The sequence below is a fragment of the Paraburkholderia sp. 2C genome (genome assembly GCF_054589215.1).
Genome location: NZ_BAAILL010000036.1, coordinates 300,494 through 358,164 on the forward strand (window position 1 = coordinate 300,494; position 57,671 = coordinate 358,164).

The following is a 57,671-nucleotide window of genomic DNA, read 5'->3' on the forward strand; positions in this document are numbered from 1 at the left end:
GCTGCCGCCGCCGCTGCAAACGGTGACGGCGGTCGACACGCGCATCCAGACGCTCGACACGCCTGACGAAGATCATTACGCGGCGGCCGACAAGACCGACCTGCTCGTGAACCCGGTCATCAAGTTCCGGGTGACGGACCCGGTCAAGCTCGTGACGGAAACGAAGGGCGACGTGCAGAGCCTGCCGGACCGGCTCGCGCTGATCTCGCGCGGCGCGCTCACCGACGCCTTCGCGAAGTACAACCTCACCGACCTGCTCGCGAAGCTGCAGACGGTCGGCGACGATGCGCGGGGCGGCATGGCGAAAGCGGCGGAGTCGCTCGGCGTGGAGGTGATCGATGTGCAACTGACGCGCGTCGATTTCCCCGCATCGATGGCCGACACCGTGTACAAGCGGATGATCGCCGCGCGCCAGCAGATCGCGAATCAGGAGCGCGCGCAGGGTGCCGCCGAAGCGGACAAGATCAAGGACGCCGCCGCACAGCAACAGCAGGCGCTGCTCGCGGACGCATACAAGCAGGCGCAGGAAATCAAGGGCGACGGCGACGGCAAGGCCGCGGCGATCGCCGCCGATGCCTACGGCCGCGACCCGCAGTTCTACCAGTTCTATCAGAGCATGCAGGCGTACCGGAACAGCTTCAAGCCGAACGACGTGGTCGTGGTCGATTCGAGCAGTGACTTCTTCCGCTTCATGCGCGGCCCGAACGGCGGGGAGACGACGCCGAGCGACGCCGCGGCGCAACGCAAAAATCATCAATAAAGGAAACGCCGCGGCAACCGGATCGCGGCAGCCTCATTCGCATGGACATAGCCGGATCGTTATTGCTCGCGATCGCCCTGATGCTGATCATCGAGGGGATGTTTCCCTTTGTGTTTCCGGTCGCGTGGCGCGATACCTTTCGTAGAATAGCGGAGCGCCCGCCGCACCATATCCGGATCGGCGGGTTGATCGTGATGGCGCTCGGCCTCGTGCTGCTGCTGATCGCGACCTGAAGCGCGTACGGCGCGCCCGCCCGGCGACGCGCTCCAATCTGAGTGCGAACCTCATCTGATTCTCCGGCGCGCCCCGCGCGCCTTGCACAACGTCGCAGGACCTATCGATGTCGACCTGGTTACTTCCCGAGAACATTGCCGACGTATTGCCGTCGGAAGCGCGCAAGATCGAAGAGTTGCGCCGGCGGCTGCTCGATCGCTTTCGCGCGTACGGCTACGAAATGGTCATGCCGCCGATGCTCGAGTATCTCGAATCGCTGCTGACGAGCGGCGGCAGCGATCTGAATCTGCGCACCTTCAAGCTCGTCGATCAGCTGTCGGGCCGCACGCTGGGCTTGCGCGCCGACATCACGCCGCAGGTCGCGCGCATCGACGCGCATCTGCTGAACCGCCAGGGCGTCACGCGCCTCTGCTATGCCGGCATCGTGCTCCATACGCGGCCGCGCGGCCTGCATGCAACGCGCGAGCAGATTCAGATCGGCGCTGAAATATACGGCCATGCGGGCCTTGAAGCGGACCTCGAAATCCAGCAGCTGATGCTCGACGCGCTGCGTCTCGCAGGCCTCGCGAAGGTGCGGCTCGATCTCTGCCATGCGGGCGTGCTGGCCGCGCTGATCGACATGGAACCGGCTGCGGCGGCGCTCGGCGAGGCGCTGTACGACGCGCTCGCCGGCAAGGACGTGCCGCGCCTTGTCGAGCTCACGGCGAACCTGAAGCCGCTGGTGCGCGACGCGCTGCGCGCGCTGCCGACGCTCTATGGCCACGCCGACGTGATCGACGAAGCGCGTGCGCGCCTGCCGAACGCGCCCGAAATCGCGCGTGCGCTCGACGATCTGACCTTCCTCGCCGCCCAGGTGGAAGGCGCCGAAGTGATGATCGATCTGGCCGACCTGCGCGGCTACGCGTATCACAGCGGCGTGATGTTCTCGGCGTATGTCGATGGTGTGCCGAACGCGGTTGCGCGCGGCGGCCGCTACGACCATGTCGGTCAGGCATACGGACGGGCGCGCGCCGCCACGGGCTTTTCGCTGGACCTGCGCGAAGTGGCGCGCATTTCGCCGATCGAAGCGCGCAGCAGCGCGATTCTCGCGCCGTGGCAGCACGACGACGCGTTGCGCGCGAGCGTCGCCGCATTGCGCGACGCGGGCGAAGTCGTGATTCAGGCGCTGCCGGGCCACGACCACGGTGTCGACGAATTCGCGTTCGACCGCGTGCTTGTCGAAGAGGGCGGCGCGTGGGTGGTGCGGGCGCGCGCCTGATGCGCGCGATCTGACGGACGCGGCGCCGCGGATGGGGCTGCCGGCGTGATCGCCCGCAGCATGGTGAAGTGCACTTGAATCCGCACCCGGATGCGCACCTGAGCCGGCCCCTGAGCCGGCCCCTGAGCCCGCACCCATGCCCTTGAACGCAAAGGGAAAATTTGCGACAAAAAACTCGGAACCTGCATCGAACCCAGGTAAAATACGTTTTTAACCAGCTCAAGAAACAACATGTCTGCCAGCGCAGTGAATGTGAACCCCGGGCGCAATGTCGTGGTGGTTGGGACCCAGTGGGGTGACGAGGGCAAGGGCAAGATCGTCGACTGGCTGACGGATCACGCGCAAGGCGTCGTCCGTTTTCAGGGCGGTCACAATGCCGGCCATACGCTCATCATCGGCGGCAAGAAAACCATCTTGCGCCTGATCCCCTCGGGCATCATGCGGCCCGAAGTCGCGTGCTACATCGGCAATGGCGTCGTGTTGTCGCCGGAGGCGCTCTTCAAGGAAATCGAAGAGCTCGAAGCCGCCGGTATCGACGTGCAAAAGCGTCTCTTTATCTCTGAAGCCACCACGCTGATTCTCCCGTATCACGTCGCAATCGATCAGGCGCGCGAAGCAAAAAGCGGCGCCGGCAAGATCGGCACGACGGGCCGCGGCATCGGTCCTGCGTATGAAGACAAGGTCGCGCGCCGCGGGCTGCGCGTGCAGGACCTGTTCGAGCCGCAAGCCTTCGCGGAACGTTTGCGCGCGAATCTCGACTTCCATAACTTCGTGCTCACGCAGTACCTCGGTGCGACGGCGGTCGACTATCAGCAAACACTGGATTCGATGCTCGGCTATGCCGATCGTCTGAAGCCGATGGTCACGGACGTCTCCCGCCGTCTCTACGACGAAAACCACGGCGGCCACAACCTGCTGTTCGAAGGTGCGCAAGGCACGCTGCTCGATATCGATCACGGCACGTATCCGTTCGTCACATCGAGCAACTGCGTCGCGGGTGCGGCATCGGCGGGCGCGGGCGTCGGTCCGCAGAAGCTCGACTACGTCCTCGGCATCACAAAGGCGTATTGCACGCGCGTAGGTTCGGGCCCGTTCCCGAGCGAACTGTACGACGCGGACAATACCGCGCGCCAGGCGCCGATCGGCTTGACGCTTGCGACGGTGGGCAAGGAGTTCGGCTCGGTCACCGGCCGTCCGCGCCGCACCGGCTGGCTCGACGCGGCCGCGCTGCGTCGCTCGATCCAGATCAACGGCGTGTCGGGCCTGTGTATCACGAAGCTCGACGTGCTCGACGGTCTCGACGAAGTGAACCTCTGTATCGGCTACAAGATCGACGGCAAGGATTCGGACATCCTGCCGCGCGGCGCGTCTGAAGTTGCGCGTTGCGAGCCGGTGTACGAAACCTTCGCGGGCTGGAAGGAAAGCACGATCGGCATCAAGGAATGGGACAAGCTGCCGGCCAACGCGCGCGCGTACCTGACGCGCGTGCAGGAAGTCGCAGGCGTGCCGATCGACATGGTGTCGACGGGCCCGGACCGCGATGAAACGATCCTGCTGCGTCATCCGTTCAAGGTGTAACCGATGGTCGAAGGTGTACCGATGATCTCGCTGAAAGACCCGCGCAACGACGACAAGAACCTTTGGGTCGGCTGGGACGAGTACCACCGGCTCATCGAGTTGCTTGCCCTCGCGGTCCACGAATCGGGCTGGAAGTTCGACAAGATCCTGTGCCTCGCGCGCGGCGGCTTGCGGGTCGGCGACCAGCTGTCGCGCATCTACGACCTGCCGCTCGCGATTCTCGCGACAAGTTCGTATCGCGAGGCAGCCGGCACGCAGCAAGGCGAACTCGATATTGCGCAGTACATCACCATGACGCGTGGCGAACTGTCGGGCAATGTGCTGCTCGTCGACGACCTCGTCGACTCGGGCGTCACGCTGGCCCGCGTGCAGCAGCATCTGAAGGACCGCTATCCGGCGATCACGGCCGTGCGCTCCGCGGTGCTGTGGTACAAGGCGTGCTCGAAGGTCAAGCCGGACTACCACGTGCAGCATCTGCCGACGAACCCGTGGATTCATCAGCCGTTCGAAGAATGGGACACGGTGCGTCCGCATAATCTCGGCGCATGGATCAAGCGCGGCACGCCGCACGACGCATGACGAAACCATGACGGCCTGACGCGAAGACGCGAACACGGTCGTTCAGGAACGTGTCGCCGCATCGTGAGCGACCGTAACGGAGCCCGGTAAGGGCTCCGTTTTTTTGTATGCGCGAATCACGTACAGGCACGGCACAACACGGCGCAAGCCCCGCGTGGCGCGGCATTCATGCATGAATGCGGAGCGGGAACATTGAAAAGACGCTGCTTGCGGCAGACTTCGCGAAAGTGCGATGCTAAACTTCGGACGTTCCAGACCCACGTAGCCTTTGCACAACATGCCGGACGGCTGTCTTTTGAGCCGGGTTTAGAATACCGCTCGTTTTTGCCGCCGAGGAACGGCTTCTTTTCGCGCTTATGACAGACAACCATCACGCGCCGAGGCAACCCATGCCCGCGCTCGCGATCGCTGCGATCGGGGTCGTGTTCGGAGACATCGGCACGAGCCCGCTGTATTCGCTGAAAGAAGCGTTCAGCCCATCGCATGGCATTCCCCTTACTCAGGATTCGATTCTCGGCGTGATTTCGCTGCTGTTCTGGGCGATCGTCGTGGTGGTCAGCATCAAATATGTGCTGTTCGTGATGCGCGCGTCGAACAATGGCGAGGGCGGCGTGCTTGCGTTGATGGCACTCGCGCTGCGTTCCTTCGATCCGCGCACCAAAGCGGCCGGACTCATTACGATGCTCGGCATTTTTGGTGCGTGCATGTTCTACGGCGACGCGGTCATCACGCCGGCCATTTCGGTGATGTCAGCAGTCGAAGGTCTCGAGATCGCCGCCCCGAAGCTCGCGCACCTCGTGCTGCCGCTGACGATGGTCATCCTGCTGCTGCTGTTCTGGATCCAGCGGCACGGCACGGCGGCGGTCGGGCGCCTGTTCGGGCCGATCATGGTGGTGTGGTTCGTCACGCTCGCGGTGCTCGGGCTGTCGCACATTCTGCAGTCCCCCGAAGTGATCGCCGCGCTCAACCCGTACTACGCCGTGACCTTCATGTCCGCGCATCTGCTGCAGGCGTACGTCGTGCTCGGTTCGGTCGTGCTCGTCCTGACCGGTGCGGAAGCGCTCTATGCGGATATGGGTCACTTCGGCGCGAAGCCGATTCGCGTGGCCTGGTATGTGCTCGTGATGCCGTCGCTCGTGCTCAACTACTTCGGGCAGGGCGCACTGCTGATGCACGACCCGAAAGCGATCGAAAACCCGTTCTACCTGCTTGCACCCGAATGGGCATTGCTGCCGCTCGTGGTGCTCTCGACAGTCGCGACCGTGATCGCGTCGCAGGCGGTGATCTCCGGCGCGTATTCGCTGACGAGCCAGGCGATCCAGCTCGGCTATGTGCCGCGCATGAAGATTTTGCATACTTCCGAACTGGCGATCGGGCAGATCTACGTGCCGGTCGTCAACTGGATGCTGCTCTTCATCATCCTGTGCATCGTAATCGGCTTCAAGAGCTCCGATAATCTCGCGGCCGCGTACGGCATCGCCGTGACCGCGACGATGGTCATCACGACCCTCCTCGCGTGCGTCGTGATGGTGAAGGTGTGGAACTGGAACAAGCTGATCGTCGCGCTGATCATCAGCGGGCTGTTGATCGTCGATCTCGGTTTCTTCGGCGCAAACCTGCTGAAGGTGGCCGACGGCGGCTGGCTGCCGCTGGGCATCGGTGCGATGCTGTTCTTCCTGCTGATGACGTGGTTCAAAGGCCGGATGATCGTGAAGGAACGCACGGCTGCCGACGGTATTCCGCTGATGCCGTTCGTGCAGGGGCTGCTCGCGCATCCGCCGCATCGCGTGTCGGGCACGGCGATCTATCTGACCGGCAATTCGACGCTCGTGCCGGTGAGCCTGCTGCATAACCTGAAGCACAACAAGGTGCTGCACGAGCGCACGATCTTCCTGACCTTCGTGACGCGCGATATTCCGTATGTCGAAGAATCGGACCGGTTGACCGTTAAAGATGTCAGCGACGGGCTCTTTCTTGTGAAGGCCGTGTACGGTTTCAACGAAACACCCGATGTGAAAGCGGTGCTGGAAGCCGTGGGGCGTACGAACGATATGACGTTCGAACTGATGGACACTTCGTTTTTCCTCGCGCGCGAAACGGTCGTGCCGACGCAGTTGCCGGGGATGTCGGTGTGGCGCGAGCGTGTGTTCGCGTGGATGCATCAGAATGCGGCGAAGCCGACGGACTTCTTTAGCATTCCGGCGAATCGCGTCGTCGAACTGGGGACGAAGATCGAGATCTGAGGGTGGCGCGATGCGGCGTGTGCGTGTTGTGTGTCGCGCGTGAGTTGTCTTGCAGCTCGTACGGTCAGTAAAGCAAAAGCCCATGCAGAACTTCTGCATGGGCTTTTTTGTCGACTGCTGGCTTTCGCCTGAGCTTAGCGCTGCTTGAGCTTCGCGAACGCCGCCGCCATCGCGCCGACCGGCTCCGGTTCGCGCGAGCGTTGCGGCCCGCGTGCACCGCCGCCGGCATTGCCGCCCGAGCGGCCTGCGCCGCCGCGATCGCCTTGCGCGCCCGCGCTGCCGCCACGCGCGCCCGCATTGCCGCCACTGCCCGCCGCGAAGTCGTCGTCAAGACGCATCGTCAGCGAGATGCGTTGCCGCTTCACATCGACCTCGAGCACCTTGACCTTGACGATCTGACCGGCCTTCACCACCTCGTGCGGGTCCTTGATGAACTTCGTCGACATCGCCGACACGTGCACCAGGCCGTCCTGATGCACGCCGACGTCGATAAACGCACCGAACGCCGCGACGTTCGTAACGACGCCCTCGAGCACCATGCCCGGCGACAGATCGGAAATCTTCTCGACGCCTTCGCGGAACGTCGCCGTCTTGAACTCGGGGCGCGGATCGCGGCCCGGCTTTTCGAGCTCCAAAAGAATGTCGCGCACGGTCGGCAGGCCGAAGCGCTCGTCGACGAATTCGGTCGGCACGAGACGCGAGAGCGCGTCGCGATTGCCGAGCACATCACCGACCTGCTTGCTGATTTTCGCCAGCATCCGCTCGACGAGCGGATACGCTTCCGGGTGCACCGACGAACGGTCGAGCGGGTTCTCGCCGCCGTTGATGCGCAGAAAGCCTGCTGCCTGCTCGAACGTCTTGTCGCCGAGGCGCGGCACCTTGCGCAGATGCTCGCGCGACGGGAACGGCCCGTTCGCATCGCGATAGTCGACGATATTGCGCGCGAGCGTCGAATTGAGGCCCGACACGCGCGCCAGCAACGCAACCGATGCGGTGTTCGCATCGACGCCGACCGCGTTCACGCAATCTTCGACGACCGCGTCAAGCGAACGCGCGAGTTCGCGCTGGTTCACGTCGTGCTGATACTGGCCGACGCCGATCGCCTTCGGCTCGATCTTGACGAGCTCGGCAAGCGGGTCTTGCAGACGCCGCGCAATCGACACCGCGCCACGCAGCGAGACATCGAGGTCGGGAAACTCTTTTGCGGCCAGTTCGGATGCCGAATAAACCGATGCACCGGCTTCGGACACAACGATTTTTTGCAGCTTCAGCTCCGGATGCCGCGCGATCAGCTCGCTGGCGAGCTTGTCCGTTTCGCGCGACGCGGTGCCGTTGCCGATGCTGATCAGCTCCGCCTGGCACTGCGCGGCAATGCGCGCCAGCTTCGCAATCGAGCCGTCCCAGTCGCGACGCGGCTCATGCGGGTAAATGGTATCGGTGGCCAGCACCTTGCCCGTGCGATCGACGACCGCAACTTTCACGCCGGTACGCAGGCCCGGGTCGAGGCCGATCACCGCCTTCGGGCCGGCCGGCGCCGCCAGCAGCAGGTCTTTCAGATTGCGCGCGAACACGCGAATCGCTTCGTGCTCGGCCTCTTCGCGCAGGTTCGTGAGCAGTTCGTTTTCGATATGCGGCTGCACCTTCACGCGCCAGCACCAGCGGCAGACGTCGGAGAGCCACTTGTCGGCCGGGCGCGCCTGGTTCGCGATGCCGAAGTGGCGCGCGATCATGGCCTCGCCCGGATGCGGCACCTGCGCGTCGAGCTCTTCGCCCAAACCCAGCTTCACGAGCAGCACGCCCGCGTTGCGGCCGCGGAAGAGGGCCAGCGCGCGATGCGACGGCACGGTCTTGATGGTTTCGGCGTAGTCGTAGTAGTCGCGGAATTTCTCGCCTTCTTCGCCCTCCTTGCCCTCGATCACCGACGACGACACGACGCCCTGGTTAAAGAGGTAATCGCGCACCTTGCCGAGCAGCTCCGCGGTTTCGCCGAACTGCTCGGAGAGAATATCGCGCGCGCCGTCGAGCGCCGCCTTCACGTCGGCGACGCCTTTATCGGCGTCCACATACGGCGCGGCTTCGCTTTGCGGATCGAGCAGCGGATTGGCCAGCAGCGCCTGTGCAAGCGGCTCGAGACCGGCTTCGCGCGCGATCTGCGCACGCGTGCGGCGCTTCGGCTTGTAAGGCAGATAAAGGTCTTCGAGCACCTGTTTGCTGTCGGCGGCTTCGATGGCCGTGCGCAGCTCGTCGGTGAGCTTGCCTTGCTCGTCGATGCTGGCGATGATGGCCGCGCGCCGGTCTTCGAGTTCGCGCAGATAGAGCAGGCGTTCTTCGAGATTGCGCAGTTGCGTATCGTCGAGATTGCCGGTGACTTCCTTCCGGTATCGGGCGATAAACGGAACGGTCGAACCTTCATCGAGGAGTTGCACTGCCGCTGCCACCTGGCGAGGCTGGACAGACAGTTCGGTGGCAATGCGCTGGACGATCTTGAGTGCTACGGTTTCCGTCATAAGAGCTTGATGTTCGTGCCGGATCGATCTGGGCCGCCTCGCGGCGCGCGGCGGAATGCTGCGTCGGGTTCCATCGGCGCGCGGCGGCCGGGGTTGCTGAGACTGCCGTAGAGCAGGGCGAAACTGGGCAAAACGGGATGAAGCAATGCATGAAGCAGCGGGGCATTTTGCCATAAATGCCGGGTCGCTCAAGTGCAGGATGTTAGAATTTCGGGCATGTCCCGTTGCCCATCTACGACGTTGCTCACCTTCCGTTTTCCACGCGCCGCGCGTGTTCCGGCCGCTCGGTTACTGTTCGCGTTACCGTTCGCGTCGTCGTTCGTGTCACCGTCGTTCGCGCGGGTGTTCGCCTCGTGGTTTTGCGCATCGTCCGCGCTTTTGCCGGCCGCCGTCAAGCGTGCGGGCGGCGCGGGCCTGATCGCTGCCTGCGCGCTCTACGCAGCGCTTGCCATGCCGCTGCCTGCGCGCGCGCAGGAGCCGGCGCTCGCGGCGCCGGGCGCCACGTCCGGCAGCGCCGGGACCGGGCAGGACGCCGATGCCGCCGATGCCGCCGATGCAACGCAGGTGTCGTCCGTGGATCAGGCTTTCGACGCACGTCAGAAAGAACTCGACGATCGCAGCACGGAAAACAACTACCAGTTCGCGGTCGAGCGTCACAACTGCTACGACACGTTCTTCGTCAATCATTGCCTGAACAAGGCGCGCGACAAGATGCGTGCGATCCAGGCCGACATTCGCAGCCAGCAACTGTCGCTCGACGACGAAAAGCGCGCCGAGCACGCACGCCAGCGCGACCAGCAGCAGGCGCTCAGGCAGGCGCAGGACGAAGCGAACGCGCCGCAGCGTGCCGCGCAGGACGCGCGTAACCAGCAGGCCTTCGAAGACAAGCAGCGTCAGCATGCGCTCGATCAGGCGCAGCGCCAGTCGGAAGCGCCGCAGCGTGCGGCCAACGAGCAGGCGTACGAGCAGAAACAGCGCCAGCATGCGATCGATCAGGCGCAGCGCGGCATCAGCCCGACGCAGGCGGCCGCCAATCAGAAGGCGTACGATCAGAAGCAGGCGGACTTCCAGCGTCAGCTCGACGAGGCGCATCAGCAGGCCGAGCAGAAGGCGCAGGAACGTACCGAGAAACAGCAGCGCTACCAGCAGAAGCAGATCGACGCCGCGCAGCACAAGAAAGATGTTGAAGCCCGCCAGAAGCAGGCGGCGGAAAAAGCGCAGCAGAAGCAACAAGACGAACTGAAGCAGCAACAGCAGCTCGAACAACAGCAAAAGCAGCAGCAATAGCAACAGCAGCAGCCGTAGCAGCGACAGCAGTAACGCGTTTCAGGCCGGATAGCAACCTCGAGCGGGACGCGCGTGACAGTGGCAACCTCGGCAGATGCGCCGGCGCCTCGATCGCCGGAAAACGCCGCCGGAGTTCATGAAGCCGCGCGCGCTTCGCCCATTCTGGAGAGGAGGCGAGCATGCGCGCTCATCACGTCAACGCGGAAACCCTTCGCGACCGCATTCTGCAACTGGAATCGGAGCATAGTGGGCTTGATCGGCTGATCGACAGAATGTCGGAAGAGCCCGGCATCGACGACCTTGCGCTGCAGCGCTTGAAGAAACGCAAGCTCAAGCTGAAGGACACCATCATCCTGCTGCAATTGCAGCTCGAACCGGACGCGCACAGCTGAGTGCGGGACCTGGCAGGCGCCCGGGTCGACCACGCTTTCGCGAAGCTGACGCCCGAATTTGCAGGAACCGCTTGCCTTGAATGCACCACTCGATTCTTCGTCCCGCGGCACGCCGGATGAGGCGGCTCATGGGGCCGCCGATGTGCCCGGCGCTGTGCCCCATAAGGCGTCGCCTACCGCGCCTGGCATGAGCGCCAAAGATGCCGCGCGCGCCGAGCGCAATGCCGCGGGCATGGCGCTCGCCTCGTCACTCACGCCTCGGCGCGCCGCCGAACTCAACGATATCTTCGCCGCTGACGGTCTGCTCGCGAGACAGATCGACGGTTACCGGTCGCGCGCATCGCAAATCGAAATGGCGCGTGCGGTCGCGGCCGCGCTCGAAGCATCGGGCCGCGCCATGCCCGAGCCGGCCATGTTCGACGTGCAACAGCGACCTGCGCGGCGCTTGCAGTCGTCTGCTTCGTCTGCTTCGTCGGCTTCGTCCGGTCAGCAGCGTGGCGCGCAAGACGGCGGCGCCGCAGCGTCGGACGCCGACGCGAAAAACGAAGACACCGGCGAAAACACACTGATCGTCGAAGCGGGCACCGGTACCGGCAAGACCTATGCGTATCTCGTGCCCGCCATGCTGTGGGGCGGCAAGGTGATCGTCTCCACCGGCACCAAGCACCTGCAGGACCAGCTCTTCCAGCGCGATATCCCGACGGTGCGCGATGCGCTCGCGGTGCCTGTCTCCGTGGCGATGCTCAAGGGCCGCGCGAACTATCTGTGCCACTACTATCTGCAGCGCACGGCCGACAATGGCCGCTTGCCGTCGCGTCAGGAGACGTCGTATCTGCAGGAGATCGTGCGTTTCGCAAAGATCACGCGCACGGGCGACAAGGCGGAGCTCGCAAGCGTGCCCGAGACTGCCGCGGTCTGGTCGATGGTGACGTCGACGCGCGATAACTGCCTGGGCCAGGAGTGCCCGCATTACAAGGAATGCTTCGTGATGCAGGCGCGCCGCGAAGCGCAGCAGGCCGATCTCGTCGTCGTCAATCACCATCTGTTCTTCGCCGATATCATGCTGCGCGATACCGGCATGGCCGAACTGCTGCCGACCGCGAATACGATCGTCTTCGACGAAGCGCATCAGTTGCCGGAAACCGCGACGCTCTTTTTCGGCGAGACGTTGTCCACCGCGCAATTGCTCGAACTTGCGCGCGATTCGGTCGCGGAAGGCCTCTCGAATGCGCGCGACGCGGTCGACTGGGTGACGCTCGGCGCCGCGCTCGAACGCGCGACGCGCGATGTGCGACTCACGTTCAAGGAAGATTCGCTGCGCGTATCGGTGGGCCAGTTGCCCGACGATCATCCGCTCTTTGCCGCGCTCGATGCGGTGCAGGTCGAACTCGATGCGTTGATGGCCGCGCTGGCAGGGCAGGCCGAACGTGCCGAATCGATCGGTGCGTGCCTGCGGCGCGCACGCGAGTTGCACGATCTGCTTGCCGGATGGACCGCGATGCCTGCTGAAGCGCCTGCACTCGCGGTACGCGATGCCGACGCCGAGGGAGGCTCCACTCAAGCCGCGCATGCGGATGCCGATTCGAACGAGAAGGTGCGCTGGATCGAAGTCTTCTCGCACACGGTGCAGTTGCACGAGACGCCGCTTTCGGTCGCGCCGATCTTCGCGAAGCAGCGTGCGGGCGTGCCGCGCGCCTGGGTGTTCACATCGGCGACGCTCTCGGTGCGCGGCGACTTTACGCATTACGCCGCGCAAATGGGCCTGAATGCGCGCCGCTCGATGACCTTGCCGAGCCCGTTCGATTACGAAACACAAGGCTTGCTGTATGTGCCGCGTAATCTGCCGCAGCCGTCGTCGCCGACATTCACCGATGCGGTATTCGATGCCGCGCTGCCGGCCATCGAAGCCGCGGGCGGCGGCGTATTCATGCTGTGCACGACGCTGCGCGCGGTCGACCGGATTGCGACGAAGCTACGCGACACGATTGAATCGCGCGGCTGGGATATGCCCTTGCTCGTGCAGGGCGATGCAAGCCGCACCGAACTGCTCGAGCGTTTTCGCGCGTATGGCAATGCGATTCTGGTCGGCAGTCAAAGCTTCTGGGAAGGCGTCGACGTGCGCGGCGACGCGCTGTCGCTCGTCGTGATCGACAAATTGCCATTCGCGCCGCCCGACGACCCGGTGCTGTCCGCACGTCTCGATGCGTTGACGAAGAAAGGGCTGAGTCCGTTCGCGGTGCACCAGGTGCCGCAGGCGGTGATTACGTTGAAGCAGGGCGCGGGGCGTTTGATTCGCGCGGAGACCGATCGCGGCGTGCTGATGATCTGCGATACGCGTCTCGTCGACAAGCCGTATGGCCGGCGGATCTGGCAGAGCCTGCCGCCATTCAGGCGCACGCGCGAGATGGACGTGGTGCGCGAGTTCTTCGCCGATCGAACGCCTGGCGTTTAATATGCCGCGTGCATCCGCAGCATGCATCCATAGCTTAAACCAGCCCCTGAAAAGCAAAACGCCACGGAGATGATCCGTGGCGTTTCGACTGTTCGCCTTCTGTGGGGCAGACCCGTGCGGCTTTGCCCGCACGGTCGCCTTCCGGCGACCCTTCGCTACAGCTTACTGGCTTGCGCCCGAAGCCGGAGCTGCTGCCGAAGCACCAGCGTCCGAAGCGGCAGCGCCTGCGTCCGAAGCAGCAGCCGAAGCCGAAGCAGCAGCGTCGCTCGCAGCAGCAGCAGCGCCCGAAGCGGCAGCAGCCGAATCCGAAGCGGCAGCACCTGCGTCCGAAGCAGCAGCGGCCGGTGCCGATGCAGCGGCGGAATCGCTAGCCGGGGCAGCAGCGTCGCCGCCGCTCTTGCTACATGCAGCAAGTGCCATAGCCGCCAACAGGGATGCTACGAGGAGGGATTTCTTCATGATCACGTCCTTTTATGGTTAAAGGTAAGCAACAGCGCAAATTTACCGGTAATGTGCTCTAACACCGACCCGGGCCGCTGGTGGAGACGCACTTCATGAGCGTGAATCTTTCCCGTACGGCTTGGGCGGAAATTATATGCACTTTCGTATCTACCGTCGACAAATCCGGGGCCAATACGTTGTAGTTCCCAGACAAAATCTCACGATAACGGTATATCAAGCGGCGAAATCTTATCCCAGTTCGCCTACCTGTATCCAGCCCGCACAATACCATTCGTGAAGTCGTGCTGTCATTGACGGATGCCGCGAGAGTGTTACAAAGCGTTTCCCGCTCAAACGGCGTCTGTCGGCGAGTTCCCGCACCCATGTTTTGGCGCCCGCAAGCGTGTTTTCTTCGCCATTCAGATAGTACGCACGCTCGTCGTATAACAGCACACTTTTACGATCCAGCCGAATACCGGCTTTTGATGCCTGCCCGATGAAACGCATCTCGTCGAGCGCTCGCCGCGGCGGATCGAATACGACGCTCGGCTTGGGTTCGCTGAGATACGCGCCGAGAAACGCCGCGACGTCACCGTCGTTCCATCTGACTTTAGCAAGGATCGCGCCCACCTTTTGCACGAGCGCGGCCGGCAATTGCGCGGGCTGGTTGACGGCCGGCTGCTGCGGGTCGCGGTAGCGTTCGTCCGAAACGTTTGCGCCGCGCGCTGTGTCTGTGTCGACCCTTTCAGCGAGCTTCTCCGCGAGGTGATAAAGGAATTGCGAGGTCAGTTCGGTTGCGGTGGGCGCGCGAAAGCCAATTGAACAGGTCATGCATTCGCCTTCCGCGATACCGTCGTGTGCGATATGCGGCGGCAGGTACAGCATGTCGCCGGGCTCGAGCAGCCATTCGGCGTCCGGTTCAAAGTGTTGTAGAACTTTCAACGGCAGGCCGGGCTCGAGCGTCAGGTCGCGCTGCGCGCCGATGCGCCATCTGCGCTTGCCGTGCACCTGCAGCAGAAACACATCGTAGGAGTCGAAGTGCGGGCCGACGCCGCCGCCATCGGTCGCAAACGAAATCATCAGGTCGTCGAGCCGTGCATCGGGAACAAAACGAAAACGCTCGAGCAGCATGCGGGCGCGTTCATCATGCAGGTCGACGCCTTGCACGAGCAGCGTCCATGCGCGCTGCCTCAACGAGGGCAGTTCGTCGCGCGCGAACGGGCCGTGCTCGAGTGTCCACTTATTGCGCGAATGTGTGATGAGGCGGCTTTCCACTTCATCGCGATCGGCCAGCGCGAACAGTTCGTCGCGCGTGAGCGGCGCCGCGAGACCCGGTATCGCGCCGCGGATCAACAGCGGTTTCTTCTGCCAGTAGCGGCGCATGAATTGCGCGGGGCTGAGGTTGCCCAATAGCGCTGTCGGCACGTCCGGAGCGGGCGCCTCGATGCGATCGGAAGCCTGTGGATGGAACGTTTGATGCGGGGAAATCCGGGCTGAACCTGGGCTCGCCGGTTGGGCATTGGGCCGCTTGGGCATCGTATAATAGGAGCGGTAATCTTGGAGAGACGAATGAAGATCGCAAAGAACACCGTCGTATCGGTCGCCTACAAGCTATCGGATGCGCAAGGCAATCTGATCGAGGAGAGCGACGAGCCGATGGTCTATCTGCACGGCGGCTATGATGGCACGTTCCCCAAGATCGAGGAAGAGTTGGACGGCCGCGAGCCCGGCTTTGAGACGCAGGTCCAGCTCGACCCGCAGGACGCATTCGGCGAGTACGATCCTGAGCTTGTGAAGATCGAGCCGCGCGATCGCTTTCCGGAGCCGCTCGAAGTCGGCATGCAATTCGAAGGCACACCCGAAGAAGGCGATGAAGATCTCGATACGATGATCTACACGGTGACCGATGTCGCTGAAGACAAAGTCGTGCTCGACGGCAATCATCCGCTCGCGGGCATGGCGCTGCGTTTTGCGTTGACGGTCAAGGAAGTGCGCGAAGCGACCGAAGATGAAATCCAGCACGAACACGCGCATGGCGCCGACGGCCTCGAAGTCTACGACGATGAGGACGACGACGATCTCGAACCGAAGTCAGGGCCGACTCTGCACTGAGCCTGCCGGCGCAGTCGTTCCCGGCGAAGGGGACGAAGTGGACGATCCGGGCACGCGCCCGATACCATCGACCGCTTCGTCCCCTTTGCTTTGTGTGCCATTCAGACCGGCGCCTTGTGACGGATAAGGATTGGGCGCGGTGACCTGGGGCGCGCCGTTCACTCCGTTCATACCGTTCATACCGTTCAGTTTGTTCGTTCCATTCGTCCCGTTCATGCCGGGCGTTTGTGGAAGCGCCGGTTGCGGTTGTCGCAACGGCGGCTGAAACTGCTGCTGCGGCGTGGGCTCCGGCAGAATCGGCGGCAGCTCCGAAGCCGGCGAAAACTCGGGCACCGCGGGCATCGGCTCGGGCAGCGGGTTGTAGTCGTTGCGCGCCGGCAGCGGTGCGGTGGGCAAGAGCGGCATGTCTTTCGGCACGTCGCGCACGCTGACGCGAAAGGGCACGCGGCGCGTGAAATCCGCTTCGACCTGAATCCACTGCGTAAGCCGGTTACGCGGCGCGATGGCGACGCGCGTGAGGTTGGTGACGAGCGCGCCCTTGTCGTTACGCAACGGCTGGTCGATCACGAAGCCGCCGCGCAATTTCTCGTCGTCCTGATGAATCACGAGCACGGGCCCGTGAAACGCTTCCGCAAGCTTTACGAGGCTGCGCTTGAACTCCATATAGCCGTCGCGCGGCTTGTGCTCGAAACGCAGCCAGCCAAAGCGCTCGCGCCGCTCGTAGCGCTCGGGATCGAAATCACCCTGCACGAACACGACCACCGCTTTCGCGTCGCGCCGTTTTGCGTATTCGGCCGCATGGTCGAGCCAGAACGCATTGGCGATCGCCCGGTCTTCGAACTCGCCGTTACGGCCGCCCGCGCTCAGATAGTGGTTGTTCGGGCTCGGCACGTTGAGGCCGACAAACACCGTATCGCCGAGCTGCCAGCGCACGTTCTCGCGATACGTGCGAAAGCGCGATACCTCGCTTTCGCGCGTAAGCGGCAGCGGGTTCTGGCCCATCGACGATTGATCGGTAAAGAGCGTTTGCCGCAACTGGTCGAGACGTTCGACCGGATCGAAGCCGCCCGCCGCCGCCGTGCCGCAGTCGGCCCAGTCGTGCTGACCCGGAATAAAGACGAGTGCCGGTTTCGATGCTTGCAGCAAGGCCTCGCGCGCTTCGAACAGCGAGTCGCGGCATGGCTCGTCGCCGCTCTTCAGATTGCCGTCATAGACGATGAAGGCGATTTGCGAGTCGCGGCCGATTGCGTCGATGAGCCGCTGCGTGGGGGCTTCGTCGGCGGTGCTTTGCAGCGTGCTGCCAAGGACCGCGAACGCGTAGTGCGTGCCGGCAGCGTGGGCGTTGAGCGGCAGCCAGCCTGCACAGGCGAGGGCAGTGGCGGCTGCGCTCGACACTGCGCGCGCGGCATGCATCGATCGCTTCGACCACGCGGCCCGCAGCGCAAGCGCCGCGCACATCGCCCGCACGGCGCGCGCTGCATGCACGGGCATCGTCCGGGCCGGACACGGCCCGGACGCGCGATCAGCGCTGCGCGTCCGGCGCTGCGGCCAGTTCATGTAACTCGTAAAGCAGATCGAGCGCGTCGCGCGGACGCAGCTCGTTCGGATCGATCGCGCGCAAGCGCTCGACGAGGGCATCGGCAAGCGGATCGGCCGGCGCGGGCGCAGTCTTGTCGTGCCGGTCGTCGTAATGGGTGTCGTGCCGGGCGTTGTAGTGGGCGTCGTAGCGGGTGTCGTAAGCGTCGTCCGCATCGTGAGCCATCGGCGGCGCAGCGAACAGATCGAGTTGCGGCGCGGGCTGCGCGGCAGATTGCTGTTCGAGATGCGCGAGGTGCTTGCGCGCCGCGCGAATGACCGCGGACGGGACGCCGGCGAGTTGTGCGACCTGCAGCCCATAGCTCTGGTTCGCCGGCCCTTCGTTGACCGCATGCAGGAACACGATACCGTGCCCGTGCTCGACCGCCGACAGATGCACGTTGGCCGCCTGCGGAAATTCCGCGGGCAACTGCGTGAGTTCGAAGTAATGTGTCGCGAAAAGCGTGTGGCAGCCGTTTTGCGCAAGCAGATGCCGCGCGATTGCCCATGCGAGCGCGAGGCCGTCGAAGGTCGACGTGCCGCGCCCGATTTCATCCATCAGCACGAGGCTTTGCGGCGTCGCGTCGTTGAGAATGGCGGCGGCTTCGGTCATCTCGACCATAAACGTCGAGCGGCCGCCGGCGAGGTCGTCCGCCGCGCCGATGCGCGTGAAAATGCGGTCGATCGGGCCGAACGACGCGCGCCGTGCCGGCACGTAGCTGCCCACATAGGCCATCAGCGCGATCAACGCGGTTTGCCGCATGAAGGTCGATTTGCCGCCCATATTCGGACCGGTGATGAGCAGCAGCTTGCGCTCGGGGCTCAACAGACAATCGTTCGCGATGAACTGCTCGACCTGCGCTTCGACGACCGGATGCCGCCCCTGTTCGATCTCGATGCCGCCCGCCGGCGTGAACGACGGCGCGACCCAATCGAGCGCGCGAGCGCGCTCCGCGAACGCGACGAGCAGATCGAGTTCGGCGAGCGCGCCGGCGACACGCTGGCAGTCCGCGATAAACGGCAACAGCGCCTGCAGCAGCGCATCGTACAGCGACTTCTCGCGTGCGAGCGCGCGTTCCTGCGCGGACAGTGCTTTGTCCTCGAATGTTTTCAGTTCGGGCGTGATGTAGCGCTCGGCGTTTTTCAGCGTCTGGCGGCGGCGATAGTCGTCGGGCACCTTGTCGGTCTGGCCGCGCGTGACTTCGATATAAAAGCCGTGCACCTTGTTGTACTCGACGCGCAGATTGCCGATGCCGGTGCGCGCGCGCTCGCGCGTTTCGAGGTCGATCAGGAACTGACCGCAGTTCTCCGAAATATCGCGCAGCTCGTCGAGTTCCGCATCGTAGCCGCGTGCGATGACGCCGCCGTCGCGGATCATGGCCGCGGGCTCCGGCGCGACCGCGCGCGACAGCAGTTCGACGCAGGCGGCCGGCGGTTCGAGCGATGCATCGAGGCGCGCGAGCGAATCCGCATGCGCGGCGATAACGGCGAGCTGTGTGCGCAGTTCCGGCAGCGCGATAAACGTGTCGCGCAGGCTCGACAGATCGCGCGGCCGCGCGGACAGCAACGCAAGCCGCCCGGTAATGCGTTCGATATCGGAGATCTGCCGGAACGCGCCGCGCAAGGTATCGATGCTGGTCGCGGGGTTCAGTTGCGCGGACGCATCGAGCAACGCGCCGATCGCCTGCTGACGCGCCTGCGCGTACGACGCATCGCGCGGCGGGTGATGAATCCAGTGCCGCAGCAGGCGGCTGCCCATCGTCGTGCAGCAGGTGTCGAGCAGCGAACACAGGGTGGGCGATTCGGTGCCGCGCAGCGTTTCGGTCAGCTCGAGGTTGCGCCGCGTCGCCGGATCGAGGCCGATATATTCGGATTCGAGCTCGACCTTGAGGCTGCGCACATGCCGGAGCTGCTGGCCTTGTGTGGCTGCTGCGTAAAGCAGCAAGGCGCCGGCCGCGCCGCATGCGCAGGTCAACGTTTGCGCGCCGAAGCCGTCAAGGCTGGCGACATCGAGCTGATCGCACAGGCGCTGCTTGCCCGATGCGATATCGAAATGCCAGGCCGGTACGCGCGTGAGCGCGCCGCTGCCGCTGCCGGACGATGGAGGCGCCCATGCATTGGCGTCCGACGTGGGCAGATCGGCAACAAGGATTTCGGCGGGGCGGATGCGTTCGAGCGCGGCCGCGACGCCGTCCGGCGGAATCTCGGCGAGTCGCAGCGCGCCGCTTGCGAGATTGAGCCACGCGAGGCCGACCGACGTCACGACGCCGCGCCGGTTGTGCGCGACGCACGTGGCCATCAGGTAGACATCGCTTTTGTCCGACAGCAGCGCCGCGTCGGTCAGCGTGCCGGGCGTGACGACGCGCACGACCTTGCGTTCGACCGGTCCCTTCGAGGTGGCCGGGTCGCCGATCTGCTCGCAGATCGCGACCGATTCGCCGAGCTTCACGAGCTTCGCGAGATATTGTTCGACCGCATGATGCGGCACGCCCGCCATCTTGATCGGCGCGCCGGCCGATGCGCCGCGCTGCGTGAGCGTAAGGTCGAGCAGCCGCGCCGCCTTTTCGGCGTCGTCGAAGAAGAGCTCGTAGAAGTCGCCCATCCGGTAGAACACGAGGGTGCCCGGGTGCTCGCTTTTGATGCGGAGGTACTGCTGCATCATCGGCGTATGCGCAGCATCGGGCACGGGGGCCGCGGCGCTGGCAGGGGCTCCGGGTGTGCCAGGGGCTCCGGATGCTCGGGGTGCTTCGTCAGCTGCGATTTGAATGCCCATCCTCGGTGTCTTGAATGCGTTGCGGTTCAGGGCGAGAGTTTAACCCTTCGGCAGCCGGTGTGAAGCTGGCCGGATGGCCAGGTTGCGCGCGATTTCATCACTCGCGAATCATCGCGCCCAGATCGACCTTTTTCGCACTGGCCGCGCTATGCCGTTTCGCGAGCCACATCAGCACCGTAATGAACGTGCCGAACGTCGCGATGATCCACGGCACCGGCATCTTCGCCGTCAACAGCAGCGCGTAGGCGCCGAGCATCAGCAGCACGGCGAGATTCTGATTGAAGTTCTGCACGGCGATCGAGTGTCCGGCGGAGAGCAGCGTCGCGCCGCGATGCTGGAGCAGCGCATTCATCGGCACGATAAAGAAGCCGGACAGCGCGCCGAGCAGAATCATCAACGGATAGGCCAGGATGATGTAAACCGGTGCGAAGATCGAGCCGACGCGCAAGCCCACGCCCGGCGGAAAGAGCCCTTTGCTGTAGAACGCCATCGCGACCGCGACGACGCCCGCGATAATGCCCACCGGCAGCACGCGCAGCGACCCGCGCAACGGAATCCACGCGGCCGCGGCCGCGGCGCCGAGCGCAATGCCGATGCCGGCGACACCCTGGATCACCGCGCCTTTCGACAGCGACAGGCCGAGATTCACATCGGCCCATTTCAGCACGAGCAATTGCAGCGTGACCGCGCTGCCCCACATCAGCGTGGTGACCCAGAGCGCGATCTGCGCGAGCCGGTCGGTCCACAGCACGTTGAAGCAGCGTACGAACTCGCCGACCAGTTTGCCCGGCTCGTGCAGCCGGTTTTCATAGCGCGCGCCGGTGTCGGGAATGCCGATATTGAGCGCCGCCGCGCTTGCGTAAGTCAGCATCACGACGAGCATCGCGAGGTCCGCGGCAGTCGTGATGAGCGGCAGATGCGCATGCGAGACGAAGCGCGCCGCATACGTGCTGATCAGCGCGCCGCCCATGACCGTGCCGACGATCGTCGACAGCACCGTGGCCGATTCGAGCCATGCATTCGCGACGACGAGCCGTTCGGCCGGCAGCAGCTCGGTGAGAATGCCGTACTTCGCCGGCGAATAGGCGGCGGCGCCGAGGCCGACGACCGCATAGGCGATCATCGGATGGAGGCTGAAGATCATCAGCAGACAGCCGGCGGCTTTCAATGCGTTGGCCACGAACATCACGTGGCGCTTTTGCAGCGCATCCGCGAATGCGCCGACGAATGGCGCGAGCAGCACGTACGACACCGTGAAGAGGATCTGCAGCAGCGGTGTGACCCAGGCCGGCGAACGGATGATCGTGAGCCGCTCGATTGCCGCGATCAGAAGCGCATTGTCCGCCAGCGACGAGACGAATTGCGCGGCGATGATCGTGTAGAAGCCTTTTTTCATGGAGCGATTCAAGGTCGGCTTGGGTCAGCTCGGACGGAAAGGGCGCAAGTGCGCGCAACATGGCCGCGCGAAAATTTCAGTGCGGAAAATGTCGGTGCAAGCACGTCGATGCCCAAACATTGCCGCAAAAACGACAAGGCGGCCGAAGCCGCCTTGCCTGTTCGACCGCGTTACGCCGCTTGCTGTTTCGTGCGGCTGTAGCGTGCGAGGATCGGCACCATCTGCGCGTAGATCTTCGGGTTCGCCGCCACGATTTCGTGCACGTGCAGGAAGTCGGAATCGCCGGTGTAGTTGCCGACGAGCCCGCCCGCTTCGGTCACGAGCAGGCTGCCCGCGGCCATGTCCCACGCGTTGATGCCTTGCTCGAAGAAGCCGTCCATGCGGCCCGCGGCGACGTTTGCGAGGTCGAGCGCCGCGGCGCCCGGACGGCGCAGGCCCGCGCAGGCCTCGGTCATTTCGCCGAACAGCGTCGTGTAGGCGCCGAGGCCGTTCTTGTCGCGAAACGGAAAGCCGGTGCCGATCAGGCCGTCGGCGAGACGGTCGCGCCGGCCGACGCGGATGCGCCGGTCGTTCAGATACGCGCCGCGGCCGCGCGAGGCGGTGAAGAGGTCGTTACGCGTCGGATCGTAGACGACGGCCTGCGTGACGATGCCCCTATGCGCGAGCGCAATCGAGACGCAGTAATACTGGAAACCGTGAATGAAGTTCGTTGTGCCGTCGAGCGGATCGATGATCCACTGATACTCGGATTCGTTTTCCGATTGGCCCGATTCTTCGGCGAGGATCGCGTGATCGGGGTAGGCGGTGGTCAGCGTTTCGATGATCGCCGCTTCCGACGCCTTGTCGACTTCCGTGACGAAATCATTGTGCTGCTTCTTCGAAACCTGGATCAGATCGAGATCGAGCGACGCGCGATTGATGATCTGTCCGGCGCGGCGGGCGGCCTTGACCGCGATGTTGAGCATGGGATGCATGAGTCGGGATCCTTTTGCCGATGATGAATACGGCGAGCAAAGCATGGCGGCAGCGGACTGCCACGCAACGTACACCGCAGATAGGGCAGAGCCGTTTTGCGAATGTTCCGTCGACGAAAGACGAATTGGATAAGAGCGAGGCGCCGGCTTGCACATTGGCGCGCGAATGGCGTGATTTTACCCGAGTCTCCCGCTTTCCGGCGCGCACGGGCGCGCGCGTGGCGCCGCACGCGCATGAACCTGCGCGAAGCCGGGCAATCCGCGGCGAACGGGCGCGCCACGCGATCGTGGAAAGAGGGCACGAGTTGGCGCTACCATAGCTCCTCCCTCGTCTTCCGTTTTTCATCGTGGTCCAACCGCATACGTTCCGTTCCCCATCCGATTCTTCCGCCGCCGCCGACGGCGCCAGTCCCGTGCGTGGCGGCTTCACGTCGACGCGCTTCGTGCTCGTCGAGCCGAGCCATCCCGGCAATGTCGGCGCCGCCGCGCGCGCGCTGAAAACGATGGGTTTTTCGCGGCTCGTGCTCGTGGCGCCGCGCGTCGCGAACGTGCAGAACGATCCGGAAGCGATTGCGATGGCAAGCGGCGCGGACGACGTGCTGGCGAGCGCGCACGTCGTGCCGACGCTTGCGGATGCGTTATCGGGCGCGCAGTGGTCGCTCGCGCTGACCGCGCGCTCGCGCGAATACGGGCCGCCGCAACTGGCGCCGCGTGCCGCGGCTGCGCACGCGCGTGAACATGCGGTACATGGCGATATCGCGCTCGTGTTCGGCAACGAGCGCACGGGTTTATCGAACGAAGACGTCGAACGCTGCAGCGCGCTCGCGCATATTCCGGCGAATCCCGCGTACAGTTCGCTGAATCTCGCGCAGGCGGTGCAGGTGTTGTCGTATGAACTGCGCATCGCGTATCAGGAAGCATCGGACGATCCCGTATCGGCCGGCGCTTCGGCTTCCGCCGCGGGCGGGATTGCAGGCGCGCGCGCGGCGAGCGATGAAGTGGAGCGCATGTTCGTGCATCTCGAGAACGCCTTGATCGCGCTCGACTTTCTCGATCCCGCCAATCCGAAGAAACTGATGTCGCGGCTGCGCCGGCTCTTTGCGCGCGCGGGGCTCGAGCGCGAAGAGGTCAACATCGTGCGCGGCATCGCAAAACATATCCTGCTGAAAGCTAAAGGAAGGGATAACGAAGCGCCTTGAATGTCGCCGCATCACGACCGCTGCGTCGCAACCCGGAATCACAGCCCCGGGTCACCGTCCCCGCGTCATAGCCCCCGCGTCATAGTCCCCGCGTCATAGCCCCCCGGGTCATAGCCCTCGCGTCACAACCCCCGCGTCACAGCCCCCGCGTCATAACCCCGCGTCATAACCCCGCGTCATAACCCCGCGTCATAACCCCGCGTCACGGCCGCCAGCGCAACCATTTGGTTCGACCTTGACGGCCGAATGGGCATCGGCAGAGCTGGCGCGAATCGACCTACAATCGCCGGAAGCGTCATAAGCAAAGCAGTCAGTCCGATATAGCACCCCATGTTTGGGCGGCGCTTTGTTCGAGTCTGGCGCAACAATCCCCCGACACTTCCAGGACGGCGCCACTGCCATGTTCACGAGACTTCGCGAAGACATCGCCACGATCCGCGAGCGCGATCCCGCCGCGCGCAGCGCGTGGGAAGTGCTCACGTGCTATCCGGGCCTGCATGCGCTTTTGCTGCATCGTCTCTCGCATGCGTGCTGGCGCGCGAAACGCTACTGGATCGCGCGCGTTGTCTCGCAGGTCGGCCGCTTTCTGACCGGCATCGAGATTCACCCGGGCGCCACGGTCGGCCGCCGCGTATTTATCGACCACGGTATGGGTGTGGTAGTCGGCGAGACCGCCGCGATCGGCGACGACTGCACGATCTATCAGGGCGTGACGCTCGGCGGCACGTCGCTCACGCGCGGTGCGAAACGGCATCCGACGCTCGAACGCGGCGTGATCGTCGGCGCGGGCGCGAAGGTGCTCGGCGGTTTCACGATCGGCGCGGATGCGAAGATCGGCTCGAACGCGGTTGTCGTGAAGCCGGTGCCGGCGGGCGCCACCGCGGTCGGCAACCCGGCGCGCGTCATCGTTCCCGCGGCGTCCGCGCGCGGGGCCGCCGACGCGGCGAAGCCCGCGGCCGCGCGGTCGGAATTCTGCGCATACGGCATCACACCGAATGCGGACGATCCTGTCTCGCTTGCCATTCACGGGCTCATCAATCATGCGGCGAACCAGTCGCTGCGCATCGACGAAATCGTCGCCGCGCTCGAGCGACTCGGTGCGAGCCTCGAGGCGCTGCAGGGCGCCGATGCGGCGCTGTTCGATCTGAAGCGCCTATCGGCGGCGCTGGAAGGGAAGGTCGAGCCGGGCGCGGAGCCGCACTGAAGCACGCAGTGGTATCGATCGGGCGGGTATTGGCCCAGCGGCATTAATCCGGCGGTATTGCTCCAGTGGCGCTGTCGCAGCGCGATTCGAAGCCGCAGCTTCAATCGAGCGGCAGCGCCCGAATCCCTTCCGCATCGATGCGCAGATATCCGCCACGGCGCTCGCCGTGGTCGAGGTCCCAGTCCGGCAGCACCCAGCGCGTGCCGCCTGCTTCGCGATGGCGGGCGGGCCGGTGCGTATGGCCGTGGATAATCGTCGCGGTGCCGGTCTTCTTGAAGAGCGCCGCGATGCCCTCGCGGGTCACGTCGTAGCGCGGCGACACGGGCCGCGTGCGGTTCTCGTCGCCTGCGCGGCGCATGCGCTCCGCGAGCGCCTTGCGCCATCGGTAAGGCCACAGCAGAAAGAGCCACTGCGCGAAGCGGTTGCGCGCAAAGCGGCGAAAACGCAGATAGCGACGATCGTCGGTGCACTGGCCATCGCCGTGTGCGAGCGCAATTCGCGTGCCGAACGACGTGATCACGAACGGATCCGGCAGCCAGATCGCGCCGGCCGCTTTCATAAAGCGCTTGCCGAGCAGGAAGTCGCGGTTGCCGTGCATCACATAGAGCGCGATGCCGCGCTCCGACAGCGTATGCATCAGCGCGGCCATGCGCGCGGGAAACGGTTCGGCGAGCATGTCGTCGCCAATCCAGTATTCAAAGAGATCGCCGAGAATAAATACCGAATCGGCATGCTCGGCATTGACGCGGATGAAATGCTCGAACGCGGCGACCGTGCGCGGCATCGCCTCGGAAAGGTGCAGATCCGACAGGAAATAAAACGGACGTGCGGCGTGCGGGCGTTTACCCTCGCCGGGCACGCCCGCGGCGACGCTTCGCAGCGGCGTTTCTTGCAGCATCGACGTATTTTCTGTTGATTGCTCGTTCTACGATTATGGAATAGCTGCAGCCGCGTGGCGGGTGTGACGACAGGCGTAACGCCGTCGATCCGACGACGATACGCCTCATGCCTCGTTGCAATGCGTGTGTTGGCGACGCCCGATTCCGCGTGGATCGCGTGCGCCGCACATTTGCCTGAGCCTGAACGACGTCGACCGGTTATTCGATGCTCATTCGACCAGTTATTCGACCACTACCGCTTTTTCGATGACCACGTCGTCGACGGGCACGTCCTGGTGAAAGCCCTTCGAACCGGTTTTCACCTTGCGGATGTTGTCGACCACGTCGAGACCGTCGACGACCTTGCCGAATACCGTGTAGCCCCAGCCTTGCGGCGTCGGCGACGAATGGTTGAGGAAGTCGTTGTCGTTGACGTTGATAAAGAATTGCGCAGTGGCCGAATGCGGGTCGTTCGTGCGGGCCATCGCAACCGAGCCCTTGACGTTCTTCAGGCCATTGTTTGCTTCGTTGTCGATCGGCGCCTGCGTCGTCTTCTGCTTCATGCCGGGTTCGAAGCCGCCGCCCTGGATCATGAAGCCGTCGATCACGCGGTGAAACACCGTATTGTCGTAGTGGCCGGCCTTCACGTAGTTGAGGAAATTCTCGACTGTCTTCGGCGCTTTGTCCGCGTCCAGTTCGAGCTTGATGACGCCGTGGTTCGTATGCAGTTCAACCATGATGGATTCCTTGATCAAAGCGGGGTGAGTGACAGGCGCGGCAAGAAACGCGCCCTCCCAGACTACTACTTGCTGACCACTGTCGCCGATTCGATCACGATCGGCTTTTGCGGCACATCGCTCATGGGGCCGCGCGACGTGGTCGGCGTCCCTTCGATTTTCTTCACGACGTCCATGCCGGACGTGACCTTGCCGAACACCGCGTAGCCGTTACCGTCGGGATTCGGATAGTCGAGATTCGCGTTGTCGACCGTATTGATGAAGAATTGCGCGGTGGCCGAATTCGGATCGCCCGTGCGCGCCATCGCGATGGCGCCGGTCACGTTCTTCAGCCCGTTGCGGCTCTCGAGTGGAATCGGCGCGCGTGTCGGTTTTTCGGCGAAGCTCGTCGTGTAGCCGCCGCCCTGAATCATGAAGCCCGGAATCACGCGGTGAAAGATCGTGCCGTTGTACTGGCCGGACTTCACGTAGTCGAGGAAATTGGCGACCGTCTTCGGCGCTTTCTCGGGATACAGTTCGACGCGAATGTCGCCATCCGACGTCTTGAAAAGGACAGACGGATGCGCCGCTTGCGCGGCGGACTGCGCAAACGCAGGCGCGTTCGCGACGAGGGCGGCGCTGCCGAGCGCCAACAACAAGCGTTTCATGTAGTTCCTCGGGTTAGGGAAAAGACGCGGGATAAGCGCGGATCGAACGTGAAACAGCGCGAAACAAGCGCGGATCAAAAACGCGAACTGCAAGCGCGAACTGCAAGGGCGAACTGCAAGCGCATCAGCAGAAGCCGCACCGCTCACCGCGGCGGCGCGACATACGGCGGAATGGCAAGCGAACCGCTCGTCGGCCCGCCGAACTGGAACGACGGCGTATCCACGATGTTCGACGTGGCGCGCGTTGTGTAGTCGGTCGCGGCCGATGCGCCGGGCGCCGTCTTCGCTGTGGTCTTCGGCGGCGACACGATCTTCTCGATGTCGGCAAGACGTTGCTGCGTGGCGCCGGTCGCGGCGCCGAGACTCTGTGCGCGGCGATAGGCCTGATCGGCCATGCGCAGATAGAGGTCGCCGAGATTCTCGTACGCGAGCCCGTAGCCGGGGTTTGCCTTCGTCGCGGTTTCGAGCGCGGCGCGCGCGTCGCCATAGCGGCCTTGCTTCGCATATAGCGCGGCAAGATTGTTGTACGGCTCGGGCAATTCCGGGTATGTCTCGGTCAGTTCGGTGAACGCGGCGATCGCATCGTCGGTGCGATTCATGCGTGCGAGCACGGTGGCGCGTTTGAACTTCGCCTGCGCGTCGCGCGGATTTTCCGCGATGCGCGCATTGAGTTCGGCGAGCGCGGCGCTCCAGTTCTTCTGCGCGATCGATGCATCGGCTTCCGGTGTCGCGTCGCGTGTGGCCGGGCCGTGCGCAACAACGCCGGCTTTCTGCGCGTAGGCGCTCGTTCCGGGTACGATCAGCAACGCAAATGCAAAGAGCGCCGCAATGTGCGCGACGCCTCGTGCGCGGCCGCTGGAAGATTTCATAGGGAGAGGTCTGGATGTTATACTCCGACCCATTCTAACAAAAGGTCTGCGCGTTTTCGTCGCGCTTTTTTGTCGAAGCACAGACTGTCTTTCGCCACTCGTGGTCGTCTCCGCTTTGCTGGCAGTGTGATCGCCGCACCAGGTGCGCGATCGGTTTCCGAAGAATCTGTGCCGGGTGAGTGTTGTGTAGTGGAGGCTTGCCCGCCTGCTTTCGTCCGGTCTCCGGTCACACCGCCGATCATGTCGTCGCACCATGTGTCCGTTGCCGCCATAATCAGTCGCATGTGCGGTTCGTTGCATGGGTTCATCGCATCATGGCGCGGCATGAACGAGCACAACGCGGATTTCTTTCGGCCCACGCATCGTTCTCTATGGAATCACTGCGCATCTACAACACGCTCGCGCGTGACAAGCAAACTTTCGTGCCACTGCAGGACGGCGTGGTGCGCATGTACGTGTGCGGGATGACCGTGTACGACTATTGTCACGTCGGCCATGCGCGCGTGATGGTCGTGTTCGACGTCGTGCAGCGGTGGCTGCGCGTGCTTGGTTACAACGTAACGTACGTGCGTAACATCACCGACATCGACGACAAGATCATTCGCCGCGCCGTCGAGAACGGCGAGACGATCAAATCGCTGACCGGCCGTTTCATTCAGGCGATGCACGAAGACGCGGACGCACTCGGCGTGCAACGTCCGGACCTCGAGCCGCGCGCGACGGAGTTCGTTCCGCAGATGCTGGGCCTGATCGAAAAGCTCGAAGCGAACGGCTTCGCGTATCAGGCGGCCGACGGCGACGTCAACTACGCCGTGCGCAAGTTCGCCGACTACGGCAAGCTCTCGGGCAAGTCGCTCGAAGATCTGCGCGCGGGCGAGCGCGTGGCCGCAAACGATGCGAAGCAGGATCCGCTCGACTTCGTTCTATGGAAGCAATCGAAACCCGACGAACCCGCCGATACCGGCTGGGAATCGAAGTACGGGCGCGGCCGTCCCGGTTGGCATATCGAATGCTCGGCGATGGGCTGCACATTGCTCGGCGAACACTTCGACATTCACGGCGGCGGACAGGACCTGCAGTTTCCGCACCATGAGAATGAGATCGCGCAAAGCGAGGCTGCGACCGGGCAAACGTTTGTGAATTACTGGATGCACAACGGCTACGTGCAGATCGATAACGAGAAGATGTCGAAATCGCTCGGCAACTTCTTTACGATTCGCGAAGTGCTTGCGCAATACGACGCCGAAGTTGTGCGCTTCTTCATCGCGCGCGCACACTATCGTTCGCCGCTCAACTACAGCGACGCGCATCTCGACGATGCACGCAATGCACTCACGCGTCTTTACACGGCTTTGAAAGATGTGAGCGCCGACAGCGCCTCGCTCGACTGGAACGAATCGCACGCAATGCGTTTTCGCGAGGCGATGAACGACGACTTCAATACGCCGGTGGCGGTCGCCGTGCTTTTCGAACTCGCGAGTGAAGTGAATCGCACGCGGGATCCGGCATTAGCACGGCAATTGCGTGAGCTCGCGCATGTAATCGGTTTCCTTGACCGTGAGCCGCGCGAGTTCCTGCAGCAAGCGGCAGGCAGGGTGAAAGAGGGTGGGCTCGAGGTGGCGCAGATCGAGGCGAAGATCGCCGCGCGCGTTGCCGCGAAGCAGGCAAAAAATTATGCCGAGGCAGACCGGATTCGCGCGGAGTTGCTCGAAGCCGGGGTTGCACTTGAAGACAAACCCGGTGGGTTGACCGAGTGGCGGCGCGTGTGAGCGCACCTCGTTTTTCACTCTGATCGACTCACCAGGCAGGAGGCAGGATGGCAACGGCCACGAAGACGCCGGCTAAACGTGCCGCGTCTCAAACCAGAACGGCATCTGCGGTCAAACGTGCGCGCGCGGACAACGCCGCGCAAAACGCGGCGCAACATCAGGTGAAGCGCGCGGCGAAGGGCGGCACGCAAACGCCGCGCAAGGCGGCGGCAAAGCGTGTGTTGAACGGTGCGGCACGCCCGGCTGAAGCAACGCCGGTCAGGGCGTCGCGCTCGCGCGCGAAGGCTGCGGCGAGCGGCAATGGCGAGTTGCCCGCCGAACTCGCGGGCACGCAGCAGACGTTCGAAGCGGATACGCTTCACGAAGGCGAGGTCGTACGCAAGACGCGTGCGTCCGTCGATACCGAAGTCGCGGTGCCGGTGCAGATCGGCGGCCTTGCGCCCGAAGTCACGCGGCCTGCGTATTGGGACAGGGCGTGTGTGGATCTCGTCAAGCGCGACCGCATTCTGAAGAAGCTGATTCCGAAGTTCGGGCCCGTGCATCTGTTGAGCCGCGGCGACCCGTTCGTCACGCTCGCGCGCTCGGTCGTCGGTCAGCAGATTTCGGTAGCGAGTGCGCAAGCCGTGTGGGAGCGCATCGAAAGCGCATGTCCGAAGCTCGTGCCGCAGCAGATCATCAGGCTCGGCGCCGCGAAGCTGATCGCGTGCGGGCTGTCGAAGCGCAAAACCGAGTACATTCTCGACCTTGCGCAACACTTCGTATCGGGCGCGTTGCACGTCGGCAAGTGGACGTCGATGGACGACGAAGCGGTGATCGCGGAGCTGACGCAGATTCGCGGCATCGGCCGCTGGACCGCGGAGATGTTCCTGATCTTCAATCTGTCGCGCCCCGATGTGCTGCCGCTCGACGATCTCGGGCTGATTCGTGCGATCAGCGTCAATTACTTCAGCGGCGAGCCGGTAACGCGCAGCGAAGCGCGCGAGGTCGCGGCGAACTGGGAGCCGTGGCGCACGGTCGCGACATGGTACATGTGGCGCAGTCTCGATCCGCTGCCGGCAGACGAATAACCGCTGGCGAAGCATTTAAGCAGTGGGTGTCGCGAGTCGGCGCTCGCTCGTTGCGTCCGAATGTGCGGCGCGCCACACGGCGATCCGCATAAAGGCCTCAACACAAGGCACCATAAAGGCTGTTGCGCGCGACGTCCCACCCGCCCTCCGGGCGGCGTCGAGCGTGGCGCATGAGCGCGTGCTATCGAATTTCGAGATTTAATAGTTTTGGGACGATTTGGACAGCGGCGGGCGCGGTTAGAATACGCGCTGCCGGTAAGTCGAAGGATTAAAAACCAATGAAGACCACCTTTCTGGATTTCGAGCAGCCCATCGCCGAGCTCGAAGCGAAAATTGAAGAATTGCGCTTCGTGCAGGACGATTCGGCCGTCGATATTTCGGAAGAGATCGAGCGGCTGTCGAAGAAAAGCCAGCAGCTCACGAAGGATCTTTATGCGAATCTGTCGCCGTGGCAGGTGTCGCAAATTGCACGTCATCCGCAGCGTCCGTACACGCTCGACTACGTGAACGAACTGTTCACCGACTTCCACGAATTGCATGGCGACCGCTCGTATGCGGACGATCTGTCGATCGTCGGCGGCCTCGCGCGATTCAATGGCCAGCCCTGCATGGTGATCGGTCATCAGAAAGGGCGCGATACGAAAGAGCGCGCCTTGCGCAATTTCGGCATGCCGCGCCCCGAGGGGTATCGCAAGGCCGAGCGTCTGATGCGTCTTGCCGAGAAATTCGGCTTGCCGCTGTTTACGTTTATCGACACGCCGGGCGCGTATCCGGGCATCGGCGCGGAAGAGCGCGGCCAGTCCGAGGCGATCGGCCGCAATCTGTATGTGATGGCCGAACTCAAAACGCCGATCATTTCGACGATCATCGGCGAAGGCGGCTCGGGCGGCGCGCTGGCTATCGCGGTGGGCGATAGCGTGCTGATGCTGCAATTCTCGACCTATTCGGTCATCTCGCCGGAAGGCTGCGCATCGATTCTGTGGAAGAGCGCCGCGAAAGCGCCGGAAGCGGCCGAAGCGCTCGGTCTGACCGCGCATCGTCTGAAGGCGCTCTCGCTGATTGACAAGATTGTCAACGAACCGCTCGGCGGCGCGCATCGCGATCCGAAAGGGATGGCAGCATTGCTGCGCCGCGCGCTGGCCGATTCGCTGCGTCAGTTCCAGGGCATGAGCGTCAATGACCTGCGTCAGCGCCGTTTCGACCGGCTGATGTCGTACGGCAAATTCAAGGAAACGACGCCGGGCGCATAAGCGCGGGGCGCGCCGTGCTTCGTGCGCTCATTGCGTGCTCATTGCGTACTCACTGCGTGCTCACTGCGTGCTCATTGCGCCACGAGGTAGACCGCGATGACGGTCGGTCTCCCGTCCATCACCGGCGCTATGCCGAGGCGGCGAGGATCGACCGCGTGGCGAGTTTTCCACCGCGCGGTCGTGCGCCCAGCGCGCTGCACGTATCATGAGCGTGTGGCGCATGTGACGGGCCTTTGCCGCGCATCGGTGGTGTGTGACTCGCATCGTGACTCCTTGCCGTGAACTTTTCTTCTGACCCCGCCGCCGATCGCCTCGTGCTCGATGCGATCGAAGCCGTGCTCGTCCAGGAGCCCGCCGATACACGCATTGCCATCGCCTACAGCGGCGGCCTCGATTCGACCGTGCTGCTCGATGCAGCCGTGCGCGTCGCAGGCGCTGCGCGCTGCGTCGCGTTCCATATCCATCACGGCTTGAGTCCGAATGCCGACCGCTGGCTCGCGCACGGCGAAGAGCAGGCGGCGGCGCGCGGTGTATCGTTCGCGGCACGTCACGTTGAAGTGCGGCGCGACGCGGGTATCGGTATCGAAGCCGCGGCGCGCGAGGCGCGTTATCGTGCGCTCGACGCGCTGTGCGACAGCGAGCACGTGCGGCGCATCTGGCTCGCGCAGCACGCGGACGATCAGGCCGAAACGGTGCTGCTGCAATTGCTGCGCGGCGCGGGCCTCGCGGGGCTCGCGGCGATGGCGCCCGAGCATCGGCCCGCCGGGGCGGCGGTGACGCGCGTGCGGCCGTTCCTGCACCTGCTGCGCGCGCAACTCGAAGACTACGCGCACGGCCGCGCGCTGCGCTGGATCGACGACGAATCGAACGCCGACACGCGCTTTGCGCGCAACGCGCTGCGTCATCACGTGCTGCCGCAGCTTGCCGTGCATTTTCCAGGCTTTCGCGACGCGCTCGCACGCACGGCCGCGCATGCGGGCGCCGCGCAGCGCCTCGTCGACGAACTTGCGCGCATCGACATGCAATCCGTTGCCGGCGATGGCGACGCGCACGCGTTGTCGCGTGCCGCACTGCTCGAACTCGACGACGAGCGCGCGCTCAATCTGCTGCGCTACTGGATGCGCACGCTCGGTCTGCCGGCCGCATCGACGGCGCGGCTCACCGATGCGCTGCGGCAGTTGCGCGACGCGCGCGACGATCATGGCCTGCGCATCGATCATGCGGGTCAGACGCTGCGCAGCTATCGCGGGCAAATCTATTGGGAAGCCGGCGACAGCCGCGATGCCGCCGACGAGACCGCGTTGACCGAGCGGCCTGTCAGCGAATTGACGTGGCGCGGTGAAGCAGTCTGGCGCTTGCCGGCGTGGCGCGGAACGTTTGTGTTCGCGCAAGCGCCGGCCACCGATGCTGCGGCGTCCGGTTCACCGGCGCGCGGCGACCCATCCGCGATTCCCGCTGCGTTGCTGATGAATAAACCGCTGTTTGCCCGTGCACGCAGCGGCGGCGAGCGCATGCGCTGCGACGCGCACGGGCCGACCCGCACGCTGAAGAATCTGTTTCAGGAGCGCGGCGTGCCGTCGTGGAAGCGCGATGTGCCGCTGCTTTATGCAGGCGAGTTGCTGCTGTACGTGCCGCTGCTCGGGGTGAATCTCACGGCGCTCGACGCATTGCATGCGGGCCATGCAAAAAGCGCAAGAGACACGAAACACGCGCCGCACGCGAGCGAAGAGGGCGGCACCGCCGCCGCCCCATCCGCCGACCGCTGGATACGGATCGACTGGCGCGAAGATCTGTTGATTGCCTGAGCGCGTGCCGCCGCACGGCGTTGCCCATGCGCGGCACGCACGCGGTTAAACCGGCGGTCAAACCCACGGTTAAACCAAGGTTAAACCCACGGTTAAACCCTTTCCCCTCAAGCGTTTGCGACGCGTTCGACTTGTCAATTCGCGTCGCTTCAGGTAGGGTAGCTTGTTTGCCCGACCTGCTTTGCACACCGTTTTTTAGCGGTTTGGGTCCGGTTCAGGCCGATTCACCGTCGGATTCAAGGCCGATTTCACGGTCGATCAAGGTCGATCAAGGTCGACTGAGGTCAAGCAGCGAGCGGCGCATCATCCGCGCCCCGCTCAAACCGCCGCACTACCGCCGCCACGAGCCCTACAGGGCGCGTATCCGGAGCAGGATTGCGGCGTGACCGGATCGGTTCCGATCCGCTTCCTGTCGAAGGGAAGGGCAAATCAAAGGGCAATTCCGCGCGTGACGCGCACGCTAACTTCGCGCCGCACACCTCGCCGTCGTTCCAGAACGTTGTGCTTCCAGCTGTGTGGTCCGTCCTCAACGTGCGGGCGTGACGCGCATCAAGCGTTTGAAGCGTCTCCAGCTTTTCCTACGGTTTAAAAACGACAATGGCACTCATCGTACACAAATACGGCGGCACCTCGATGGGCTCGGTCGAGCGCATCAAGAACGTCGCGAAGCGCGTCGCGAAATGGCACAAGGCCGGCCACCGGATGGTCGTCGTGCCGTCCGCGATGTCCGGCGAAACGAACCGCCTCATCGGTCTCGCAAAAGAAATTTCCGGTCAGCCGAGCCCGCGCGAGCTCGACATGATCGCGTCGACCGGCGAGCAGGTCAGCGTCGGTTTGCTGTCGATCGCGCTGCACGACGCAGGCGTCGACGCGGTCAGCTACACGGGCTGGCAAGTGCCGGTCAAAACCGATAGCGCGTTCACGAAAGCGCGCATCAACGATATCGACGGCGAGCGCGTGCTGCGCGACCTCGATGCGGGCAAGGTCGTCGTGATCACCGGCTTCCAGGGCATCGATCCCGAAGGCCACATCACAACCCTCGGCCGCGGCGGTTCGGATACGTCGGCGGTGGCGGTGGCCGCGGCGCTCAAGGCCGACGAGTGCCTGATCTACACCGACGTCGACGGCGTCTACACAACCGACCCGCGCGTCGTCGAAGAAGCGCGCCGGCTCGATCGCGTGACCTTCGAGGAGATGCTGGAAATGGCGAGCCTCGGCTCGAAGGTCCTGCAGATCCGCTCAGTGGAATTCGCCGGCAAATATCAGGTCAAGACGCGCGTATTGTCGAGCCTGACCGATCCGCTGATGCCGCTCGAAAGCGAAATGTCCTCGGGCACCCTGATTACTTTTGAAGAAGACGAGACCATGGAAAAAGCAGTCATCTCCGGCATTGCGTTTCAGCGGGACGAAGCCCGCATCGCCGTGATGGGTGTGCCCGACAAGCCGGGCATCGCGTATCAGATCCTCGGTCCGATCGCCGAGGCGAATATCGATGTCGACATGATCATCCAGAACCAGAGCGTCGAGGGCAAGACGGCGTTCACGTTTACGGTCGGCCGTGGCGATTATCAGCGCGCGATGGACATCCTCACGAATCAGGTGAAGGGCCATATTTCGGCGGAGCAGGTGCTCGGCGACCCGAAGGTGTCGAAGGTATCGGTGGTCGGCGTCGGCATGCGCTCGCATGTGGGCATCGCGAGCAAGATGTTCCGCACGCTGTCGGAAGAGGGCATCAACATCCAGATGATTTCGACCTCCGAAATCAAGATCTCGGTGCTGATCGACGAGAAATATATGGAGCTCGCCGTGCGCGCGCTGCATAAGGCGTTCGAACTCGATCAGGCTTGATCGCGCGTCGGTTCGACGGTGTCGATGGCGGTATGCGTGGGTTCGTGCGGCAGGTTCGTGCGGCAGGTTCGTGCGGCAGGTTCGCGCGATGACAGTGCAGTGACACCGCTGGCATAAAAATTGTGCCAGGGAAATTGACCTGTCATCCTGAACCCGCTATCATCTTGGCTTCGTCGCGCTGCCTCCCTGGCGCGAGCGAAGGTTTGGGAGACGTGGCCGAGAGGTCGAAGGCACTCCCCTGCTAAGGGAGCATCTGGGCCAAAACCTGGATCGAGGGTTCGAATCCCTCCGTCTCCGCCAGTACGTGAGTATTTGGCGGTGAAACCCCGTAAGTTCTCGGACTTACGGGGTTTTGTTTTTGTGGCTTCCGGTTTCATCCACCGAGCTGAGCATCGCGAAATCGATGTCGTGATTACCTGGGATAACCAGGCGATACCAGGCGATACCAGGCGATACGCGAACCCGCAAAGCGCGCGAAAGGGCGAGTCCAATGACCGCGCGTTTCTGCGCAGTATTTCGACCGGTGACCCGGAGCAGCGAAGTCGCCAGACAGGCATCGAGCATCGGCGTGCGTTGCACCGTCAAGTTTTCCGCAGTGGTGCCGATAAGACACGCAACATCGGTCACATCGGGGCGCGGCGCGCGGTTGCGTCACCAAACCCTGTCGCCTGTAACTGCGCGTTACAAGCAAGGGGAAGACGCCATTTTGTGCATCAGTTATTACAAAGTTGAAATATGCTAGCGGCCTTCGTTTGTTATATTGAGACGCAGGTAGTCGACAACACAAACACACACACTCGCAAAATAGGTGAACACATGAAGACCACGCGTCTTGTTACGTTACTGGTCGGCGCGCTCGCGATCGGCGCGTCGAGCGCGGCGATGGCTGGAGGAGTGCATGTTGGTATCAACCTCGGCATCCCCGCACCGGTCTATGCGCCGGCTCCCGTGTACGCAGCGCCTCCGCCGCCCGTCGTGTATGCGCCGGCTCCGGTGTACGCACCGCCTGCGATCGTGATCGGCTGGCATGGCAACCGCTACTGGGATGGTCGCCGCTACTGGGGCCGCGATGAGTGGTATCGCCATCATGGCGGATACCGCGGTGGTTATCACGGCCATGATCACGGCCACGGCAACTGGCACTGAGCCTGGGTGCGCAGTTCAGCACCGCGTACGCGTCGACTAGCAGAAAAAACCGCCCTTGAAGGGCGGTTTTTTTATGCGGCTGCGCACGCAACGAGATGCGCGCCGCAGATACGCGGCGGTCGCGAGTCGGCGCGCTTCCGGCGTAGAGCCGGGGATAGCTTACTCCGCCGCGGCCGCCGCCATGCCGCCGACCACCGCATTGAAGCCGCTGTCGACGTGCACGATCTCCGCCGTGACGCCGGCCGCGAGATCCGACAGCAGGAACGCCGCCGTATTGCCGACCTGTTCGATCGTCACGTTGCGCTTGAGCGGTGCATTGTCTTCGACGAAATCGAGAATCTTGCCGAAGCCTTTGATGCCGCTCGCCGCGAGCGTCTTGATCGGGCCCGCGGAAATGCCGTTCACGCGTACGCCCTTGTTGCCGAGCGAGACCGCGAGATACCGGACGCTCGCTTCGAGCGATGCCTTCGCGAGACCCATCGTGTTGTAGTTCGGAATCGCGCGCTCGGAGCCGAGGTAGGTGAGCGTGAGCAGCGCCGCGTCGTTCGACAGCATCGGCTGCGCGGCTTTCGCGAGCGCCGCGAAGCTGTACGCGGAGATGTCGTGCGCGACGCGGAAATTCTCGCGCGTCATGCCGTCGAGGAAGTCGCCGGCGATCGCTTCGCGCGGCGCAAAGCCGATCGAGTGAACGAGGCCGTCGAGGCTGTCCCAGTGCTGCTTGAGCGAGGTGAAGAGACCGTCGATCTGCGCATCGTCGCCGACGTCGCACGGGAAGACCAGGCTGCTGCCGAACTCGGTGGCGAACTCGGTGATGCGATCCTTGAAGCGATCGCCGACATACGTGAACGCGAGTTCGGCGCCTTCGCGCTTGCAGGCCTGCGCGATACCGTAAGCGATGGAACGATTCGACAGCAAGCCAGTCAGCAGGATACGTTTACCAGCGAGGAAGCCCATGAATTCTCCTAATGAGGTCGGTGCGCCGCATGTCCGCCTGGAGCGGTCGTGCGCGGGATTTTGGGTAGAATTCTCTCACATTGCAATGGGCGGGCCCTGGCGTCGCGTTTGATATCACCGCGACATCGCGTTTGTTACCGCGTTTGTTACCGCGTTTGTTACCGCGCTTGTTACTGCGCTTGTTACTGCGCTTGTTACCGCGCCTGGTACCGCGCTTGTTACCGCACCCGGCACCGCCCCTTGCACGTCCAGCACTCTCTTCGAACAAGGCACCATGACGCTCGACTCACGATGGCTTGAATCCGTTCGCGCGCCGATGCGCATCGTGTTGCGTGCGCTGTTCGATGAGAAGGGCGCTGCGCGAATCGCGAACAAGCGGAGCGCATGGGTGTTGTTCGCTTCGCTTCTCTTCACGCCACCGGCCTTCGCCGCGTACGCGATCGCGCAATACGGCCAGCCGAAGTACCCGCCGGACTTCAAACACTTCGATTACGTGAACCCCGATGCGCCGAAAGGCGGCACCCTGGTGCTCGCGAATCCGAACCGGCAGACGAGCTTCGACAAGTTCAATCCGTTCACGCTGCGCGGCAATGCGGCGCCCGGCATCGACGTGCTGTTCGAAAGCCTGACCACCGGCAGTTCGGACGAAGTCGCCTCCGCCTACGGTCTGCTGGCGGACGACATCAATGTCGCGCCCGATGGTCTGTCGACCACCTTCCATATCAATCCTCGCGTGCACTTTTCGAACGGCGATCCGGTGACCGCCGACGATGTGAAGTACTCGTTCGACACGTTGAAAAGCCCGAAAGCCGCGCCGCAATATGCCGCATATTTCGCCGAAATTTCGCGCGCGGTGGTCGTCGATGCGAGCACGATCCGCTTCGAGTTCAAGCAGCGCGATCGCGAACTGCCGCTGCTGGCGGGCAGCATGCCGGTGTTTTCGCGCAAGTGGGGCGTGAAACCCGACGGCAGCCGCGTATCGTTCGATCAGCTCGCTTTCGAAAAGCCGATCGGCAGCGGACCGTATCTGATCGAGCAGTACGACAATGGCCGCAACATCACCTACAAGCGCGACCCGAACTACTGGGGCGCGACGTTGCCGGTGCGCGTCGGCATGTTCAATTTCGATCGCATCCAGTACAAGCTGTACGGCGATCCGACTGCGCGGCTCGAAGCGTTCAAGGCCGGCGAGTACGACGCGCTCGTCGAATACATCGCGCGCAGCTGGGTGCGGCGCGACGTCGGCAAGAAATTCGACGACGGCGAACTGATCAAGCGCGAGTTTCCGCAGCACAACGGCACGGGTATGCAGGGCTTTATCCTGAACCAGCGGCGCCCGCTGTTCCAGGACGTGCGCGTGCGTGAGGCGCTCGATCTCGCGCTCGACTTCCAGTGGCTCAACCGGCAACTGTTCTATAGCCAGTACAAGCGCCTCGACAGCTTTTTTGCGAATACCGACTGGCAGGCGAAAGGCTTGCCGTCGCCGGGCGAACTGAAGCTGCTCGAGCCATACCGCGCGCAACTCGAGCCTTCGGTGTTCGGCTTGCCGCCCGTGCAGCCCGATACCGATCCGCCCAGTTCGCTGCGCGCGAATCTGCTGAAGGCGCGCGAGCTGCTGGCGCAGGCGGGCTGGACCTACCGCGACGGCGCGTTGCGAAATGCGAAAGGCGAGCCGTTCGAATTCGAGATTCTCGACGATTCCGGCTCCGCGCAGAGCTTCGAGCCCGTCATGGCGCCGTATATCCGTAACCTGCAAAAGCTCGGCATCACGGCGCGCACACGCGTAGCGGATTTCGCCGTCTATCAGAAACGTCTCGACGCCTTCGACTTCGATGTGACGACGCTGCGCTATCCCGATACACAGGTGCCCGGTTCCGATATGGTCGACCGCTTCGGCAGCAAGGCCGCCAGCGAGCCCGGCTCGGGCAATCTGATCGGTCTCAGGTCGCCGGCCGTCGATGCGATCCTGCGTGCGCTCGTCGGCGCGCAGACGCTCGACCAGCTGAGCGATGCGACGCATGCGCTCGACCGCGTGCTGATGCATGGTTACTATGTCGTGCCGCAGTGGTACAGCGCGACACACCGGGTCGCGTTCAAGCGCGGGCTGGCATGGCCGAAGACCCTGCCGCTGTACTATTCGGCGGAAGGGTGGATCGTGTCGATGTGGTGGTTTGCGCCACCTCTGTCCGCACAACAGCCTGCGCAACGATCTGTGCAACGATCTGTGCAACAAGCGGCACAGGCCTCGCACTAGCGCGCCGCCCGGTAAGCGCGCCGCGACGCCCGGTTTTCGCCACACCCTCGCAACGCCTTTCGATCGACTGCCTCACCCCACCGGATCGCCACCATGTGGAGCTACATCCTCAAACGTCTGTTGCTGATGATCCCGACACTGATCGGCGTGCTGACCGTCACGTTTATCGTGATCCAGTTCGTACCGGGCGGCCCCGTCGAACAGGCCGTGCACGAACTGCGCCGCAGCAGCGCGGAGGGCGGCACGCCGTTCGGGCTGCGCGCGCATAGCGGCGTCGACGCGCAGCAGGTTGCGCAACTGAAAGCGCTATACGGCTTCGACAAACCGCCGCTCGAACGCTACTGGCTCATGCTCAAGCGCTTTTCGCGCTTCGATCTCGGGCAAAGCTATTTCCGCCATCAGAGCGTGTGGTCGCTGATCGTGCAGAAGCTGCCCGTGTCGATCAGTATCGGGCTCTGGACGTTTTTCCTGACCTATCTGATATCGATCCCGCTCGGCATCGCCAAGGCCGTGCGCAACGGCTCGCATTTCGACGTGGCGACGAGTTTTATCGTGCTGATCGGTTACGCGATTCCGGGTTTCGTGCTCGGCGTGCTGCTGCTCGTGCTGTTCGGCGGCGGCAGCTTTCTGCAACTGTTTCCGTTGCGCAATCTCACCTCGGACAACTGGGATCAGTTGAGTCTGGTCGGCAAGGTGCTCGATTATCTCTGGCATATCACGCTGCCGATCGTCGCCTCGGTGGTCGGCAGCTTCGCGGTCGTCACGATGCTCACGAAGAACTCGTTTCTCGACGAGATCCGCAAGCAGTATGTGCTGACCGCGCGCGCGAAGGGCCTGTCCGAGCGCCGCGTGCTGTGGAAGCACGTGTTTCGCAATGCGCTGCTGCCGCTCATCGTCGGCTTCCCGGCCGCGTTTATCGGCGCGTTCTTCACCGGCAGCCTGCTGATCGAGACGCTGTTCTCGCTCGACGGTCTCGGCCTGCTGTCGTACGAGTCGGTGACGCGGCGCGACTATCCGGTCGTGCTCGGCACGCTGTATCTGTTCACGCTGATCGGTCTCGTCACCAAGCTGATTTCCGATCTCTGCTACGTGTGGGTCGACCCGCGCATTCAATTCGAACAACTGGAGCGCTGACTTGAGCCGCGTCCGTACCGATGCCGAACCGATTTCGCGCGACACGCCGGTGCGCGCGTTCGTCTCGCCCACGCCCGCGCGTCGCGTGTGGATGCGTTTCAGAAAGCAGCGGCTCGGCTACTGGAGTCTGATCGTCTTTATCGTCGCGTTCGCGGCGAGCCTCGCGGCGCCGCTGTGGTGCAACGACAAGCCGATCGTGGTCCGCTACGACGGCCATTTGTATTTCCCGCTCTTCGAGACGTATCCGGAAACCACCTTCGGCGGCGATTTCCCGACGCCCGCCGATTATCTCGACCCGTATATCCGGCACCGCTTCGAGCTGAACGGCAACTTCGCGGTCTATCCGCCGAATCCGTACTACTACGACACGCTGAACTATTTTTCGAAGGTGCCGAATCCGGCGCCGCCGTCGCGCGACAACTGGCTCGGCACCGACGCGCAGGGCCGCGATCTGGTCGCGAGGCTCGTGTACGGCTTTCGCGTGTCGGTGGAGTTCGCGCTCGTGCTGACGCTGATCGGCACCGTGCTCGGCGTGCTCGCGGGCGCGGTGCAGGGCTTTTTCGGCGGCAAGACCGATATCGTCGGCCAGCGGCTGATCGAAATCTGGAGCGCGCTGCCGGAGCTCTATCTGCTGATCATCTTCGCGTCGATCTTCGAGCCGGGCTTTATCCTGCTGATCGTGCTGCTGTCGCTGTTCGGCTGGATCGGCCTGTCCGACTACGTGCGCGCCGAGTTTCTGCGCAACCGTCAGCAGGACTATGTGCGCGCCGCGCGCGCGATCGGACTGTCGAACTGGCAGATCATCTGGCGCCATGTGCTGCCGAATAGCCTTACGCCTGTCATCACGTTTTTGCCGTTTCGCATGAGCGGCGCGATCCTCGCGCTGACGAGCCTCGATTTTCTCGGCCTCGGCGTTCCGCCGCCGACGCCGAGTCTTGGCGAGCTGTTGTCGCAAGGCAAGGCGAACCTCGACGCGTGGTGGATCTCGATGTCGACGTTCTGCGTGCTGGTCGTCACGCTGATGCTGTTGACCTTTATGGGCGACGCGCTGCGTAACGCGCTCGATACGCGTCTGTCGGATGCGATGCGCGCCGGAGGCAACCAGTGAGCGACGCGATGCCAAACCGGCGCGATCCACACGAGCCGCACGATGCCGATGCGCCGCTGCTGGAAATCGACCATCTGAACGTGCGTTTCGGCGACACGATCGCGGTCAACGACGTCTCGCTTTCGATCGCGCGCGGAGAACGCGTTGCGCTGGTCGGCGAATCGGGCTCGGGTAAGAGCGTGACCGCGCTGTCCGTTTTGCGTTTGCTGCAGGATGCGCAAACGAGCGGCGCGATCCGCTTCGACGGCGAAGACCTGCTCGCGAAAAGCGAGCGCGCGATGCGCGGCCTGCGCGGCTCCGATATCGCGATGATCTTCCAGGAGCCGATGACGGCCCTGAACCCGCTCTTCACGATCGGCGAGCAGATCGCGGAAACCATCGTGCTGCATGACGGCGTGTCGGCCGCCGAGGCGCGCAAGCGCGCCGTCGAACTGCTCGGGCGCACGGGCATCGACGAGCCCGGCAAGCGGGTCAACAGCTACCCGCATCAGCTCTCGGGCGGGCAGCGGCAGCGCGCGATGATCGCGATGGCGCTCGCGTGCCGGCCGCGCCTGCTGCTCGCCGACGAACCGACCACCGCGCTCGATGTGACGATCCGCGCGCAGATCGTCGAACTGCTGCTGGACCTGCAACGCACCGAAGCGCAAAAGCGCGGCATGGCCGTGCTGCTGATCACGCACGATCTGAACCTCGTGCGTCATTTCGCGCAGCGTATCGCGGTGATGGAAAAGGGCGTGCTCGTCGAAAGCGGACCCGTCGAGCAGGTGTTCGAAGCGCCGCAGCATCCGTACACGCAGCGGCTGCTCGAAAGCCGTCCGCGGCGCGAGGTGGTGCCCGTGCTGCCGATCGCGCCGGTGCTGCTCGATGCGCGCGAGGTGTCGGTCGACTTCAGGACGAAGCTGCCCGGCATGGCCGGCTGGTTCCAGTCGGGCCGCTTTCGCGCCGTCGACGACGCGACGATCATGGTGCGCCAGGGCGAGACGCTCGGCATCGTCGGCGAGTCGGGCTCGGGCAAGTCGACGCTCGCGATGGCGCTGCTCGGCCTGCAGCGCGTCACGCGCGGCGCGATCGAATTTCAGGGCAGGGCGCTCGCGAGCTACCGCGGCCGCGAAAGGACGGCATTGCGCTCGAACCTGCAAGTCGTGTTTCAGGACCCGTTCAGCTCGCTGTCGCCGCGCTACACGATCGAACGGATTGTCGGCGAGGGCCTGGCGCTGCATCAGCCGCAGCTCGACGCGGCGGCGCGCCGCGAGAAGGTCGTGTCGGTGTTGCGCGAGGTCGGCATCGACCGCACCGCGCTCTACCGTTATCCGCACGAGTTCTCGGGCGGCCAGCGGCAGCGGATCGCGATCGCGCGCGCGCTCGTGCTGGAGCCGCGCATTCTGATTCTCGACGAACCGACCAGCGCGCTCGACGTGTCGATCCAGCAGCAGGTGCTGAAGCTGCTCGCCGGCTTGCAGAAGAAATATAACCTCGGCTTTATATTTATCAGCCACGACCTGGCGGTGATCGGTGCGATGGCGCACCGTGTCGCGGTCATGAAAAATGGTTCGATAGTCGAGAGCGGCGACGTTGAGAAAATTTTTGCGTCGCCATCGCATCCTTACACCCGAAAGCTGCTGAACGCCGCGTCGGGTGGTGAAAATTCACTGTTGTAACCAATTGTATGTCTTTCTCAATTGTATTTTTCTATTCCTTTTGACACTTGAATACTTACTGGCTAGTATCGACCAAACTTTTTTCCTAGTCCTCTGATTTTTAGGCAAAAACTACCGACCAATGCAGCACCGATCTCTACCCCAGGCTTGTACGCGCGTCGTCGCCGGGATGTTCATTGGCGTACTGATGGTGGCAGCTTCCGGCGCTTTTGCCGACGCATTTGCCGACGAAGTAAGCAGCTTTAACCAGAATGCCGCATTTTCGACCCCCACGAGTTTCTCGGGCGCCGGGTCGAGCTTCCTGATTCCCTCGGTTTCCTCCAGCAGTGCGTCCGGCAATGCGTCGGGCTCGACGTCGTCTTCATCGTCCTCTTCGTCTTCTTCGTCTGGCACGCCGCCGAGCACCGGCGGTGCACGCTCGTTCCTGTCCGGCGTCGCCGGCAAGGCGGGCGACGTGGTCGTGGGCGCGCTGAACCTGATCGGCGTGCGCTACCGCTGGGGCGGTTCGTCGCCCGATTCCGGGCTCGATTGCAGCGGTTTCGTGCGCTACGTGTTCCAGGACACGCTCGGCATGGCGCTGCCGCGCCGCGCCGAGGAAATGAGCCGCGTCGGCGAGAAGGTCCGCGTGGCCGACCTGAAACCGGGCGACCTCGTGTTCTTCAATACGATGCGCCGCACGTTCTCGCACGTCGGCATCTATATCGGCGACAACAAGTTCGTGCACTCGCCGTCGACGGGCAGCACGATCCGCGTCGACGACATGGACGACGCGTACTGGGAAAAGCGCTTTACCGGCGCACGCCGCGTCGAGACGTCGTTCTCGCCCGACCAGCAGCAAGATTTGCGTCAGCGCGTCAGCGCGACGATCGGCGGCGGCAACTAACCCGTCGCCGACCCGTTGTCGGTTGTCCGGCAGCGCGTTGTTCGAATAACGAAAGGCCCGCTTGACCGGAATCGACCGGCAGCGGGCCTTTCGTTTTGATGCCGCGTTTATCCGGAAGAAACCCGGCGCATCATCCCGCGCTGTCTCAAACGGCCAGCCGGCTCGCCGCCAGCTTGCGCTGCAACTCCGGCATGATCTTCGCGACCGCTTCCTCGCCGGCGAGGATCGCCGCATTGCGCTGCCCGAAATCGCCGCTGCTCATCGCCGCGAGATTCGGGCGGATCACGACATCCGCGTATTTGTCGAGCTCGTAGGCCTTGATGGTCTGGCCCATGATCGTGAAGGTCTGCATCAGCACGTCGAACGAGCTGTCGGTAAGGCCGGTTTCGGGCCGCGCGGAGATATCGACCGCGATCACGAAGTCGGCGCCCATCTTGCGCGCGAACGACGCCGGCACGGGGCTTACGAGGCCGCCGTCGACATACTCGTGCGCGCCGATCTTCACGGGTTCGAAGAGCGACGGCACGCTGCACGACGCGCGTACCGCGATGCCGGTATTGCCGCGTTGAAACAGGATCGGCTGGCCGGTTTTCAGATCGGTCGCGACGACACCGAGCGGCTTCGCCATCTTTTCGATCGGCCGGTTATCGAGCGTCGTGTTCAGGTAGTTTTGCAGCGCCACGCCTTGCAGAAAACCGCGTGTGCGAAACGGCATGGCCCAGTCGCTGATCGACGCTTCGTCCATTTTCAGCGCGAGGCGATTGAGCGCGAAACCGTTCATCCCCGACGCGTACAGCGCGCCGACCACCGAACCCGCGCTCGTGCCGCACACGAGATCCACCTCGATATTGCGTGCCTCGAGCGCCTTGATCACGCCGATATGCGCAAAGCCGCGCGCGGCGCCGCCGCCGAGCGCGAGCGCGACGCGCAGCGGCCGCGGCTTGACGACAGGCGGCGCGAGTGTTGCCGCACTGGACGCGGTGCTGTCGGACGGTTTGACCGGTTCGGGTGGTTTGTTGCCGCCGGGCAGCGCGCAGGCGCTCAATACGGCGGACGCCGCCGCGATCGAAAAGTGGCGGCGCGAAAGACGGGGCGAGGACTGTTTCAACGAATTCTCCAGCCGGCGGCATGCGTGCGGGCCGCGGCGCGCACATCATAAAGCAAAGCGTTCGGCGTGCGACAAATCGGCGAGACACATATCCAATCGTGATTGAAGGGCAAAGGTATAATTCGCGTCTTCGCATTTCATTCGCCGCCCGCGAGCCCCCATCGTGACTGCCTCCACCGATACCCCCGCACAGACCCCCGCGAGCCACGTTCGCACCCGTTTTGCACCGAGCCCGACCGGCTTCATCCACCTCGGCAATATCCGCTCCGCGCTGTACCCGTGGGCGTTCGCGCGCAAGTCGAAGGGGGTGTTCATTCTGCGTATCGAAGACACCGACCTCGAGCGCTCGACCGAGGCATCGGTCGACGCGATTCTCGAAGGGATGGCGTGGCTCGACCTCGATATCGACGAGGGCCCGTTCTACCAGATGCAGCGCATGGACCGCTATCGCGAGGTGCTGCAGCAGATGGTCGAAAAGGGGCTCGCGTACCCGTGCTACATGTCGACCGAAGAACTCGAGGCGTTGCGCGAGCGTCAGCGTCAGGCGGGCCTGAAACCGCGCTATGACGGCACGTGGCGCCCCGAGCCCGGCAAGGTGCTGCCCACGCCGCCCGCGGGCGTGAAGCCTGTCCTGCGCTTCCGTAACCCGCTGACGGGCGTCGTCGCGTGGGACGATGCGGTGAAGGGCCGCGTCGAAATCTCGAACGAGGAACTCGACGATCTCGTTATCGCGCGTCCGGACGGCACGCCGACGTACAACTTCTGCGTGGTCGTCGACGATCTCGATATGCGCATCACGCATGTGATTCGCGGCGACGATCACGTGAACAACACGCCGCGCCAGATCAACATCCTGCGGGCGCTCGGTGGCGAAGTGCCGGTCTACGCGCACCTGCCGACCGTGCTCAACGAGCAGGGCGAGAAGATGAGCAAGCGGCATGGCGCGATGAGCGTGATGGGCTACCGCGATGCCGGTTATCTGCCGGAGGCGGTGGTCAACTATCTCGCGCGTCTCGGCTGGTCGCACGGCGACGCGGAGATCTTTTCGCGCGAGCAGTTTATCGAATGGTTCGACCTCGAGCATCTGGGCAAATCGCCCGCGCAATACGATCACGACAAGCTCAACTGGTTGAACAACCACTACATCAAGGAAGCGGACAACGCGCGCCTTGCCGATCTGGCGAAGCCGTTTTTCGCGGAGCTCGGGATCGACGAGGCGACGCTCGCGAAGGGCGCCGATCTGCCCGCGGTCATCGGTCTGATGAAGGATCGCGCGTCGACGGTGAAGGAGATTGCGGCCACAGCGGCGATGTTCTATCGCGAGCCGGCGCCGGAAGCCGAAGCGCTCGCGCAGCATGTGACCGATGCGGTGCGTCCGGCGCTGGCCGAACTCGCCGACGCGCTGAAGACCGTCGAGTGGACGAAGGAAGCGATTGCCGCGGCCATGAAGGCGGTGCTCGCGTCGCAGAAGCTGAAGATGCCGCAGCTCGCGATGCCGGTGCGGCTGCTCGTGGCCGGTACGACCCATACGCCGTCGATCGACAGCGTGCTGCTGCTGTTCGGCCGCGAGACGGTGGTCAGCCGTATCGGCAAGGCGCTGGGCTGAACCGCCGGAGTCGTCGAACCCGTCGAACCCGTCGATACAAAAGGTATTTACAAAGCGCGATTTGATGTCTAAAATCTCGCTTCTGTTCTGCAAGGGGGTATAGCTCAGCTGGGAGAGCGCTTGCATGGCATGCAAGAGGTCAGCGGTTCGATCCCGCTTACCTCCACCAACACAGGTCAGCAGACAGAGTCAAACAAGTACCGCGCTTCAAACACAACAAGCCCCGAACAATCCGTCGGGGCTTTGTTTTTTCTACGGCCGGTTTTCGTCGCGCGTGTCGTCGCGAACGCCGCCTACGGCGCCAGCCGCGTGAATACGAAATCGTGATTTTTCACACGCGCCTGATGGCACGCGAAGCAGGTCTGATGCTGCGCGATATCGGCCGGCTGCCCGTTGATAAACCTGCCGAAGCCCCAGCCGCCTGAATCGCGATAGCGCTTCGAGTCCTTCACCATCACCTGCACGGTGGTCGCGGCGCCGGGTACCGAAGCCGGTTCGAACTCTGCGGACGGCACGCGCTTCCATGCAAGTTTCACGAGGATCGACCCATCGGGAAACGGCAGTGTATTTTTCTCGAGCGCTTTCATCGCCACCGGATTGCCGAGCACGATACGCAGTTCGTTGAGCGGATCCGCTTCCTCGGCCGGCGCGACAAACTGCCATTTCCTGTAGCCGTGCGGAATCGTCACGCCGTAGATTGGCGACGCTGCTTCGGCATGCATATCGTTCGCGGCGAACGACGGCGTCGTCAAGGCAAGCGACAGCAGCAACGCGGCAACGAGGCCACCTTGGGAACGCTTCATGGCGAGCTCCTTTTTCTTCTGTGGATGTCCGGAAGTTGCACACGCAACCCATCGGTGTGGATTGCCAGGTATCAGGCGAGAGTAAAGCGGTGCGGTGAGCGTGTACTGTTATCGTACCGGGCGCGCGCCATCGGCGCCGGCATCGCCGCGTGCGCCGCCACCGGCGGCCCCGCTGCCCGTAGCGGATCGCGCATTTGGCCCGCCGGCTTCATCGCAGCGAGGCAACTCGGCGACCTGCAGCACTTCGCCCGCCGACGCGCTTTCGACGAACGCGACCACGCCTTGCTTCGCCGACGCTGCGAGCGGGTAGCGACCGGTAATCCGCGCGTGGCCGCCGACGATCGGCACCGGCCCGAACCAGTTGCGCGTCACGCGATCGTGATGCAGCGTTGCGCCGGCGTTTTCGCCGCCCTTGACGTCGCTCTTCAACCCATCCTCATAGACCGCGACATACGCGAAGGCGTCGCCGGGAAGCGGCGTGCGCGCATCGACGCGCGCGTCGAACGCGACCGTGCCCGACGGCGACGTCTGCGCGCCGATGCGGATATCGGCCGGCGCCGGCTGCGCATCCAGCTGTTGCACGCGTTCGCCGAAGCTCGTGCTGCTGGACCAGCCGCGCATCTCTTGCCCGCCGACAAAGATCGCCGGCGTATAGACGATGTGCGAGCCGCCCTTCGAACTCAGATACTTCTGCCGCGCGGTAAACGCGGGTTGCGCGAAGCGATCGCGCCAGTCGGCGTTGTCCCAGTAGTCGACGTGCAGCGCGAGCGGCACGACCGCGTCGCGATGCCGCTCGCGGTTCAGTTGGCTCAGCCAGTTATCGGCGGGCGGGCAGCTGTCGCAGCCTTCGCTCGTGTAGAGCTCGACGAGCGCGACGCGATGCGCGGGGCTGGCGACGCTGCACGCGCGCTCGGGCGCGGCGTGAGCGGTGACGGCGATGCCTGAAACAAGGAGTGCGGCGTGCGCGAGGCAGGTCGATATCCGCATGGCGAGATCCCATAAGCGTTGTTCGTGCACGCATTGGAACGTATGCACGTATCTGGCTTATGTCCGGATTGCCGCGGTGGGCCGCGAAAGCGCGCGGCTGTGTATCCGTATCGCGTGCGGATACATTGCGATACAAAAAAGAAGGGCGCGCCTATCGCGCGCCCTGCAGAAAGGACCGTGATACGAAGCGCGGCTTGCCCGTTAAGCGAGCACGCATTGAAATGCGTGCTCGAAACACGCTTAAGCCGAGTGCTTCTTCGCCTCGTCGCGCCAGTAATGTTGCTGCTTCCAGCCGAGCAGGCGCTTCAGCTTTTCATTGCTGAGCAGCGTTTCGAACTCGCCCAGTTTTTTCTTCACGGGCACGTCCGGATAGTAGCGTTTGATCAGTTCGGCGCTCGGCACATCGGACGACACATCGTCGGCGGCGATGTTCATCACCTCGAAGCCGAGCCCGTCCTTTTCGATCGCGAGACGGCATGCGTTCGCCAGATCGCGCCCGTCGATATAGCTCCATGCGATGCGTTTGCGCATGCCCGGGTCCTTGAGCCATTCCTTGTTGAACTTCGCATAGTCCTCGGGATCGAGCACGTTGCCGATGCGAAAGCAGTAGATGTCCGAGCCCGTGCGCGCGTGAAACGCCTTCGCGGTCACTTCGTTGATCACCTTCGACGTCGCGTAGCTGTCCATCGGGTCGACCGGATATTCCTCGTCGAGCGGGAAGTACTGCGGGTTGCGATGCCGGTGCGCGAACACGACGCCGTACGTCGTTTCGCTCGACGCCACGATTACCTTGCGGATACCAAGCTTCGACGCCGCATCGAGAATGTTGTACGTGCCCATCACGTTGATGCGGAACACTTCGTTATCGGGCGTCACCATGATGCGCGGGATCGCCGCGAAGTGGACGATCGCGTCGATCGGCTTCGGCTCGAGGTCGTCGACGAATTCGGCCGGCGCGGTGCTCGACGCGAGCGCGTTGAACACCTGGCCTGCGTCGGTGATGTCGGTGATCAGCGTGCGCGCGGTGCGCTTCGCCATCGGCACGCGGTCGAGGTTCATCACTTCATAGCCGTGCTCGACGAGATCCTCGACGACCCACTTGCCGGCGAGGCCGCTGCCGCCGGTCACTACCACTCGCTTCGTCATGCGTTTTGCTCCTTGTAAGGATGTTGGAGGGGCCGGACTCGCTTTTTGCCGGGCTTTCGCCCGCACGTCGCGGTTCGGACCTTACCCGAAGCTTAGCGAGTTCCCGGCGAAACGGGTGTGACGGACGTCATAGTTGGCCCCGGGACAACCCCAATAGGTTTGTATGACGCCCGTCACAGTTTCCTGGCGCGGTATGCACCTAAGATCATCGCGATGTCGGGCGCAGCAGATACCGAACCGCAGCAGACCGAGCGAGAGCGAGGAGACGTCCGTTGAGAGCCATCCCGTCGAAGACCGAAGCACCCGCCGTGCCGGCGCCGCTTGCGATGCTGCGCGCCGGCCTGCGCATCCGCGAGCTGAATATTCTCGCGGTGCTGATCCTGGTCGGCGTGCTGATTAGCGTGTTCTCGCCGTATTTCCTGACGACCAACAATCTGATGGGCGTGTTTCGCTCGTTTTCGCTGACCGCGATCATGGCCGTTGGGATGATGCTCGTCATTATTACGGGCGGCATCGACCTGTCGGTCGGCTCGGTCATGGGCCTTTCGTCGCTCGTCACCGCGTTGTCGTTTCAGCATGGCCTCGGCGCCTTCGCGGCGGTCGCGGCGGGTCTCCTGACCGGGGTGATCGTGGGCGCGTTCAATGGCTTGCTCGTCACGCGCATCCAGCTGCCGCCGTTTATCGCGACGCTCGGTACGCTCAGCATCGGGCGCGGCCTCATGTACATCATCACGAAAGGCGTGCCGGTCACGCCCGACGTGCCCGACAGTTTTACCTATATCGGCCAGGGCTATATCGGCTTTATTCCGTTTCCGGTTGTCGTGATGGCGGTGCTGGCCGCGTGCTTTTCGGTCGTGATGCGGCGCACGCGGTTCGGCCGTCATGTCTACGCGACGGGCGGCAATGAAACGGCGGCCTTGCTAAGCGGCGTGCGCACCGCGCGCGTCAAGTTCACGGTCTATGCGCTGTCGGGCGCGATCGCGGCGCTCGCCGGCGTGATCAGTTTCTCGCGCTTCGTCTCGGCGGAGCCGGCGGCCGGCTTCGGCGCGGAACTCGACGTGATCGCCGCGGCGGCGATCGGCGGCGCGAGCCTGTCGGGCGGCGTCGGCAGCGTCGAGGGCGCGATTATCGGCGCGGCGCTCGCCGGCATCATCACGAATGGCGTGGTGCTGCTCAATATCGACACCTACGCGCAGCAGACCATCACCGGCTGCGTGATCCTGATCGCAGTGAGCATCGACATCTGGCGGCTGCGCCGCAAGGGGCGATAGCCTGGCTCGCCGGGCGAGCTCGCGCGTGCTGTGAGCCTGAGAGGGGTGCAAAAAGGCACCGATGAATAGTCGATAAACGACCGATAAAACATGGAGACGAACATCATGCAACCGAACCTGCTTCGCGCGGCGCTCGCCCAAAGCCTGCTGGCGATGCTCGCGCTCAGCGCGAGCGCGGCCCATGCGAAAGATGCGAAAGATATTTCGATCGCGGTGATCCCGAAAGTCGCCGTGCCGTTCTTCGACGACTGCAATAACGGCGCGCAAGCAGAGGCGACGAAGCTCGACGTCAAGTACCAATGGGTCGTGCCGCAGAACACCCAGGGCTCGACGCAGGTGCAGATCATCGAGGATCTGATTTCGAAGCATGTCGATGGCATCGCGATTTCGGTCAATGAGCCGAAGTCGGTCGAAAGCGTGATGAAGCGCGCGGAAAAAAGCGGCATCAAGGTGCTGACCTACGATTCGGATTCGCCGAAAAGCGGCCGCTCGATGTATATCGGCACGAGCAACGTCGCGGCCGGCGAGGCGATGGCCGAGACCATGGCGAAAGCGTTGAACGGCAATGGCGATGTGGCGGTCATCACCGGGCAACTCGGCGCGGTGAACCTCAACGAGCGGATCGCGGGCATCAAGCAGGGGCTCGCGAAATACCCGGGCATCAAGATCGTCGAAACGCAGGGCACCGACGACGATCTCGCGAAGGGCGTATCGGTGGTTGAAACGACGCTGCGCGCGCACCCGCAATTGAAGGGCATTTTCGGCGTGAGCCAGGTCGGCGGGCCGGCGGTCGCGAAAGTGCTCAACACCCGCGAATTCGGCGCGATGAAGGGCAAGCTCGAAGTGCTCGCGTTCGACGATCTGCCCGATACCGTGAAGGGCGTTCGCGACGGCACGATTCAGGCCATCATGGTGCAGCGGCCGGTGACGATGGGCAAGCTCGCGGTCGAGCACCTCGTCGCGCAGATTCAGGGTACCGAAACGCAGGCGAAGGATATCGACACCGGCGTGACGGTCGTGACGAAGGACAATCTCGGCAGTTACACAAAGTAACTGCGCACAGTAACTGCGCAAAGCAACCGCCAGACAGGCGCAAGGCCAACGATGAAGCCGTTCCTTGAAGTTCGCGATATCTCGAAGACGTTCCCCGGCGTGCGCGCGCTCGATCGCGTCACGCTGCAGGTCGCGCGCGGCGAAGTGCTCGCGCTCGCCGGGGAGAACGGCGCCGGCAAGAGCACGCTGATGAAAATCCTGACCGGCGTGCTCGCGCACGACGCGGGCGGCGAAATACGCGTGGAAGGCGAGCCCGTTGCGTTGCGCGACGGCCATCACGCGCGCGAGCTGGGGATCGGCATCATCTACCAGGAGCTGTCGGTCGTCGACAACCTGAACATTGCGGAGAATATCTTTCTGGCGCGCGAGCCGCGCACCCGCTTCGGTCTGATCGACCGCGCGAAGATGAACGACGCGGCGCGCACCTTGCTCGATACGATCGGCATGGCGCTCGATCCGCGCACGCCTGTCAGCGAGCTTAGCGTCGGGCAAAAGCAGATGGTCGAGATCGCCAAGGCGATTTCCTGCGATTCGAAGATCATCATCATGGATGAGCCGACCGCCTCGCTGAGCCACCACGAAACGCGCATTCTGCTCGATCTGATCAAGCGGCTGCGCACGCAGAACATCGGTATCGTCTATATTTCGCATCGGCTCGATGAACTGTTCGAACTGGCCGATCGCGTGACCGTGCTGCGCGATGGCTCGACGGTCGGCAGCGCGCCGATCGCGGAAGTCACACGCGAGTGGCTCGTGCGCAAGATGGTCGATCGCGAACTGAGCGACCTGTATGCGGTAGCGGAATCGTATGCGACGCGCGAGGTCGTGCTCGAGGTGCGCAACCTGTCGCTGCGTACGCGCGATCATGCGCCGGCGCGGATTCGCGAGATCAGCTTTGCCGTGCATCGCGGCGAGATTCTCGGCATCGCGGGCCTCGTCGGCTCGGGGCGCACCGAGATCATGGAGATGATCTTCGGCATGCGGCCGTGCACGGGCGATATCTTCATCGGAGGCACGAAAGTGTCGATCGCGCGGCCGCACGATGCGATCATGCACGGCATCGGTTTCGTGACGGAGGACCGCAAAGGGCAGGGGCTCGTGGCCGGCATGAGCATTCGCGAGAATTTCAGCCTCACGCATCTCGAAGCGTATGCGCCGTTCCAGTTCGTGCGGCGCGCGGCCGAAGACGAGCGCTGCCGCCAGTTCGTGCGCACGCTTGGCGTCAAGACGCCGTCGATCGAGCAGAAGGTGATCAATCTCAGCGGCGGCAATCAGCAGAAAGTCGTGCTCGCGAAGTGGGTCGCGCGCGAGCCGCGCGTGCTGATCGTCGACGAGCCGACGCGCGGCATCGATATCGGTGCGAAAGCGGAAGTGCATGCGCTGCTCGGACGGCTGGCCGCGCAAGGCATCGCGATTATCGCGATCTCGTCGGATTTGCAGGAAGTGCTCGCGATCAGCGACCGGATCCTGGTCGTGCGCGAAGGGCGGTTGAACGGCATGTTCGAGCGCGCGGAAGCGTCGCAGGAACGTGTGATGGCGGCGGCCACGGCCTAGCGTGCCTGTGGCCACGCAGCAGATTTTCAAACGGAGACTGAATCAAGATGACCACGATTGTCGTAGTGCATACGGGCCCGGTGACGGTGCAGCCGCTCAAGGACCAATTCAAGGATCAGCTGCCTGACGCGCGCGTGATCAATATCGTCGACGACAGCCTGCTCAACGATGTGCGCGCAGCCGGCCATCTGACGCCCGAAGTCACGCAGCGCATGTACTCGTATATGTCGAACGCGCAGGCGATGGACGCCGACTACATCCTGAATGCGTGCTCGTCGGTCGGCGAGGCGGTCGACCTGCTGCGCGGCATGATTCGCACGCCGATCGTCAAGGTCGACGAAGCGATGGCGCTCGAGGCGAGCCGCATCGGCGCGCGCATCGGTGTCGTGGCGACCGTGAAGACGACGCTCGAACCGACCGTGCGGCTGATTCGCAAGAAAGCAGCCGAGCAGAAGCGCGAGGTGACGGTGGTCGAGCGCGTGGCCGAAGAGGCATTCGAGGCGCTGCTCGCGGGCAACAACGAGCGGCACGACGAGATTCTCAAGCGGACCATCGTCGGGCTTGCCGAAGAAGTGGATGTGGTGGTGCTCGCGCAGGTCTCGATGGCGCGGCTCGTGCCTTCGCTGGGCGAGACGCGCGTGCCGGTGCTGTCGAGCCCGAAAAGCGGCGTGAAGATGCTGATCGACGCGTTAAAGCACGCGCGATAAGCGAAGCGATCGACGCGAGCGAGACCAACCGTCAAGCGAGGCCACTCGGGCGGGGCAGGCAAAGCCCGCGCAAACCCGGACAAACGTCGGGCAAACCCGGGGTGAACCCCGGGGTGAACCCCGGATCAGGCCCGCGCGAGCGGCGCTTTGTACGCGTGATCCTGGTTCGCCGGTTTCGACGCGGCGCCGGCCGCCGTTGTCGCGGTCACCGCCGGTGCGACCACGCCGGCGGCAGCCGGCATCGCGAACCCCGGCAGGAACTGCGCGACGAACGCCGGCGTCAGCACGATCTTGCGTTCATGCGTATCGACGAGGCCCTCGGCCTTGAGGTCGCTGAAATGCCGGTTCACCGATTCGCGCGACGTGCCGATAAATTCCGCGAGCTTGTCCTGCGCGATCGAAAGATCGATGAGCACCGCGCCCGTGCGTTCGCCGTGCACGAACGGTGTGCCGATCTGTGTCGCGAACATCGAAAGGATATTGACGAGGCGCTTGCGCACGTCGTGCAGCGACAGGTTCTCGATCAGCTTTTGCGCTTCCTGCCAGCGCTGATGGTGGCTTCTGAGCACGAACTGATTGATCGCGTCGTAGCGCGTGAGCAGGTCCTTGAAGTCGGCCTTGCGGATATAGCAGATACGGCTTTCCGCGAGTGTCTGCGCGTAGTGCGAGTAGTTCGCTTCGTTGAGCACGTCGCCGTCGCCGAAAATCATGCCGGCCTTGATAAACGACAGCGTGATTTCCTGGCCGTCTTCGGTCAGACGATAAAGCCGCACGTGGCCGACTTTCAGCAGGTACACGCATTCGCTGCGGTCCTCGGGCCGATAGATCAGCGCGTTCTTGCGCAGGCTGCGGTGATCGCTGAAGGCCGGCATCACCTCTTCGAGGCAATTGCGTTCGATCAGCGAGAGAAGCTCGCTTTTTCCGACGAACCACATCGCTTGTCTCCTTCTTTATGTCCCATGCCGCAGTGCGGAGAGTGGGCGGCGCGGCGTTCGCGCTGGCCGCCCGCTTGCCGGGTATTCTAACCAGCGTGCACGCAACGCGCTGTGAAGACGCGAAGTGGTTCGGTCGATCGATGTAAGCGAAATGTAGGAACGGCGCGTGGCGCGCGGACCGCGTCGGCTCGAGGCCGCGCCTCAACCCGCGTACCGCGGCTCCGGCAATCCTTTCACACCGAGCCCTGTCACCGCGAACAGCCCGCCGCGTTCGCGCTCTTTCTGCGGAATACCCCACATCGGGCGACCCATCGACGTCACATAGAGCACGTCGAGATTCGGGCCGCCGAACATCACGCTCGTCAGATTGCGTACCGGAACCGGCACGATGCGGTCGATGCTGCCGTCCGGCGCAAAGCGCAGAATCCGTCCGCCGAAGACCAGCGCGCTCCAGATATAGCCTTCCGCATCGACGGTCGCGCCGTCGAACGTGCCCGCCATATTGCGCGCCGACGCGAACACACGGCGATTGGTCGCCGCGCCTGTTTCGATGTCGTAGTCATAGGCGTACATGAGCCGGTCATAGGTGTCGGTGAAGTACAGCGTGCGATTGTCGGGGCTCCAGCAGGGGCCGTTCGAGCAGCTGATGCCGCGATCGAGACAGGTCAGCTTGCCGTTCGTGCCGAGCTGATAGAGGCCGCCGCTGCGCGTCGGACGCTGGCCGCGATCGGCGTCGTAGCGGTCGAAGTCGTAGGCCATCGTGCCCGCGACGAAGCGGCCGCGCCGGTCGACCTTGCCGTCGTTGAAGCGCGTCTCCGGATCGTCGCTTTCGGGGTCGGCGATCAGCCGCACGGTCTGCGCGTCGAAATCGTAGAAGTGCAGGCCGTTCGCAAGCGCGACGACCGCGCCGCCGTGTTCGCACAGTGCCATCGATCCGATATGCGTCGGCACGAAAAAGCGCTCGACGTGACTGCCGTCCGCGCGGCAACGGTAGATTTCGGCGGCGGTGCTGTCGATCCAGTACAGACGCTGTTCCTTGACGTCCCACAGCGGACCTTCTCCCAGATGGTTGTTCGCATCGACCAGCAGGCGGGTTTCGATCATGAGTGGCTCCATCGTTCGGTGTTGGCGGGTGTTGGTGCGTATTGGTGCGCGGTTGGTACGTTGTTGGTACGTTGTTGGCGCACTGTCGGCGCGCGGTTGGCTGGCTGTTCCCGCCGCGACGGTTGTTATTGACCTTCGTCCGTGTCGTCCTGGCGCCGGTGCGCGAGCAGCGCCATCAGGCGCCGGTCGCGCCAGCGGCTGCGCGCTTCGATCTCCGCACGCGGCAAGCGCGCCTGACGTTCGGCTTCGAGCTTCGCGATCGTCGCGGGCGACCAGTCGAACGGCATCCGTTCGCGCGCGAGCCCTTTGTAAAGGCCGCCGTAGCGTTGCGCGTAATCGACGACGCCGCCCGGCGCGTTCAGGTCGATCGTCTCGAACGGCCCCATGAACGACCAGCGCAGGCCGAGGCCGTCGCGCATCACGGTG

General features: G+C 63.7%; 48 protein-coding genes and 2 tRNA genes (1 of these 50 cut by a window edge). 30 read left to right on the forward strand and 20 right to left on the reverse strand.

Translation table 11 applies throughout. The annotated features are described in order from the left end of the window. The 6 genes from hflC to ACYPXD_RS14000 all read left to right on the forward strand — a co-directional run. On the forward strand, positions 1-760 hold a 760-nt coding region (hflC, locus tag ACYPXD_RS13975), incomplete at its 5' end, for a protease modulator HflC (protein ID WP_459712121.1). A 41-nt stretch (positions 761-801) separates the two neighbouring features. Continuing rightward, a complete protein-coding gene (locus ACYPXD_RS13980; protein ID WP_175224816.1) occupies positions 802-993 on the forward strand; it encodes a DUF2065 domain-containing protein in 192 nt (63 codons plus the stop codon). Positions 994-1,100: 107 nt separating this feature from the next. Then, positions 1,101-2,252 carry an ATP phosphoribosyltransferase regulatory subunit gene (locus ACYPXD_RS13985; RefSeq protein ID WP_459712125.1) on the forward strand — a complete coding sequence of 384 codons (1,152 nt, stop codon included), beginning with the start codon at positions 1,101-1,103 and terminating at the stop codon, positions 2,250-2,252. Positions 2,253-2,483: 231 nt separating this feature from the next. Beyond that, on the forward strand, positions 2,484-3,830 hold the full coding sequence (locus tag ACYPXD_RS13990; protein ID WP_459712128.1) for an adenylosuccinate synthase: 1,347 nt from the start codon (positions 2,484-2,486) through the stop codon (positions 3,828-3,830). Positions 3,831-3,833: 3 nt separating this feature from the next. Further along, positions 3,834-4,409, forward strand: a complete 576-nt coding sequence (locus ACYPXD_RS13995) for a phosphoribosyltransferase (protein ID WP_459712131.1) — start codon at positions 3,834-3,836, stop codon at positions 4,407-4,409. Between the two features lie 356 nt (positions 4,410-4,765). Further along, a complete protein-coding gene (locus ACYPXD_RS14000) occupies positions 4,766-6,652 on the forward strand; it encodes a potassium transporter Kup (RefSeq protein WP_459712134.1) in 1,887 nt (628 codons plus the stop codon). A gap of 134 nt (positions 6,653-6,786) precedes the next feature. On the opposite strand, the gene ACYPXD_RS14005 is transcribed toward ACYPXD_RS14000, so the two are convergent. Continuing rightward, on the reverse strand, positions 6,787-9,159 hold the full coding sequence (locus ACYPXD_RS14005) for a Tex family protein (protein WP_459712137.1): 2,373 nt from the start codon (positions 9,157-9,159) through the stop codon (positions 6,787-6,789). A 321-nt stretch (positions 9,160-9,480) separates the two neighbouring features. Here ACYPXD_RS14005 and ACYPXD_RS14010 point away from each other — a divergent pair, with 321 nt between their 5' ends. The 3 genes from ACYPXD_RS14010 (at position 9,481) to ACYPXD_RS14020 (ending at position 13,290) form a co-directional block, all read left to right on the forward strand. Further along, positions 9,481-10,446: a hypothetical protein gene (locus ACYPXD_RS14010; RefSeq protein WP_459712140.1), complete on the forward strand. Its 966-nt coding sequence runs from the start codon at positions 9,481-9,483 to the stop codon at positions 10,444-10,446. Between the two features lie 179 nt (positions 10,447-10,625). After that, positions 10,626-10,838, forward strand: a complete 213-nt coding sequence (locus tag ACYPXD_RS14015) for a DUF465 domain-containing protein (RefSeq protein WP_459712142.1) — start codon at positions 10,626-10,628, stop codon at positions 10,836-10,838. A gap of 76 nt (positions 10,839-10,914) precedes the next feature. Continuing rightward, entirely contained in the window at positions 10,915-13,290 is a 2,376-nt protein-coding gene (locus ACYPXD_RS14020; RefSeq protein ID WP_459712145.1) for an ATP-dependent DNA helicase, read from the forward strand. 162 nt (positions 13,291-13,452) lie between these two features. Here ACYPXD_RS14020 and ACYPXD_RS14025 read toward each other — a convergent pair whose 3' ends face one another. Together ACYPXD_RS14025 and ACYPXD_RS14030 are read right to left on the reverse strand one after the other, a co-directional pair. Beyond that, positions 13,453-13,749 (reverse strand): hypothetical protein, encoded by a 297-nt coding sequence (locus ACYPXD_RS14025; RefSeq protein ID WP_459713304.1) that lies wholly within the window; start codon positions 13,747-13,749, stop codon positions 13,453-13,455. A 231-nt stretch (positions 13,750-13,980) separates the two neighbouring features. Beyond that, entirely contained in the window at positions 13,981-15,267 is a 1,287-nt protein-coding gene (locus ACYPXD_RS14030) for a JmjC domain-containing protein (RefSeq protein WP_459712148.1), read from the reverse strand. A 33-nt stretch (positions 15,268-15,300) separates the two neighbouring features. On the opposite strand from ACYPXD_RS14030, the gene ACYPXD_RS14035 reads away from it, so the two are divergent. Continuing rightward, positions 15,301-15,843: an FKBP-type peptidyl-prolyl cis-trans isomerase gene (locus tag ACYPXD_RS14035; protein WP_459712154.1), complete on the forward strand. Its 543-nt coding sequence runs from the start codon at positions 15,301-15,303 to the stop codon at positions 15,841-15,843. On the opposite strand, the gene ACYPXD_RS14040 is transcribed toward ACYPXD_RS14035, so the two are convergent. The 4 genes from ACYPXD_RS14040 to ACYPXD_RS14055 all read right to left on the reverse strand — a co-directional run bounded on the left by ACYPXD_RS14040 (position 15,823) and on the right by ACYPXD_RS14055 (position 22,561). Then, on the reverse strand, positions 15,823-17,334 hold the full coding sequence (locus ACYPXD_RS14040) for a hypothetical protein (RefSeq protein WP_459712157.1): 1,512 nt from the start codon (positions 17,332-17,334) through the stop codon (positions 15,823-15,825). The genes ACYPXD_RS14035 and ACYPXD_RS14040 overlap by 21 nt on opposite strands. A gap of 31 nt (positions 17,335-17,365) precedes the next feature. Next, positions 17,366-20,080 carry a DNA mismatch repair protein MutS gene (mutS, locus tag ACYPXD_RS14045; protein ID WP_459713306.1) on the reverse strand — a complete coding sequence of 905 codons (2,715 nt, stop codon included), beginning with the start codon at positions 20,078-20,080 and terminating at the stop codon, positions 17,366-17,368. 208 nt (positions 20,081-20,288) lie between these two features. Next, positions 20,289-21,587 (reverse strand): lysophospholipid transporter LplT, encoded by a 1,299-nt coding sequence (lplT, locus tag ACYPXD_RS14050; protein WP_459712160.1) that lies wholly within the window; start codon positions 21,585-21,587, stop codon positions 20,289-20,291. A gap of 170 nt (positions 21,588-21,757) precedes the next feature. Next, complete coding sequence (locus tag ACYPXD_RS14055; protein ID WP_459712163.1) at positions 21,758-22,561, reverse strand: inositol monophosphatase family protein; 804 nt, start codon at positions 22,559-22,561, stop codon at positions 21,758-21,760. Positions 22,562-22,905: 344 nt separating this feature from the next. On the opposite strand from ACYPXD_RS14055, the gene ACYPXD_RS14060 reads away from it, so the two are divergent. Continuing rightward, complete coding sequence (locus ACYPXD_RS14060) at positions 22,906-23,760, forward strand: RNA methyltransferase (RefSeq protein ID WP_459713308.1); 855 nt, start codon at positions 22,906-22,908, stop codon at positions 23,758-23,760. A 400-nt stretch (positions 23,761-24,160) separates the two neighbouring features. Then, complete coding sequence (gene cysE, locus ACYPXD_RS14065; protein WP_459712166.1) at positions 24,161-24,964, forward strand: serine O-acetyltransferase; 804 nt, start codon at positions 24,161-24,163, stop codon at positions 24,962-24,964. Positions 24,965-25,064: 100 nt separating this feature from the next. Here the strand turns inward: cysE and ACYPXD_RS14070 are convergent, their stop codons facing one another. The 4 genes from ACYPXD_RS14070 to ACYPXD_RS14085 form a co-directional block, all read right to left on the reverse strand. After that, a complete protein-coding gene (locus ACYPXD_RS14070; protein WP_459712169.1) occupies positions 25,065-25,862 on the reverse strand; it encodes a UDP-2,3-diacylglucosamine diphosphatase in 798 nt (265 codons plus the stop codon). Between the two features lie 222 nt (positions 25,863-26,084). Then, positions 26,085-26,579, reverse strand: a complete 495-nt coding sequence (locus ACYPXD_RS14075) for a peptidylprolyl isomerase (RefSeq protein WP_459712172.1) — start codon at positions 26,577-26,579, stop codon at positions 26,085-26,087. Positions 26,580-26,644: 65 nt separating this feature from the next. Continuing rightward, the gene (locus ACYPXD_RS14080; protein ID WP_459712175.1) at positions 26,645-27,226 is read right to left on the reverse strand and encodes a peptidylprolyl isomerase; all 582 of its coding nucleotides are present in this window, start codon (positions 27,224-27,226) and stop codon (positions 26,645-26,647) included. A gap of 143 nt (positions 27,227-27,369) precedes the next feature. Next, positions 27,370-28,095, reverse strand: coding sequence for a tetratricopeptide repeat protein (locus ACYPXD_RS14085; protein WP_459712179.1), 726 nt, complete (start codon positions 28,093-28,095; stop codon positions 27,370-27,372). A gap of 371 nt (positions 28,096-28,466) precedes the next feature. Here ACYPXD_RS14085 and cysS point away from each other — a divergent pair, with 371 nt between their 5' ends. The 6 genes from cysS (at position 28,467) to ACYPXD_RS14115 (ending at position 36,134) form a co-directional block, all read left to right on the forward strand. Further along, positions 28,467-29,864, forward strand: coding sequence for a cysteine--tRNA ligase (gene cysS, locus ACYPXD_RS14090; RefSeq protein WP_459712184.1), 1,398 nt, complete (start codon positions 28,467-28,469; stop codon positions 29,862-29,864). A gap of 47 nt (positions 29,865-29,911) precedes the next feature. After that, on the forward strand, positions 29,912-30,931 hold the full coding sequence (locus ACYPXD_RS14095) for a DNA-3-methyladenine glycosylase family protein (protein WP_459712187.1): 1,020 nt from the start codon (positions 29,912-29,914) through the stop codon (positions 30,929-30,931). Positions 30,932-31,209: 278 nt separating this feature from the next. After that, positions 31,210-32,181 carry an acetyl-CoA carboxylase carboxyltransferase subunit alpha gene (locus ACYPXD_RS14100; protein ID WP_459712190.1) on the forward strand — a complete coding sequence of 324 codons (972 nt, stop codon included), beginning with the start codon at positions 31,210-31,212 and terminating at the stop codon, positions 32,179-32,181. 278 nt (positions 32,182-32,459) lie between these two features. Beyond that, the gene (tilS, locus tag ACYPXD_RS14105) at positions 32,460-33,986 is read left to right on the forward strand and encodes a tRNA lysidine(34) synthetase TilS (protein ID WP_459712193.1); all 1,527 of its coding nucleotides are present in this window, start codon (positions 32,460-32,462) and stop codon (positions 33,984-33,986) included. A gap of 597 nt (positions 33,987-34,583) precedes the next feature. Beyond that, positions 34,584-35,834: an aspartate kinase gene (locus tag ACYPXD_RS14110; protein ID WP_459712195.1), complete on the forward strand. Its 1,251-nt coding sequence runs from the start codon at positions 34,584-34,586 to the stop codon at positions 35,832-35,834. 206 nt (positions 35,835-36,040) lie between these two features. Continuing rightward, a tRNA-Ser gene (locus ACYPXD_RS14115) sits at positions 36,041-36,134 on the forward strand. 42 nt (positions 36,135-36,176) lie between these two features. Here the strand turns inward: ACYPXD_RS14115 and ACYPXD_RS14120 are convergent. Next, the gene (locus tag ACYPXD_RS14120) at positions 36,177-36,461 is read right to left on the reverse strand and encodes a hypothetical protein (protein ID WP_459712198.1); all 285 of its coding nucleotides are present in this window, start codon (positions 36,459-36,461) and stop codon (positions 36,177-36,179) included. A 189-nt stretch (positions 36,462-36,650) separates the two neighbouring features. Here ACYPXD_RS14120 and ACYPXD_RS14125 point away from each other — a divergent pair, with 189 nt between their 5' ends. Beyond that, entirely contained in the window at positions 36,651-36,980 is a 330-nt protein-coding gene (locus tag ACYPXD_RS14125) for a hypothetical protein (RefSeq protein WP_459712201.1), read from the forward strand. 159 nt (positions 36,981-37,139) lie between these two features. Here ACYPXD_RS14125 and fabI read toward each other — a convergent pair whose 3' ends face one another. Further along, entirely contained in the window at positions 37,140-37,934 is a 795-nt protein-coding gene (fabI, locus tag ACYPXD_RS14130) for an enoyl-ACP reductase FabI (protein WP_459712205.1), read from the reverse strand. A gap of 274 nt (positions 37,935-38,208) precedes the next feature. Here fabI and ACYPXD_RS14135 point away from each other — a divergent pair, with 274 nt between their 5' ends. The 5 genes from ACYPXD_RS14135 (at position 38,209) to ACYPXD_RS14155 (ending at position 44,971) form a co-directional block, all read left to right on the forward strand. Continuing rightward, positions 38,209-40,188 (forward strand): extracellular solute-binding protein, encoded by a 1,980-nt coding sequence (locus tag ACYPXD_RS14135; RefSeq protein ID WP_459712207.1) that lies wholly within the window; start codon positions 38,209-38,211, stop codon positions 40,186-40,188. A 93-nt stretch (positions 40,189-40,281) separates the two neighbouring features. Beyond that, complete coding sequence (locus ACYPXD_RS14140; RefSeq protein ID WP_459712210.1) at positions 40,282-41,322, forward strand: microcin C ABC transporter permease YejB; 1,041 nt, start codon at positions 40,282-40,284, stop codon at positions 41,320-41,322. 1 nt (position 41,323) lies between these two features. Continuing rightward, positions 41,324-42,430 (forward strand): ABC transporter permease, encoded by a 1,107-nt coding sequence (locus tag ACYPXD_RS14145; RefSeq protein WP_459712213.1) that lies wholly within the window; start codon positions 41,324-41,326, stop codon positions 42,428-42,430. An 8-nt stretch (positions 42,431-42,438) separates the two neighbouring features. Continuing rightward, positions 42,439-44,088, forward strand: a complete 1,650-nt coding sequence (locus tag ACYPXD_RS14150) for an ABC transporter ATP-binding protein (protein ID WP_459713310.1) — start codon at positions 42,439-42,441, stop codon at positions 44,086-44,088. A gap of 121 nt (positions 44,089-44,209) precedes the next feature. Next, entirely contained in the window at positions 44,210-44,971 is a 762-nt protein-coding gene (locus tag ACYPXD_RS14155; protein WP_459712216.1) for a C40 family peptidase, read from the forward strand. A 145-nt stretch (positions 44,972-45,116) separates the two neighbouring features. Here the strand turns inward: ACYPXD_RS14155 and ACYPXD_RS14160 are convergent, their stop codons facing one another. Next, the gene (locus ACYPXD_RS14160) at positions 45,117-46,091 is read right to left on the reverse strand and encodes a patatin-like phospholipase family protein (RefSeq protein ID WP_459713313.1); all 975 of its coding nucleotides are present in this window, start codon (positions 46,089-46,091) and stop codon (positions 45,117-45,119) included. Positions 46,092-46,242: 151 nt separating this feature from the next. On the opposite strand from ACYPXD_RS14160, the gene gltX reads away from it, so the two are divergent. Next, positions 46,243-47,685: a glutamate--tRNA ligase gene (gene gltX / locus ACYPXD_RS14165; RefSeq protein ID WP_459712218.1), complete on the forward strand. Its 1,443-nt coding sequence runs from the start codon at positions 46,243-46,245 to the stop codon at positions 47,683-47,685. 93 nt (positions 47,686-47,778) lie between these two features. Beyond that, positions 47,779-47,854: transfer RNA gene (locus tag ACYPXD_RS14170), tRNA-Ala, on the forward strand. 124 nt (positions 47,855-47,978) lie between these two features. Here ACYPXD_RS14170 and ACYPXD_RS14175 read toward each other — a convergent pair. The 3 genes from ACYPXD_RS14175 to ACYPXD_RS14185 form a co-directional block, all read right to left on the reverse strand. After that, complete coding sequence (locus tag ACYPXD_RS14175) at positions 47,979-48,488, reverse strand: cytochrome P460 family protein (RefSeq protein ID WP_459712222.1); 510 nt, start codon at positions 48,486-48,488, stop codon at positions 47,979-47,981. A gap of 108 nt (positions 48,489-48,596) precedes the next feature. Further along, positions 48,597-49,475 (reverse strand): DUF1223 domain-containing protein, encoded by an 879-nt coding sequence (locus ACYPXD_RS14180; protein ID WP_459712225.1) that lies wholly within the window; start codon positions 49,473-49,475, stop codon positions 48,597-48,599. Between the two features lie 240 nt (positions 49,476-49,715). After that, a complete protein-coding gene (locus tag ACYPXD_RS14185) occupies positions 49,716-50,621 on the reverse strand; it encodes an NAD-dependent epimerase/dehydratase family protein (protein ID WP_459712228.1) in 906 nt (301 codons plus the stop codon). Positions 50,622-50,893: 272 nt separating this feature from the next. Here ACYPXD_RS14185 and ACYPXD_RS14190 point away from each other — a divergent pair, with 272 nt between their 5' ends. From ACYPXD_RS14190 to ACYPXD_RS14205, 4 genes are all read left to right on the forward strand, one after another. Beyond that, complete coding sequence (locus ACYPXD_RS14190; protein WP_459712231.1) at positions 50,894-51,892, forward strand: ABC transporter permease; 999 nt, start codon at positions 50,894-50,896, stop codon at positions 51,890-51,892. Positions 51,893-51,997: 105 nt separating this feature from the next. Further along, positions 51,998-52,945 carry a sugar-binding protein gene (locus ACYPXD_RS14195; RefSeq protein ID WP_459712233.1) on the forward strand — a complete coding sequence of 316 codons (948 nt, stop codon included), beginning with the start codon at positions 51,998-52,000 and terminating at the stop codon, positions 52,943-52,945. A gap of 51 nt (positions 52,946-52,996) precedes the next feature. Then, positions 52,997-54,499: a sugar ABC transporter ATP-binding protein gene (locus tag ACYPXD_RS14200; protein ID WP_459712236.1), complete on the forward strand. Its 1,503-nt coding sequence runs from the start codon at positions 52,997-52,999 to the stop codon at positions 54,497-54,499. Between the two features lie 47 nt (positions 54,500-54,546). Next, complete coding sequence (locus ACYPXD_RS14205; protein WP_459712239.1) at positions 54,547-55,206, forward strand: aspartate/glutamate racemase family protein; 660 nt, start codon at positions 54,547-54,549, stop codon at positions 55,204-55,206. Between the two features lie 125 nt (positions 55,207-55,331). On the opposite strand, the gene ACYPXD_RS14210 is transcribed toward ACYPXD_RS14205, so the two are convergent. The 3 genes from ACYPXD_RS14210 to ACYPXD_RS14220 all read right to left on the reverse strand — a co-directional run. After that, the gene (locus tag ACYPXD_RS14210) at positions 55,332-56,141 is read right to left on the reverse strand and encodes a Crp/Fnr family transcriptional regulator (protein ID WP_459712242.1); all 810 of its coding nucleotides are present in this window, start codon (positions 56,139-56,141) and stop codon (positions 55,332-55,334) included. A gap of 201 nt (positions 56,142-56,342) precedes the next feature. Beyond that, a complete protein-coding gene (locus ACYPXD_RS14215) occupies positions 56,343-57,245 on the reverse strand; it encodes an SMP-30/gluconolactonase/LRE family protein (protein WP_459712245.1) in 903 nt (300 codons plus the stop codon). Positions 57,246-57,370: 125 nt separating this feature from the next. Then, positions 57,371-57,671, reverse strand: the end of a protein-coding gene (locus ACYPXD_RS14220) for a 3-hydroxyacyl-CoA dehydrogenase (RefSeq protein WP_459712248.1). 695 nt of this gene lie beyond the right edge of the window; the window shows 301 of its 996 coding nt (coding positions 696-996); its start codon lies off the right edge, out of view — the gene reads right to left on this strand; it ends in the stop codon at positions 57,371-57,373.

Bases quoted from the DNA above. Each gene is read 5' to 3' on its own strand.
- ACYPXD_RS13980 (WP_175224816.1), top strand. From the start codon at position 802: ATGGACATAGCCGGATCGTTATTGCTCGCGATCGCCCTGATGCTGATC.
- ACYPXD_RS13985 (WP_459712125.1), top strand. From the start codon at position 1,101: ATGTCGACCTGGTTACTTCCCGAGAACATTGCCGACGTATTGCCGTCG.
- ACYPXD_RS13990 (WP_459712128.1), top strand. From the start codon at position 2,484: ATGTCTGCCAGCGCAGTGAATGTGAACCCCGGGCGCAATGTCGTGGTG.
- ACYPXD_RS13995 (WP_459712131.1), top strand. From the start codon at position 3,834: ATGGTCGAAGGTGTACCGATGATCTCGCTGAAAGACCCGCGCAACGAC.
- ACYPXD_RS14000 (WP_459712134.1), top strand. From the start codon at position 4,766: ATGACAGACAACCATCACGCGCCGAGGCAACCCATGCCCGCGCTCGCG.
- ACYPXD_RS14005 (WP_459712137.1), bottom strand. From the start codon at position 9,159: ATGACGGAAACCGTAGCACTCAAGATCGTCCAGCGCATTGCCACCGAA.
- ACYPXD_RS14015 (WP_459712142.1), top strand. From the start codon at position 10,626: ATGCGCGCTCATCACGTCAACGCGGAAACCCTTCGCGACCGCATTCTG.
- ACYPXD_RS14025 (WP_459713304.1), bottom strand. From the start codon at position 13,749: ATGAAGAAATCCCTCCTCGTAGCATCCCTGTTGGCGGCTATGGCACTT.
- ACYPXD_RS14030 (WP_459712148.1), bottom strand. From the start codon at position 15,267: ATGCCCAAGCGGCCCAATGCCCAACCGGCGAGCCCAGGTTCAGCCCGG.
- ACYPXD_RS14035 (WP_459712154.1), top strand. From the start codon at position 15,301: ATGAAGATCGCAAAGAACACCGTCGTATCGGTCGCCTACAAGCTATCG.
- ACYPXD_RS14040 (WP_459712157.1), bottom strand. From the start codon at position 17,334: ATGCCCGTGCATGCAGCGCGCGCCGTGCGGGCGATGTGCGCGGCGCTT.
- mutS (WP_459713306.1), bottom strand. From the start codon at position 20,080: ATGATGCAGCAGTACCTCCGCATCAAAAGCGAGCACCCGGGCACCCTC.
- lplT (WP_459712160.1), bottom strand. From the start codon at position 21,587: ATGAAAAAAGGCTTCTACACGATCATCGCCGCGCAATTCGTCTCGTCG.
- ACYPXD_RS14055 (WP_459712163.1), bottom strand. From the start codon at position 22,561: ATGCATCCCATGCTCAACATCGCGGTCAAGGCCGCCCGCCGCGCCGGA.
- cysE (WP_459712166.1), top strand. From the start codon at position 24,161: ATGTTCACGAGACTTCGCGAAGACATCGCCACGATCCGCGAGCGCGAT.
- ACYPXD_RS14070 (WP_459712169.1), bottom strand. From the start codon at position 25,862: ATGCTGCAAGAAACGCCGCTGCGAAGCGTCGCCGCGGGCGTGCCCGGC.
- ACYPXD_RS14075 (WP_459712172.1), bottom strand. From the start codon at position 26,579: ATGGTTGAACTGCATACGAACCACGGCGTCATCAAGCTCGAACTGGAC.
- ACYPXD_RS14080 (WP_459712175.1), bottom strand. From the start codon at position 27,226: ATGAAACGCTTGTTGTTGGCGCTCGGCAGCGCCGCCCTCGTCGCGAAC.
- ACYPXD_RS14085 (WP_459712179.1), bottom strand. From the start codon at position 28,095: ATGAAATCTTCCAGCGGCCGCGCACGAGGCGTCGCGCACATTGCGGCG.
- cysS (WP_459712184.1), top strand. From the start codon at position 28,467: ATGGAATCACTGCGCATCTACAACACGCTCGCGCGTGACAAGCAAACT.
- ACYPXD_RS14095 (WP_459712187.1), top strand. From the start codon at position 29,912: ATGGCAACGGCCACGAAGACGCCGGCTAAACGTGCCGCGTCTCAAACC.
- ACYPXD_RS14100 (WP_459712190.1), top strand. From the start codon at position 31,210: ATGAAGACCACCTTTCTGGATTTCGAGCAGCCCATCGCCGAGCTCGAA.
- ACYPXD_RS14110 (WP_459712195.1), top strand. From the start codon at position 34,584: ATGGCACTCATCGTACACAAATACGGCGGCACCTCGATGGGCTCGGTC.
- ACYPXD_RS14125 (WP_459712201.1), top strand. From the start codon at position 36,651: ATGAAGACCACGCGTCTTGTTACGTTACTGGTCGGCGCGCTCGCGATC.
- fabI (WP_459712205.1), bottom strand. From the start codon at position 37,934: ATGGGCTTCCTCGCTGGTAAACGTATCCTGCTGACTGGCTTGCTGTCG.
- ACYPXD_RS14135 (WP_459712207.1), top strand. From the start codon at position 38,209: ATGACGCTCGACTCACGATGGCTTGAATCCGTTCGCGCGCCGATGCGC.
- ACYPXD_RS14140 (WP_459712210.1), top strand. From the start codon at position 40,282: ATGTGGAGCTACATCCTCAAACGTCTGTTGCTGATGATCCCGACACTG.
- ACYPXD_RS14150 (WP_459713310.1), top strand. From the start codon at position 42,439: ATGCCAAACCGGCGCGATCCACACGAGCCGCACGATGCCGATGCGCCG.
- ACYPXD_RS14155 (WP_459712216.1), top strand. From the start codon at position 44,210: ATGCAGCACCGATCTCTACCCCAGGCTTGTACGCGCGTCGTCGCCGGG.
- ACYPXD_RS14175 (WP_459712222.1), bottom strand. From the start codon at position 48,488: ATGAAGCGTTCCCAAGGTGGCCTCGTTGCCGCGTTGCTGCTGTCGCTT.
- ACYPXD_RS14180 (WP_459712225.1), bottom strand. From the start codon at position 49,475: ATGCGGATATCGACCTGCCTCGCGCACGCCGCACTCCTTGTTTCAGGC.
- ACYPXD_RS14185 (WP_459712228.1), bottom strand. From the start codon at position 50,621: ATGACGAAGCGAGTGGTAGTGACCGGCGGCAGCGGCCTCGCCGGCAAG.
- ACYPXD_RS14195 (WP_459712233.1), top strand. From the start codon at position 51,998: ATGCAACCGAACCTGCTTCGCGCGGCGCTCGCCCAAAGCCTGCTGGCG.
- ACYPXD_RS14200 (WP_459712236.1), top strand. From the start codon at position 52,997: ATGAAGCCGTTCCTTGAAGTTCGCGATATCTCGAAGACGTTCCCCGGC.
- ACYPXD_RS14205 (WP_459712239.1), top strand. From the start codon at position 54,547: ATGACCACGATTGTCGTAGTGCATACGGGCCCGGTGACGGTGCAGCCG.
- ACYPXD_RS14210 (WP_459712242.1), bottom strand. From the start codon at position 56,141: ATGTGGTTCGTCGGAAAAAGCGAGCTTCTCTCGCTGATCGAACGCAAT.
- ACYPXD_RS14215 (WP_459712245.1), bottom strand. From the start codon at position 57,245: ATGATCGAAACCCGCCTGCTGGTCGATGCGAACAACCATCTGGGAGAA.